Origin of the sequence: Glaciibacter sp. 2TAF33, from assembly GCF_052114945.1 — a bacterium.
GTDB lineage: Bacteria > Actinomycetota > Actinomycetes > Actinomycetales > Microbacteriaceae > Cryobacterium.
The window spans coordinates 111,991-165,924 of the sequence record NZ_JBFRFS010000011.1; the positions used below are offsets into that span (position 1 = coordinate 111,991).

Sequence of the window (53,934 nt, forward strand, 5' to 3'; positions counted from 1 at the left end):
CACCGCGAGTTCGGTGCCGATCTGGGTGATGGCGGTGAACCGCGCCCCGGGGTCGCCGCCGGTGCCGAGGAACTCGCCCACGATCCGGATGTGCGCGCTCGACGAGACGGGCAGAAACTCGGTCAGCCCCTGGACCAGTCCCAGGATGATCGCATTGATGAAATCCACGTTGTGTTGTTCCCCGCGTTAGTAGTCCAGCAGCAGGTCGGTCAGAACCTGCCTGCCAAACACTAATGCGTCAAGCGGCACCCGCTCGTCCACGCCGTGGAACATCGCCGGAAAATCCAAGTCTGCTGGGAGTTTCAGTGGGGCGAAGCCGTAGCCTTTGATTCCGAGCGTGCTCAGCGCCTTGTTGTCGGTGCCGCCCGAGAGCAGGTACGGCAGAACGGGAGCTCCCGGGTCGTGGCGGCCGAGGGTGGCGATGACGGAGTCGATCAGCGGGCCGCTGAACTCGGTCTCGAGCCCGATGTCCCGGTGCATGACGACGATCTCGATGTCGGGGCCGACCAGCTCGGCGACCTCGGCCAGCACCGCGTCCTCTTCGCCGGGCAGCGAGCGGATGTCGATGCGCGCCTCCGCGGTGTCGGGGATCACGTTGTGCTTGTACCCGGCCTGCAGCATGGTGGGGTTCGTTGTGGTGCGGAGGCTCGCCTGGATGAATCCCGACGCCGTGCCGGTGGCGAGGGCCAGCTCGTCCGGCCCGACGGCCTGGGGGTCGACGTCCAGGATGCGGGCCAGCTCGCCCAGCAGCTGGGTGGTGGTGTCGGTGAGCCGGATCGGCCACTGGCGCCGGCCGACCTTGGCGATCGCCTCGGCGAGCTTGGTGACGGCGTTGTTGTGGATCAGGCGGGACCCGTGCGCGGCGTCGCCGCGGGCGATGAGCTTGACCCAGATGAGAGCTTTCTCACCCGTCTGCAGAAGGTACGCGCGTTTCCCGGCGAGGGTGATCGAGTACCCGCCGACCTCGCTGATGGCCTCGGTGGCCCCCGCGAAGAGCTCCGGATGCGTCTGGACCAGGTAGTGCGAGCCCAGCACTCCCCCGTTCTCCTCGTCGGCGAAGAAGGCGACCACCAGGTCGCGCGCCGGCGCCTGCCCGGCACCGATGATGGCGGTCAGCGCGGCGAGCATCATGGCGTCCATGTTCTTCATGTCCACGGCGCCGCGGCCCCAGAGCAGGCCCTCCTTGATCACCCCGGCGAATGGGTCGACGCTCCAGTTGGCCGGGTCCGCCGGCACCACGTCGAGGTGACCGTGCACGACCAGGGCGGGTTTGCTGGAGTCCCGTCCCTTCACCCGGGCGACGACGCTGGTGCGGCCGGGTTCCGAGTCGAACAATTCGGGAGCCAGACCCAGGCCGCGGAGTTTCTCGGCGACATACTCTGCGGCATCCGTCTCGCCGTTTGAGCGGCCCTCACCGTAGTTGGTGGTGTCGAAGCGGATGAGGTCGCGCGCGATTTCGACGGTCAGGTCGAGCGGTTCTGGTGCTGGGTTTTCGTCAGGTCTGGTGCGCGCCTCTGATGCCATATGGTCAACGCTATCGGCATTGGTCGGCGCGCCCCGGTATCGGCGCTCCCCCGGCGAGTGGCGTTCAATCCGCCCCGCCAAACCGTGCTAAGTTATTACCTCGGTAGCCGATACGTCGGCTGCCGATCACTCAGTCCGGGTGGCGGAAATGGCAGACGCGCTAGCTTGAGGTGCTAGTGCCCGTATAGGGCGTGGGGGTTCAAGTCCCCCCTCGGACACACTCGGTCTTTTCTTCGGGAAAGGCTGACGAGAACTGGTTGAGACAGTTCACGAAGGGCCGGATCACTGATCCGGCCCTTCTTCGCTGGCGCCACGTGCTCGGCCCGACGGGCGGCCGCCGATACACTGCTCCGTGGGACTGCGACTGGCCAGCCGAAGCGCGTGACACCGTTGACCCCTCGTGTCGTCCGGACGTCTGCGAAGGATTGGTGGCAGTTGAGATGGAGCCCATCGACGCCCTCGCCGAACGCGCACGCGACCTGCGTACCAGATCCGCAGCTGCCCGGGTCCTGCTCGGCATCACGGGGAGCCCCGGCAGCGGGAAGACTACGCTCGCGCGCTCCCTTGTTGATCGCCTCAACACCGAGGTGCCCGGCGTCGCCGTGCACCTCCCCATGGACGGATTCCACCTCGCCAACTCGACCCTCGACCGACTGGGCCTCCACGACCGGAAGGGCGCGCTCGAGACCTTCGATGGCTGGGGCTTCGTCGCATTGCTCGACCGGTTGCGCACGGAAACCGGCCACACCGTCTACGCACCGAGCTTCGAGCGCACGGTCGACGAAGGCATCGCCGGGGAGATTGCGGTCGACGACGCCGCACAGGTTGTCGTGGTCGAGGGTAACTACCTCCTGATCGACTCCGAGCCCTGGGCCGGAGTGCGAGACCGGCTGGACGCGGCATGGTTCTGTGCCACCCCGCCCGAGGAGCGCGAGCGGCGGCTCATCGACCGGCACACGTTCCACGGCCGGTCGTTCGAAGCCGCCGCGGCGTGGGCGCGCGACGTCGACGGCGCCAACGCGGTGTTGATCGAACGCTCACAGGACCGCGCCGACCTTGTCCTCTCGGGGGTCACCGGCGCGGTTCAACGAGCCAAGCCCTCGTGCTGACCAGCCAGGCTTCGATCTTCCGAGGTCGTGACAACTCGGCGAAAACGAGCGTAGTTTAGCCGGTAGATCGTGTCGCGAATTGGCACTGGCACGACGAAGCCGTGATGAAGGTGGACTAATGGACGTGCTCGCCTGGGTATTGATCACATTGGCGCTCATCTGCGTGGCGTCGGTTGTCATTGTCGCCGTGGTGCTGCGGATGGTCTACACGCGGCTCCGCCGCAGTCGCCCCCTCAACAGTGCGGTGCTGCGTGCGCGGACCCGCCTCAGTTGGGGCCCACGGCACGAAGTGTTGAAACTGCGCATGCGGCTCAATGACACGCTCGTGAGCGGCCAGCTCGCGGTCGAGCTCGCCGGGCGCACCGAGCCACCGCGTGGTGAGCTTCCGCGTCTCTTTCACCGGATTCAGTCCGAAGGCGTCACGTTGGAGTCGCAGTTGCGACTGATGGCGACCGAGACCGATCCGGTCATGCTTGCCGAAGGGATACCCGCGGCCAAGCGCCGGGTCGAACAGGTAGCAGGGCTGGTGCGCCGACTGCGCTCTGTCGTCGCTGACGGGCTGGGAGAAGTGTCCGACGATGCGCTGGCGCGGCTTCGGTTCGACGTCGACCGCGAGGTCACCGCCCTGAACGCCGGACTCCAGGAACTGCACGCGCTCAACCAAAACGACGCACTGTTCGACCCGCGTCGGCAGCCGGCGATGGATCGCCTGACCAGGGGGAACAAGTCATGAGCCTCACGTCGCGTCTGCGCACCATCTTCCGGATCAAAGCGACTCGCGCCGTCGACCGCCTGGAAGACCCCCGTGAAGCCCTCGACGACAGCTACGACCAGCAGGTGAAGATGCTGCAACAGGTTCGGCACGGGTTGGCCGCGGTTGCGACGGGGAAGAAGCGGATCGAGTTGCAGGGTCAGGAAATGGGCGCCAGGTACCAACGGCTGACCATTCAGGCGCAGGAGGCGCTCGGCCAGGGGCGGGAGGATCTCGCCCGAACCGCATTGGAGCGCCGCTCCCTCCTCGAGCGCCAAGTCGCAACCGTCCGCGACCAGCACGCCGCCCTGCTGCAGCAGCAGGCGCAACTGCAGGAGAACGAACGCCGTCTCGCGGAGCGGATCGCCACGTTCCGCACCGAGAAGGAGACGATCAAGGCCACCTACACCGCCTCCGAAGCGCAGGTGAGGGCGAACGAGGCAGCGGCGGGCCTGGGCTCATACATGAGCGACGTCGGCGCCAACCTGAATCGGGCCAAGGACCGCGTCGCTCAAATGCAGGCCCGTGCTGCCGCCACCGACGAACTGCTCGCCAGCGGCGCCCTCAACGACATCACCGCCCCGCCCGATGCTGACCTCGAACGGCAATTGGCTGCCGGTGCGGCGAGTGCGGAGGTCGAGCGACAACTGCAGTCGATGAAGACTGCTGGAGCGCAGGGCGGGAGCCGCGCCGCCGACGATCACGGCAACGGCCCGGACGCCTGGCTGAGCATCGGGCAGGGTCCGACGACCCGGTAGCAAGAAGGTCTACGACGGACCAACTCAGCCCTTCGTGACGGTGACCGAAACCGGTGTGGGGTTCGAGAAGAGGTCGAGCACCGGGCATCGCGCGTCGACGACTTCGCGGAGTTCCTGGTAGCGTTCCTCGGTCTCCGGCCCGGTGATGGTGATGGCGAGCCGCACATCAGAGAAGCCGGCACGCACGTCGTGGTCCAGGCCGAACAGCCGACGGGCATCGAGGTCACCTTCCACGGCGATGTCGATCTCGTCGAACTGGATGCCGAGGGCCTGGGCATACAGGCGGTAGACCACGATCTGGCAGGAAACCAGGGCGCCGAGCGCGTACTCGACCGGGCTGGCTGCGAGGTCGTCACCCGCGAGAGCCGCGGGCTCGTCGACTAAGAACTCATGCTTGCCCGCGGTGATGCGGCTGGCGACCGAGCCTTCACCCGAGGCCTTGACCCGGTAGGTGAGCTGGGCGGTCGTGGCGTCGCCGGCGATCCGCTCCCCCCACGCGGAGCCTGCGGAGTCGAGGCGCTCCGCACGGTCGGTGGCGGAGATGGACGGTGCGGAAACGGTGTCGAGGAGAGTCATGCTGAAACGGTAGCGGGGAGCCTGTGCCACATCCGGTTCGTGACGCAATATGTCGGGTCAGTACGCCGGGGCACTCTCCTGCCGCTCGAGCACTGACCTGTCCCCTAACCTGAGAGCATGCCGATCGTCGCACCGCCAGAGTCCCGCGCCGTCTACTCCGCCGATGGTGTACAGATCGCCACCTACGAGTTCGGTGACCCGGCGCACCCCACCGTGGTGGCGGTGCACGGATTCGCCTCGAGCGGCCTGTACAACTGGCATTCCACGGGATGGACCCGGGACCTCACCCGGGCCGGCTTCCACGTGATTGCGATCGACCAGCGCGGGCATGGCGCCAGCGACAAGCCCCGGTCCACTGACGCGTACACGATGGAAATCCTGGTGGCCGATGTGCTGCAGGTGCTCGACACCTACCTCCTCGACGAGGTGGCCTATGTCGGCTACTCGCTCGGTGCGCGCGTCGGGTGGCAGGCGGCCCGCGAGTTCCCCGACCGGATCAGCCGCGCCGTCCTCGGTGGGATCCCCGACGGCGACCCGCTCAAACGTTTCAAGGTAGCGGATGCCCGTGAGCACATCGAGCACGGAGCGGCTGTTGAGGACCGGCTCACCGGCGCCTACCTGCAAATGGCCAGCAGCGTGCCCGGCAACGACCTCACGGCGCTGGTTGCGCTGGTCGAGGGAATGAGGGACGGCCCCCAGCCAGGGCCCGACAACGCGCCCAGCCAGCCACTGCTGTTCGCCACCGGCAGCGAGGACCGCATCGTCGCTGCCTCACGGGCGCTCGCCGAGGCCACCCCCAACGGTACGTTCTTCGAGATTCCGGGGCGGAACCACTTCAACGCTCCGACGTCCCGGCACTTCCGGGAAGCGGCGACCACGTTTCTGAAGAGTCAGCTGCCCTGAAAGCTAACCGCGCCGCAACGCGCGGATCGCCAGTCCGCGCACGTAGGCGGCCTGGCCGGCATGCTGCAGGTCATCGGAGATGACGCTGACCAGCCGCACCCCGAGGGTGACCGGTGGGCTCCAGGACGTGTCGACGACGCGGTCGAAGTCAGCGTCGGACAGGCCGCCGAGGAACTCGATCGTCTGGGCGTGCACGGCGCGGTGGTAGCCGGCGAGCAACTCTGCGCTGACCTGAACCGCACCGGCCTCGGCCGAACTCTGGCCATAACCGGTGGCCGACACGTCGAACGGCAGGTTGAAGCGGTCGGCCCAGCCGCCCGCCGTCCAGACCTGCTCGATTCCGGCCACCTCGGAGACATGGTCGTCCTGCACCCGGGTCAGGTGCCACACCAGCCAGGCGACGCTGTTCGACTCCGGGTCCGGACGGTAGCCGAGGATCGCGGCATCCGTCGACGACAGCACTGAACGCACGGTTCCCTGGATCCGGTTGAAGGCGTCCGTCAGCAGCTCGATCGACAACATCAGGCGGGCGCCTCGTCGACGATTCCGATGAATCGGCTTCCGATGCCGTCGACCTCGCGGCGAGCGAGGCCGTCAGCCGGCTCCGGCACCTCGTCGTAGGCGTGGTGCGAGCACGTCAGGTAGGTGAATGCCGGCCACCATTTCTTGGGGCGGGCTGCCTCCGAGAACCCGCAGACGTCGCAGGTCAGTTCAACCCAGACCGGCTTGCCGGTGCGGTTCGCCCGCGACTGCTGCAGCCAGGCGGGCGGATTCTGTTCCAGCTCGGCGAACTCGGCCGGGCTCAAGCGCGACGGAATGCCGTGGCGGCGGGCCATCTCCAGCGGGATGTCCAGGCGCAGTGCTGCTTCTCTTCGGGTAATCATGTCTCTCAACGATAGGCGTTGCCGATGGATTCTTGGATAAGCTCGCACGGCGCCGTCCCAGTCCGGTCGGCGCGGTGCCCGCATTCCACAGGGAGCTTCTGTGACCCACCGCTACCGGCTGCACGAGGACATCCTGGCCGAGTGCCTGTGCTGCCACTCCCAGCAGCCGTTCCACTTCGACTCGGCATCCGACCAGGTGGTCTGCACCTTCTGTACCCGCCACATCGGGGCTGAGAAGGCCGAGCGTCGCGACGCGGACCACGTGCGATTGTGGGCCGAGCTGTACGCCGAGGCCGACGAGGCGCACCGGGTGTTCGCGGCCGAGAGCGCACGGCGGAGCGCCGAGAACGACGCGGCGCTCGTGGAACTGCAGGCGAAGGTCGACCAACTCACGGGGATCGTCAACGGGCAGTTCGACCAGACCGCCACCGGCGGGGTCCGGGCGCTGCTGGAAACCGAGTTGCTGAAACGGGCCGAGCGCCGAACCGACCTGGAGTCCCGCCGCACGGCACGGGCGATGCAGGTCCTGGCCCGGATCGCCGCGCGGCACGGGGCCGACCAGCAGAACCCGTTGCGGTGTCGCTGCGGCAACCCGGTGGTCGACTGCAGAGACCTGGCAGCGCTCGAGCCGCTGCGGCAGGAGATCGCCGACTGGGAAGCACGCGCCCGCCGTCCCTGACCGGGTCGCCCGACGACGACGACGGGCGGAACGTGACGACAACACGCGTGAAACAATGGCGTATGACCGAAACCCCTTCGCCGCTTGGACTTCTTCTCGACGTTGACGGGCCGATCGCCAGCCCGGTCACCCGCACGATCGCGACCCCGAGCATCGTCGCGGACCTGGTCACCCTCGCCGCCGCCGACGTGCCGATCGCGTTCATCACCGGCCGGAGCGCCACGTTCATCCGTGAGCAGGTGGTCGGTCCGCTGCTGGCCGCCGGGCTGCCCGACGGCGTGCGCATGTACGGCGTCTGCGAAAAGGGCGCGGTGTGGTTTCCCATCACGAGCCAAGGAATGGGCGACATCGTCGTGGACGAGACAGTCGCCCTGCCCGACCGCGTCGTGGCCGAGGTACGTGCCCTGGTTGCGGATCGGTTCGCCGGCACCATGTTCTTCGACGAGACGAAGCTGGCGATGATCTCCGTCGAACAGCGAATGGATGTCGACCACGCGGCGTTCGTCGCCGACCAGCCCGCTTTCAACGAGGCGGTGTTCTCGATGCTGGTGGCCCACGGACTCGGGGTGCGCTTCGGTGAGCGAGAGGTCCCGGATGCCGCGGGGCTGGTCCCGTTCCGGATCGACCCGACCATCATCTCCACCGACGTGGAGTCGGTGACGCTGGACAAGGACCACGGCGCCGAGCGCGCGCTCGAATTCTTCGCCGAATCCGGTCCGCTGCCGACCGTGTGGCGATCCGTCGGCGACTCACGGAGTGACTACTTGATGGCGGACCACCTGCACAGCGCGGGCTACGACGTCGCCCACGTTGACGTGCGACCCGCCGACGGTGTGCTGGAGCGTCCGTACCCGGTGATCATCATCGGCGAGGAGATCCACGACGAGGCCGGCGCCACGTTCCTCGACTACTGGGTGGAGAAGCTCGGGCTCGACCGGTCTGTTTAGGCATCGACGAAGCGGATGCCGTTCTGCAAGCGACTTCGCAGTTCGAACACCTTCTCGAAGCTGCCGCGCTCCACCCCCGGCAACCCGTCGCGCAGCAACCCGACCAGCCGGGACCGTGGAATCACCACGATCGTCGGGCGGCGCCCCCGGCCGGACACGGTGAGCGCCTCCGACAGCGCTGTGTCCGGCAGCACCACTACCAGCGCGGTGAAGCGCACCCGCACCGCACGGGACAGGGCGCGGGCGCTGGCTTCCAGATCCTGCAGCGGCTGAGCCCCGAGCGGCAGTCCGTCACCGGTGAGCTCACCCCGCACCAGCTGCACCGGGCCACCCCAGTCCTCCGAGAGAACGCCGAACAACCCGGCCGGTCCGAGGACCACGTGGTCGAGCTTCTCGGTGTGACGCCCGGTGGCCACGTCGTGCCACGCGGTGTAGCCGATTCCGAGGGAGGCCACCAGATGGGCTGTCGCTTCCTCGGCGAGAGCCTTGGCGAGGATATGCCGGATCTCCCGCGGCGCCGATCGGATCAGTTCCGGTGCATACGGGTCATCGACCGTGGTCCCGCGGCCGGTCCATTCCCGCATCAAGTCGAGATAGCGCTGCCGCGCCGCGCCGCCCGGATGCCCGTGCATGCGGGCGCGGGGCCCGGATCGGGCTCCGCCTGAACTGCTCCGGGCCGAGGTCGCTTCGCGGGAGGGGCCGGCATCCGCTGTCATCGGATCGGCACGCGCGAAACGTTGCCGGTCGTAGTCAGCTCGAGCCGCGGGGTTCCCGATCCGCTCCCACGCGACCTGCACCGCATGGAATTGGGTGGCATTGCCGCCGACATCGGGGTGGGTGCGGCGCAGCAGCCGCCGGTAGGCGACGCGGATCTCCCGGTCAGTGGCTGAAGCGCTGACTCCGAGCACCTCGTACGGTGTGGCCGCTGCGGGGCTATCAGGCATCCTGGGCGGTCTCTTTCGGGGTTCGGCCAACAACGGTACCTGCCGATTCTGGCATGCCTCGCTTGGAATCCGCCTAAGCTCTGCCACGTACGCCACGACAGGTGAGCGACGACCCGACCAGACATGTGAAGGGCACCGTGTGAAGGACTACAGCAAGCACCGCTTCCAGCGGGACGGCCTGACCCTGGTGATCCGTCGATTCCAGGCGGCGCCGAAGACGGCTGACGCCCCAGCGTTCGTCCTCGTGCATGGAATCGGCGTGTCCTCGCGCTACTACATGCGCCTCGCCCGGGAACTGGCGTCGCACTCGACGGTGTTCACGGTGGACATGCCCGGTTTCGGACGGTCGCCGAAGCCGCATCCGCGTCGCCAGCTCAGCGTCGAAGACCTGGCCGGCCTGATCAGGGCGTTCCTCGCCGAAGCCGGTGTGACCAGCCCGGTGCTGGTCGGTCACTCGATGGGCACCCAGATCGTCACCGAGATGTCGGTGCAGGACCCGGCACTCACCGACCGGATCGTGCTGATGGGGCCGGTTGTCGACCCGGCGGCACCGACGGCGGTGGGACAGGCGGTGCGCCTGGCGCGCGACGTTCTGGCCGAACCGCTGATCGCCAACTGGATGGTCCTGACGGACTACCTCCGGTGCGGGCCGCGCTGGTACCTGACCGAGCTGCCGGTGATGCTCGGCTACCCCATGGTCGAGCGGCTGGGCCGGGTGAGCGCCTCCGTGCTCCTGATCCGGGGCGGCGTGGACCCGGTCGCCCCTGGCGACTGGGTCCAGCACATCGAAAGCGTCGTGTCCCGGTGCGCCAGGCTCGATGTGGCCGGGTCGGCTCATGTGGTTCAGCACTCGGGGGCGCCCGCCGTCGCCCTCGCTCTTCTCGTCCACGCGGGCATTCCCGATACCGCCCGGGGCAGCCAGGCGGAGTCCTGAGGACGCGCATGACCGTCAAGCGTGGGGGTCAGGGCCCCCTGAACGTCCTCGGCAAGGCCTGGTTCTGGGCGATCGACTACATTTATGTCGGCTACTGGCAGGTGCGCGGGTCACTGCGGGGGTTGCTGCGCGGTCCTCGTGGTGGCGGGCCCGGCGGCGGGGAGGCGGCGGACTGGTCCCTCGGTGGCCGGCAGCCGGTCGTTCTGCTCCCCGGCATCTATGAAACCTGGCAGTTCATGCGACCCATTGCCGACGCACTGCACGCCAACGGACATCCACTGCACGTGGTCACCGACCTCGGCCGTAACCGGGCAACCGTGGTCGCCGCCGCGGACGTGGTCGCTCGCCTCCTCGCCGAACGGGACCTGCACGACGTCATCATTGTGGCCCACAGCAAGGGCGGCCTGATCGGGAAGTACCTGATGGCTGAGGAGGCCACGTCTCCCGGCACGGCGCGCATCGACCGGATGATTGCCGTCGCCACACCCTTCTCCGGATCGTCGCTGGCACGGTACACGGTGTTGCCGAGCCTCCGCGCCTTCGCCCCGACGGATGCCACGATCCGGCAATTGATGAACGAACTGACCGTCAATGTGCGGATCACATCCATCTTTGGGAGTTTCGACCCGCACATTCCGGGTGGCAGCGAACTCGCGGGTGCAGTGAACATCGAGTTGCCCGTGGCCGGGCACTTCCGGATCGTCGGCGACCCGCAGCTCCTGCGCGCGGTCGTGGCGGCCGCGGGCGACTGACGCCCCCGGGCGACTCACGCCCCGGGCGACTCACGCCCCGGGCGGCTGATGCGCCGGGCGACCGAGGCGCCGGGCGACCGAGGCGCCGGGCGATAGCTCTCGCCGGCCGGGTGCCCACCACGGCCCGTGCCGCACGGGCGGCAACCGCTCGCGCTGAGGATTCTGCCACGCGCGGGTGGCAGGCCATGCGCGCGTGGACGAATCCTCAGCGCGAAGCGAATGACGCGAGCCCCGCGTGCCCGCAGCGGTTGGAGGAATCCGCAGCGCGAAGGGCTCAGCCGCCGAGGAGCGCCACGAGTTCCGACTCCACCGACGCGATCCGCGCGGCGTTGATGGTCACGCCGGCGACATAATGGTCCACCACCCGAGGGTCGACATAGCTCTTGCGGGCGATCGCGGGGGTGTTACCGAGAACGGATGCCGCCTCACGCATCGCCTCGAGGACCGCGCCTGCCCGCGCCCGCTGGGTGCGCTCGGGGCCGTGCACCGCGAGGCTCGCCGCCGCGGCGGCTGTGCCGCGGAGGGTGCGGAAATCCTTCGCGGTGAATGCGCCGCCGGTGCGCTCCCGGACGAAATCGTTGATCTCGGGCGCAGACAACTCCCGCCATTCTGAGCCGTCCTGCCAGGCCAGCAACCGGGCCTCGGGTCCGCGGTCCAGGCGGGCCTGCACGAACAACGCGAGATCGGGGTCGTCGATCACACTCTCCCATTGCTGCCCGCTCTTGGCAGGAAACGCGAGCTCGATCACGCTCCCGTGCACCGACACGTGCGTGCAGAGCAGGGTGGACAGGCCGTGGCTGCCGTATTCGGATGCGTACTGCTCGCTGCCGATCCGCAGCGAGCCGACATCGAGCAGGCGGAAAGCGGCGGCGAGGGCGCTGTCCCGGCCGGCTCCGCCGGCCCGGAGCGCGCGCGTGACCTGCCCGCGTGCCGTCGGCAGGCTGGCGGCGAGCTGGAGGGCGCGGTCGAACTTGACCCGGTCCCGTTGCGCGCGCCACTGCGGATGGTAGATGTACTGGCGCCGGCCGGCATCGTCGACGCCGGTGGCCTGGATGTGACCGTTCGGATAGGGGGAGATCCAGACGTTCGTCCATGCCGGCGGGATGGCCAGGCTGGCGAAACGCTTCCGCACCACCGGGTCGGTGACTGTGGCGCCGGTGGCGTCCCGGTAGCTGAAGCCGCGCCCTGAGCGAACCCTGGCATAGCCGGGTCGTGCGGTATTGCTGCGCCGGAGTCGTGGCATCCGTTGTTCCTGTCTTCTCGTCTGGATTTCGAGACTACGTCCGGTGCGTCGCGACGACAGCGTCGGGCGCGAAAGTAGGCTCACCGTATGCAGCTCCACCGTTCCTCGACCCGCCTGGTCCTCATGCTCATCGTCGGGCTGCTTGTTGCCGCCGCCACCGGCGTGCTCGTGGGGTGGGAGGTCGCACCGATCACCGGCTGGGCGGCGGCGTGCGTGCTCTACATCGCCCGGGTCTGGTTCACCGTCGGGCGCATGGACGCTGCCAGTACGGCCAGCCACGCCACCCGGGAGGACCCCAATCGGGGCATCTCCGACCTGCTCGTCTTGCTGGCAAGTGTTGCCAGTCTCGGTGCGATCGTGTTCTTGTTGATCCAGGCCCACGCCTCCTCCAACTCGCAGAAGGTCGAACTGGCCGTGCTCGCCGTGCTCAGCGTCGCGCTCTCCTGGTCACTGATCCACACACTGTTCACCCTGCGCTACGCGTCGCTGTACTACGGGGGCCCGGACGGTGGCGTGAACTTCAACCAGACTGAACCGCCCCAGTACACCGACTTCGCGTACCTGGCATTCACGCTCGGTATGACCTTTCAGGTCTCCGACACGAACCTTCAGACCCACGTTGTCCGGGCGACCGCTCTCCGGCACGCACTGTTGTCGTACGTGTTCGGCACGGTCATCCTGGCGACCTTGATCAACCTGCTCGCCGGGCTCGGCGGTTAGCTCAGCCGCCCACCGCGGCAACCCGCCGCGGTGATCCGCCACCGACCGTTTTCGAGTGTCAGGAATTCGACGTCCTCCGCCAGGTTCGCCTGGGCGGCTCGGCCGTACGGCGCACCCCGCACCGGACTCTGATTCGAGCGTGGTCCGGGTCGTCGCCGCGAGCAGGCCGCAGGCGCCGGCACCGTCGGCGTCGGTAAGCGTACGGGCAAAGGATGCCGCGGCTGCGCCAGCCGTGCCGTCGTCACCCGGAGGCGCCGAACCGCCGGCGGCGCATCCGCTCAGCGCGACCAGGACGAACGACGTCAGACCGCCGTCGCCAGCGCGACGGCCGCGGCCGGTCGGTGCCGTCCGGGGGCATGCGAATCGGCGTCATGCGAGCCAACCTGCCCCGGTCCCGGATTGCCCAGCATGGCCGGGCGCGGAGGCTAGTCGCGGAGGATCTGCACCGGGATGGCCACGGCAAGGGCCACGCAGAGAATGCCGCCGAAGAAGATCTCCAGCTGGAAGGCGGTGACGGCGAACGCCAGGCCGAACAGCCAGAACCCGAGGACGAAGATGGCCAACGCGACGATGAAGGCGACGACGTTCATGAGGAGGTCCTTTCGGTGGGGCGGCCGGCGATCTGTGACAGGCCGGTACCTCGAGCGTACCGGGTCAGCGCGGTTGGGGCTTCACCGTGCGCGGCAGAATCAACCCCAGCAGGACGGTGATCACCAGCACCACTCCCCCGGCGATGAAACCCGCGGCGCGGCCCAGCACCACGTCGAAGATCAGGAGCACCGTTCCGGTGAGGACCAGGGCCACACCGGCGAGGGTCGCGCGCACCAGGATGTTCCCGATCCTCACGATCTGCTCCATCGCCCGCCGGCGGAACAACAGCCGGTGCAGGCTCACCGGACCCAGCCCGAGGGCGGTGGTCAGGGCGGCGACACACACCAGGACCAGGTACACGGTGACCTGGTAGTCGTCCAGGTCGGTGAACCGGTTCTGGAAAGCCACCGTGAGCAGGAATCCTGCGATGATCTGGGTACCGGTCTGGGTCACCCGCAGCTCCTGCAGGAGCGAATCCCAGTTGCGGTCGAGCCGCTCGTTCGCCGTCTCGTTGCGGCCGTCGCCGGGCAGCGCGTCCCCGTTCGCACCCGTGTGATCCGACCGTTGTACCCCTGATTGGCTCATTCACCACATGCTACTGTCCGGTCCATAGAAGTCGGGCTACTGTGATGTCCACCGAGCGAAACATCCGTGTGAGAGGAAAAAATGCAAGCGTCAGCGACCCTCAGCAAGAACCTGCAATCCGTACTCGTCGACCTGATCGACCTTCACGTGCAGGGCAAGCAGGCTCATTGGAGCATCGTCGGCAAGAATTTCCGCGACCTGCACCTGCAGCTGGATGAGATCGTCCTGGCGGTACGCGTCTTCTCGGACGAACTGGCCGAACGGATGCGAGCCCTGGAGGCGCTGCCCGACGGACGGAGCGCCACCGTGGCCAAGAATTCGCACCTCCCCGCCTTCCCGGAAGGCGAGGTGGACACCGCGGATGCCGTCGACTTGATCACCGAACGGTTGGACGCGACGGTCGACAACATTCGCGCCGTGCACGACCAGGTGGATGAGGAAGACCCCACCACCGCCGACCTGTTCCACGCGTTCATCGAGAAGCTGGAACAGTTCTCCTGGATGGTCAGCGCCGAGAACCGCACGCCCCGGAAGTCCGCGTCATCGAAGGCCGCGAAGAAGTCCTGACCCAGCCTTTTGTGTTCACGCGCCCCATTGGTGATGTTCTCGTGCTCCGGCGCATTCCGCGTCAAGCGGATGCGGATGTGTCACCGCGGAGGGGCTAACGGGTTTACGGTGTGGGGATGCCCGCCACTGAATCCTTCACCGCCCTCGCCGACGAGCGGTTCGTCTCACTCACCACATTCCGCAAGTCGGGCGAGCCGGTGTCAACACCGGTCTGGATCGCCCGGGACGGCGAGGACTTGATAGTCACCACCCCCCGGGAGAGCGGGAAGGTGAAGCGCCTGCGCAACGATCAACGGATCGAGATGAGGCCGTGCACCCGGATGGGGCGCGTCGCCGATGATGCCGACACTGTGGCCGGAATCGCATCGATCGCTGACGACGAACGCAGTCGCCGCCTCCTCACCTCGGTGTTCGGCCGAAAGTACGGGCTCGAATACCGCATTTTCATGCTTATCGAGCGACTGGGCAGGTCGGGTCGCCAGGAGCGCGTGCTGCTCCGGGTCACGCCCTCCTGAGCGTCGGGGCGGCTCAGCGCACCGGTTCGATGAGTTCCGGCCCGTTGCCCTCGACTTTTCCCACCTCGTGGAAGTCGAGGGTCTCGGTGAGGGCGCGGGAGGCCAGCACCGCCGCGTCGACGAGCGCCTGGTCGCCCACGATGCGCGGGTCGAGCCACTGGTCCCACCATTCTTCGGGCAGTGCCACCGGCATCCGCTCGTGGATCTCGGTGAGCTGTCCGTGCGCGTCTGTGGTGAGGATGGTGGCGGTGAGCACCCAGCGTGCCGGGTCAGTGTCGGACAGCGCCGGATTGCGCCACCAGGAGTACAGCCCGGCGAACGCCAGGGGCAGGCCGTCGTCGGAGGCGACGAAGTACGGCGTCTTGGTGGCGCCTTCTGTGTGCCATTCGAAGTAGCCGGTGGCGGGGATCAACGCCCGTGTGGCCGCCAGAGACGGCGCGAAGGCCGGCTTCTGGCCGACCGACTCGGCGCGCGCGTTGAATGTCGGGTAGCCGAGTGCCAGGTCGGGTGAACCCGACGGCACCAGCGACCAGCGAGCCGCCTCCAGGCGCCGCACCGGCGGGTCCTGCTTCGCCGACTCGAGCACGATCGGAATCCGCTCGGTCGGCTTGACGTTCCACGACGGGTCGGGGAGGTTCTCCCCCTCGATTTCGACGTCGAACATGGCAACCAGGTCTGGCGCCGTATCGGTGATGATGAATCGACCACACATAGCGACAGGCTATCGCGCCGCAGCGGTGCCCTGCCGACGCTGCGCGCTGGCTGGGAGTCGTGGCGGATGGTCGGCTGGAGGAGGAGAATAAGGGCAGACGGTGCCGATCCCTGTCGCGCCGGTGGAGATGAAGCCCTCATGGTCGCTGCAATTATCATCCTGGTCATCGTCCTGATCGTGGTCATCATCCTTCTGGCCATGTCCATCAAGGTCGTCAAGCAGTACGAACAGGGTGTGGTGCTCCGGTTCGGCCGGCTGACCGGCACCCGAGCGCCGGGCCTCCGGTTCATCATCCCGGCGGTCGATGTGCTGCACCGGGTGTCGTTGCGGATCGTGACGCTGCCGATCCAGTCCCAGGGCATCATCACCCGAGACAACGTGAGCGTCGGCGTTTCTGCGGTCGCCTACTTCCGCATCGTCGACCCGGTGAAATCGGTGATCGCCATCGAGAACGTGCACGCGGCGATCGACCAGATCGCCCAGACCACCCTCCGCAAGGTGGTCGGACAGCACACGCTGGACGAGACCCTGGCCGAGACGGATATCCTCAACGTGAACATCCGCGAGATCCTCGACGTGCAGACACTCGACTGGGGTGTCGAGGTGACCCTGGTTGAGCTGAAGGACATCCTGCTTCCGGACTCGATGAAGCGTGCCATGGCCAGGCAGGCCGAGGCGGAGCGGGAGAAGCGGGCCAAGATCATCGCCGCCGAGGGCGAGTCGCTGGCCGCCGCTGCGCTGGGTGAGGCGTCGGACACGATGATGGCGCATCCGCTGGCCCTGCAGCTGCGGAACCTCCAGAGCCTGGTCGAAATCGGCGTGGACAAGAACACCGTCGTGGTGTTCCCGGCCCCGTTGATGAGCACTATCGGCGAGCTCGGATCGTTCCTGGCGCGGGAATCCGCGGCCAGTTCGGTCAAGACCCCGGACGACATCAGCTCACTGGTTCAGCCCTCGCCGGAGAAGCTGCGCGGGGCTCCGGGATCGCCCTGAGCCACGCGGGAAAAAAGCACATCGGCAATTGACTTCTTCGAAGATATGTTCGAACATAAAGTATGTCCATGCCGCTCGCCGTTTCAGTTCCGGAGCCTGCGCCCGGGCCTGGTCCGCTGAGCCAGGTGGCGGCACTGCAGCAGCGTATCTCCAGTATGCAGGCCACCAAACTGGAGACCAGGACCCTCCCCACCCTGCCAGCCCTGGCTGACATTCTTCCCGGCGGGGCACTGCGGCAGGGCGCCGCATATTCGGTGGAGAGCTCGACCACGCTGGTGATGGCGCTCCTGGCCGGTCCGTCGCAGGGCGGCGCCTGGTGCGGGGTGGTCGGCATACCGGACTTCGGCGCCGAAGCCGCCACCCGCTTCGGCATCGACCTGGAACGGCTGGTGCTGGTGCCGGCGCCCGGCGACCAGTGGCTCACCGTCACCGCTGCCCTGGTCGATGTGCTCAGCGTGGTCGTGATCAGGCCGTCGCTCCGCACCCGGGATGCTGATGTCGCGCGCCTGGGCGCCCGCCTCCGCCAGCGTGGCTGCACCCTGATCGTGATGGGTGGATGGCCGCAGAGCGATGCCGTGCTGCGCCTGGAGTCCAGCCGCTGGAGCGGCCTCGGCCGAGGCCACGGCTACCTCACCGGTCGCGAGGTCACCGTCGCCTCGGTCGGGAACCGCGGGTTCGACCGGCCCCAGAGCACCCGGCTCTGGCTGCCGGACTCAAAGCAGCAGTTCCGCGCCGCCCCGGCCGGGCAGTCCGGTGCCGGGCCGATGCGTCCAACGGCCGTGCCCGCGCTGCGCGAAGCGGGGTGACCGTGTCCACGGCACACCACCCCACGGCACCGACCCGTACGGCACTGACCCGCACGATCGTGCTCTGGTGCCCCGACTGGCCGGTCACCGCCGCGATCCAGGCGGCGGGTATCGCAGCGGATACCCCCCTCGCCCTTATCGACAAGGGCCTCGTTTTCGCCTGCTCGCTTCCCGCCCGCCGCGACGGGGTGAAGCGGGGGCTCAAGCTGCGCGAAGCCCAGTACCGCTGCACCGATCTGGTGACGCTGCCCTATGACCCGGTCCAGGACGCCCGCGCCTTCGAGCCGGTGATCACCCGGATCGAGGAGACCACGCCCGGGGTGCAGTTGATCCGCCCCGGCACCTGTGCCATCAGGGCCAGGGGGCCGAACCGGTATTACGGTGGCGAGGAGCAGGCCGCGACCGCGCTCATCCGCTGCCTGGACGAACTCGGCATCGACGGAGCCCGGATCGGCATCGCCGACGGGCCGTTCGCGGCGGAGCAAGCCGCCCGGAACACTGCGCCAGGGGACGCCGTGCGCATCGTGCCGACCGGCGCGTCGCCCCGGTTCCTCTCCCCGCTGCCGGTCGGCATCCTCGTCGACGACAAGCTGGCAACTCTGCTGCACCGGCTCGGCGTGCACACGCTCGGCGACTTCGCGGCCCTTGACGCGCTGGACGTGCACCGCCGGTTCGGCGCGGCGGGCGCCCATGCGTTTGAGTTGGCCAGCGGCCTGGACAGCCGGAGCGTGGTGGCCCGTATCCCGCCCCAGCTGTTCGATGTCGCGATCGACTTCGAGCCAGCCCTCGACCGCACCGACCAGGTGACGTTCGCGATCAGGGCGTCGGCCGACCGGTTCATCGACGCGCTCACCGAGGCCAGGCTGGTGTGCACCGCCATCGTGGTGGAGGTGCGCACCGAATCGGGCCAGGTCTCCGAACGCACCTGGCTGCATCCGCGCTGGTTCAGTGCGACGGATGTCGTTGACCGGGTGCGCTGGCAGTTGCAGGGCGGCCAGGCGATCGACTCCGGGCTGTCCGCGGGCGTCACCCGGCTGCGCATCTCGCCGGACCGCGTCGACTCCACCGCCAACCACGAGCAGGGACTCTGGGGCTCAGGTCCCGACGAGCGGATCCACCACGGCCTCACCCGGGTGCAGAGCATGCTCGGCCATGAGGGGGTGCTCACGGCTGTGATCGGCGGCGGCCGGATGCTGGCCGACCGCCAGCTGCTGGTGCCCTGGGGTGACCGGCCGCCCGGCGACGGCGCGGTCCTCACCCGCGCCAGGTCCCAGCCGTGGCCGGGGAGCCTGCCGGGCGTGGCGCCGGCGACGGTGTTCGCCACGCCGCATCCGGTCACCGTGCTGGGCGCCGGCGGCGACCCGGTCGACGTCGACGATCGCGGCCTGCTGACCGATGAGCCCGAGCGTTTCTCCCCCACCGGCGTGCCGGGCGACCTGTGCGGCGTTGAGGCGTGGGTAGGCCCGTGGCCGGTCACCGAACGCTGGTGGGATCCGGAGCGTGCCCGTGCGCTGTTCCGCTTCCAGCTGGTCGACGAGGCCGGCAACGCCTGGCTGCTCGCGCTCGAAGACCACCGCTGGTGGGCTGAAGGCAGCTATGACTGAGCGAGGGAACTCCGATGGGCTGGAATAACCCGCCGATCCCGTGGTCTGAGCTGGAGCGGAAGCTCTCCGACCAGCGTCGCCCCGGCGCGCCCGCTGAAGCCGACGGCGGCGACAGCCCGGCCTGGTCGCACAAGCGGCAGCCGTACGTTCCGGCCGTGCCGGCAGCCGGCCCGGCCGGCCCGGTCGTGCCGTACGCCGAGCTGCACGCGCACTCCAACTTCAGCTTCCTCGACGGCGCCAGCTCCCCCGAGCAGTTGCTCGAGGAGGCCGCCCGGCTGGGCGTGAACGCCCTGGCCCTCACCGACCACGACGGCCTCTACGGGATCGTGCGGCTGGCCGAGACCGCGGAGAGCTACCCACAGGTCAGGACCGTGTTCGGCGCCGAGCTCTCCCTGGGCCTCAGCACACCGCAGAACGGCATCGCCGACCCGGAGGGCACCCACCTGTTGGTGCTCGCCCGCCGGGAGGAGGGTTACCACCGGCTGGCGTCCGCCCTCACCCACGCCCAGCTGGCCGGCGAGGAGAAGGGCAAACCGGTCTACGACCTCGACGAACTGGCCGCCCAGGCCGATGGCCACTGGGTGGTTTTGAGCGGATGCCGGAAGGGCGCGGTCCGGCAGGCGCTGGCCGCCGACGGCCCGGACGCCGCGGCGCGCGAGCTCGACCGGCTGGTCGACCGGTTCGGGGCCGGGAACGTGTACGTGGAACTGTTCGACCATGGGCATCCGCTGGACAGCAGCACCAACGACGTGCTCGCCCGGCTGGCCGCCGACGCCGGGCTTCCGGTGCTCGCGACCGGCAACGTGCACTACGCCACCCCCTCCGAGCACCGGTTGGCCGGGGCGCTGGCCGCGGTGCGGGCCAGGCGGAGCCTCGACGAGATGGACGGCTGGCTGCCGGCCGGCACCGGGGCGCACCTGCGGAGCGGTGCCGAGATGGCAGAGCGATTCAATCGGTTCCCCGGGGCGGTTTCGAACACGGCGCCGCTGGCGGAGGAGCTCGCCTTCTCGCTCCGCAGGGCCCGCCCGAAGCTGCCGAAGCAGGAGGTGCCGGAGGGGCACACCCCGATGAGCTGGCTGCGGAAGCTGACGTGGGAGGGTGCGGAGCGGAAGTACCCGGGCTACAACGCCGCTGGTTCCAACAACAGCGTGAAGGAGCGGATCGAGAAGGAACTCGCCGTGATCGAGGCGAAGGACTTCCCCGGCTACTTCCTGATCGTCTACGACATCGTGCAGTTCGCCCGGAGCCGCGGCATCCTCTGCCAGGGCCGGGGATCGGCGGCGAACTCGGCGGTGTGCTTCCTGCTCGACATCACCGCCGTCGACTCGATCTTCTACCGGCTGCCGTTCGAACGGTTCCTCTCCAGCCTCCGCGAGGAGGAACCGGACATCGACGTCGACTTCGACTCCGACCGGCGGGAGGAGGTGATCCAGTACGTGTACGCCAAGTACGGGCGGCTGAACGCCGCCCAGGTGGCGAACGTGATCACCTACCGGCCCAAGTTCGCGGTGCGCGACATGGCCAAGGCGCTCGGCTACTCCACCGGGCAGCAGGACGCCTGGTCGAAGCAGATCGAACGCTGGGGGCCGGTGGTGGCCACCGACGACCACGACATCCCGCAGCCGGTGGTCGAACTGGCCGAGCAGGTGCTGAAGTTCCCACGGCACCTGGGCATCCACTCCGGCGGCATGGTGCTCACCGACCGCCCGGTGGGCGAGGTGTGTCCGATCGAACCGGCCCGGATGGAAAACCGCACCGTGCTGCAGTGGGACAAGGACGACTGCGCCTGGATGGGACTGGTGAAGTTCGACCTGCTCGGCCTCGGCATGCTCGCCGCGCTGCAGTACACCTTCGACCTGGTGCGGGAGCACCTCGGTGAACAGTGGGCCCTGGACACCATCCCCAAGGAGGAGCAGGGTGTCTACGACATGCTCTGCCGGGCCGACTCGATCGGCGTGTTCCAGGTGGAGAGTCGTGCCCAGATGGGCACCCTTCCCCGGCTGCAGCCGCGCCGGTTCTACGACCTGGTGGTCGAAATCGCCCTGATCCGGCCCGGTCCGATCCAGGGCGGGGCGGTGCATCCGTATATCAGGCGGAAGCTCGGCACCGAGGAGGTGACCTACCTGCATCCGAAACTCGAACCGGTGCTGGAGCGCACCCTCGGCGTTCCGCTGTTCCAGGAGCAGCTGATGCAGATGGCGATGGCCGTCGGCGGCTGCACCGGGGAGGACGCCGACCTGCTGCGCCGGGCGATGGGCTCCAAGCGCGGCATCGAGAAGATCTCCACGCTCAAGGCCACGCTCTACGAAGGCATGGCGGGCAACGGCATCACCGGTGAGGTCGCCGACAACATCTACGCGAAGATCGAGGCGTTCGCCAACTTCGGCTTCGCCGAGAGCCACTCGATCAGTTTCGCCCTGCTGGTCTACGCGAGTTCCTGGCTGAAGCTGCACTACCCCGGCGCGTTCCTGGCCGCCCTGCTGCGCGCCCAGCCGATGGGGTTCTACTCGCCGCAGTCGCTGGTAGCGGATGCGCGGCGGCACGGCGTCGAGGTGCTCCGGCCGGACATCCTGCGCTCGGGAGCGGATGCCGGGTTGGAGCCGGTGGTGGTGTTTCGACAGGCTCAACAACCGGTGGTCGAGCCGGTCGAGACCCGCCCGGTGGTCGAGGTGGTCGAGCCGGTCGAGACCCGGCCGGTCGGCCGGGACCGCTGCCTTGACCCGGTGCAGCCCCCGGTGCCCCTGTTCGACCGGTCGCTTCCCCCGGACACGGCCGACCATCGACGGGACGGCGCCTTCGCTGTGCGGCTGGGCCTGGCCGAGGTCACCTCGATCGGGCAGGCGCTGGCCGAGCGCATCGTCGCCGAACGCACCGAGTACGGGCCATACCGGTCGATGGCCGACGTCGCCCGCCGGGTGGGACTGAACACCGAGCAGCTCGAGGCGCTCGCCGCCGCCGGGGCGTTCGCCGGGCTCGGGCTGGAGCGCAGGGAGGCGCTGTGGAGCGCCGGCGACGCCGCGCAGGACAAGGCCAGCTACCTGAGCGGCTCGGTGGTTTCGGTGCAACCGCCCCTGCTGCCGATACTCAGCGCCGCGGAGCAGGTGGTCTACGACCTCTGGTCCACCGGGATCTCCACCGATGACCACCCGATTCGGCACGCCAGGGAGCAGCTGGAGGCCCGCGGGGCGCTCCGGATCGACCAGCTGGCCACCCAGGAGACCGGTCGCCGGATCAAGGTCGGCGGCGTGGTCACCCATCGGCAGCGGCCGGCAACAGCGGGCGGGGTCACCTTCATCAACCTGGAGGACGAGACCGGTACCCTCAACGTGATCGCCGGCACCGGGGTATGGAACCACTACCGCCGGATCGCCCGGGAATCCCCCGCCCTGGTGGTGCGCGGCATCCTCGAGCGCTCCCCGGAGGGCGTGATCAACCTCGTCGTCGACAAGTTCGAGACCCTCACGATCAGCGCGCAGGTCGCCTCCCGCGACTTCCGCTGAGCATCTCAATCGATGGCGCATTCCAGTCGACGATCGAGCAGCCACCACCGGTCAGCCCAAGGCTGGCCGGAAGCCCGAGGTGGCCCAGACGGCACTGACGCTGACCTGGCGGTCTGAGACCGAGGTTTAGCGCGGGTCGAACGCCGCTTCGCTGGCCGAAACGCAGGGCATCCGTCGTCGAACCCGTTGACGCGCGGGTCGAACGCCGCTTCGCTGGTTGAACTCAACCCGCGCAATGGCGTTCAACCCGCGCCCGCACATCGGCTGGTTCGGCTAACGTCGATCGGGTGATGGATGACCGCTACGGACAGGACGTACTCTCCCCCGGCTGGCGTGACGCCGGCCGCACCCGGATTCCGACCCAGGAAGCCACCCGGGACCTCGTCATCGAAGAGGTCGCCACCGGGTTCTGCGGGGCGGTGGTGCGGGTGGAGAAGAACATCGTCACCCTCGAAGACCGCCACGGCAAGCTGCGGCTGTTCCCGCTCGGCAGCGGTTTCCTGCTCGACGGCGCCCCGGTCGTGCTGGTGAACCCCACCATGACCACAACGAAAGCGCGCGCGCGCACCGCATCCGGCTCGCTGGCCGTAGCGGATGCCCCGGCTCGGGTCGCCCGCGCCAGCCGCATCTTCGTCGAGGGCCGCCACGACGCGGAACTGGTCGAAAAGGTCTGGGGCGCCGACCTCCGCATCGAAGGCGTCGTCGTCGAATACCTCGAGGGCGTGGACAACCTGGCGGAGTTGATCGCCGAGTTCCAACCCGGGCCCACCCGGAAGGTCGGGGTGCTGGTCGACCACCTCGTGCCCGGCTCGAAGGAGAGCCGCATCGCGGACGCCGTGACGCGCGGACCGCACGGACGGCACGTGCTCGTCGTGGGGCATCAGTATGTCGACGTCTGGCAGGCGGTGAAACCTGCGCGGGTCGGCCTCGTCGCGTGGCCCACGATTCCGCGCACGATCGAATGGAAGCACGGCATCTGCGCGTCCCTCGGCTGGCCCCACGAGGAGCAGGCCGACATCGCCCGCGCCTGGCAGCGCATCCTCGGCCAGGTGCGCACGTTCGCCGATCTCGAGCCGGCCCTCCTCGGCCGGGTCGAGCAGCTGATCGACTTCGTGACCGTCGACGCCGGTAGCTGACACGCCGACGAAAAGACTTTTTCTCAAAGGGGGTGTTATTCCCAGCCGGGTGGGATAGAGTCTGTCAAGAAGTTGTAGTGCTTGCACGTCTTAAAACGCATTGACCCCGGTCTGTGCGCCACATTCCTTTCGGAAGCGGACGACGAATACCGCGACGAGCGGTCCCGACAGTCGGGACCGATCTAACACTCCTGGAGGAGTTTCATAATGGCAACAGGTACCGTGAAATGGTTCAACGCTGAAAAGGGCTTCGGCTTTATCGCACCCGACGACGGAAGCGCCGACGTGTTCGCGCACTACTCCGCAATCGCTTCGAGCGGCTACAAGTCGCTTGATGAGAACCAGAAGGTTGAGTTCGAGGTGACGCAGGGCCCGAAGGGTCCGCAGGCCGAGAACATCCGCGGCCTCTAAATCCTTAGAGTCCCGGTTCTCTAGAACCGCAGGCAACGCCCCCGCTTCGGCGGGGGCGTTGCCTCGTTAACCAGTGACCTCGCGGCGCGGCGTCGCCAACGGAATGCGGTAGCTGCGCCGTTATGCGCCAGGTGTGCCCCCCGCGCAGCGGCGCAACTACCGCATGCCGGCCTGGTCGCCGTGAAAGGGCGGCAGGCTGGCAGATACCGTCGCCCATTTGCACAGATCTGCTGCGTGCGACGCGATTCCACAGCGGATCTGGGCACCTCGGCGTTGCCCGGCGGCACGGCCCGCCTCAGGCGGCGTCTCCGTTGCCCGTCCGCTTCGGCTCCGGCTCCGGCTCGGCGAGCTTCCCCCTCAGCCCGAGGGCGTCGAACGGCGAATGCACCTTCGCATCGTTGTCGAAGTAGGCGTAGACGTCCAGTCCCCGGGCCGTCCAGCCCCGCACCCGCTCCGCCCAGTGCTCAAGCTGCTCGTCGGTGTAGCCGGACACGTACAACTCCTCGGCGCCGTGCAGGCGCAGGTATACGAAGTCACTGGTGACGTCGTCGAACATCGGCCAGCGCTTGGCGGTGTCCGCGATCACCAGGCCGACGTCATGCTCGCGGAGGAGCGGTGCCAGCCGCGGATCCACGAAGGTGGGCGAACGGGCCTCCAGCGCGTGGCGGAGCGGGCGGTCCGCGAGATCGTATGCAGCGTCATCCGCTGGAAAGGTGCGACCATCGACCTTGTCGTCATGGTCGCGGGCCAGCTCGGCTGCCGCCCTGGTGCTGCGGGGCAGCTGCCGGAAGAATCCGGCGAGCTGCTCCTCGTCGAACGGGAGGTTCTCCGGCAGCTGCCAGAGCACCGGGCCCAGCCGGTCGTCGAGGGCGAGCACACCGGATGCGAAGAAGTTCGCCAGTGCGGTGCGAGCGTTCCGCAGGCGCAACATGTGGGAGATGTAGCGGGGGCCCTTGACGGCGAAGACAAAACCGTCGGGTGTCTCGGCGCGCCAGCGCAGGTAGCTCTCTGGCCGCTGGAGCGAGTAGAACGACCCGTTGATCTCGATCGAGTTGAGCTGGCCGGCGGCGAACTCAAGCTCCCGTCGTTGCGGGAGCCCGCGCGGGTAGAACACACCGCGCCACGGCGGGTATCGCCACCCGGAGATGCCGATCCGCAACTCGGGTTTCCGCCCGCCGCCGCTCTCACTCATCCCCCCACGCTACCCACCCCCCGCGAAAACGCACTCGTTGGGGTTATCCGGGTCGCATAACCCCAACGAGTGCGTTCTCGCGGAAGGGGAAGGGGAAAGAAGGGGGAAGGGGGAAGCAAGGGGCAGGGCAGGGTCAGGGGGCTACTTGACCAGGTCCTGCCAGCCGTCGCCGTCGACGTACTCGAAGATCAGGTTGGTCTCGGTGTGGGCGACGGCGGGATGCTCCGCGAGGTGCTCGAGCACGAAATCGCGGAGATCCGACGCGTCCACCGCCGCCACGTGCAGCAGGTAATCATCGGCGCCGGCGACATGGAACATCCCGATCACACCCGGCCAGTGCGGCGCCGAATTACGGAAGTCGTCGATCTGGGTGCGCGCGTGCTTGGCCAGCCGCACCGCGATCAGGGCCTGCAGTGACGCCCCGAGCGCGGCGAGGTCGATGTTCGCGCGGTAGCCGCGGATGTGTCCGAGCTGCTGCAGCCGCCGCAACCGCAACGACACCGTCGACTCGGCCACCCCGATTTCGGACGCCAGGGCTGCACCGGACGCCCGGGCGTTCACCGACAGTGCGCGCAGCAGCGCGCGATCCACGCGGTCGAGATCGGGCTTCTTCGAATCCATGGGGGCGTGCTCCTATCCGCTGCAAGCTTATGCGAATGCAGAGAGGCGGTTTGCAGGGTCTTCGGATGCCCTTGCGCACGGGCACAGAACCTGCTTCTGTCAGACCATGCTGCCATCGTCGCCACATATCGAGACCATCGCCGTCCACGCCGGGATGGAGGGGGTCGCCGCGGGCGGCTCGCACGTTCCGGTGATCGACCTCTCGACCACCAACCCGCTTGCGGGCGTGGGGATCGGCGGGGATTCCTACGAGAACCTGGCCACCGGCGGCGAGCTGATGCCCGGCCAGTCGGCGGTGTACCAGCGGCTCTGGCAGCCCGGTGTTGCCCGGTTCGAAGATTCCCTGTCCGCCCTCGAGGGCGCCGAAGGCACCGTCGCGTTCTCCACCGGCATGGCCGCGCTGTCCGCCGTCCTGATGGCCGCCGTCGCCGCGGGCACGCCGCATATCGTCGCCCTGCGTCCACTGTACGGCGGAACCGACCACGTGCTCGCGACGGGCCTGCTCGGCACCCGGGTGACCTGGGTGGAACCCGGCGGGGTCGCCGCCGCCATCCAGCCGGACACCGGGCTGGTGATCCTCGAGTCGCCGGCGAACCCCACCCTCGAGATCACCGACATCCGTGCGATAGCGGATGCCGCCGGCGACGTTCCCGTACTGGTGGACAACACCTTCGCGACGCCGGTGCTGCAGCGCCCGATCGAGTCGGGGGCGACACTCGTGCTGCACAGCGCGACCAAGTACCTCGGCGGCCACGGCGATGTGATGGGCGGCACCATCTCAGGGCCCGCCGAGTGGATGGTGCGGTTGCGGCAGGTGCGGGCGCTCACCGGCGGGCTGCTGCACCCGTTCGCGGCCTACCTCCTGCATCGCGGGCTCCGCACCCTGCCGGTGCGGGTGCGCGCCCAGCAGGAGACGGCCGGTACGGTGGCTGGCCGGCTCGTCGGTCACCGGGCGCTGGCACGTGTACTGTACCCGGGGCTGCCCGGCCAGGACCCACAGGGACTGATCGGCCGGCAGAGCGCCGGCGCCGGGTCGCTGGTCGCCCTGGACTTCGCGGGCGGGTACGACGCCGCCGCGCGGTTCGTCGAGGGATGCGCGCTGATCACCCATGCGGTGTCGCTCGGCGGGGTGGATTCCCTGGTCCAGCACCCGGCGTCGCTCACCCACCGCCCGGTCGAGGCAAGCGCAAAGCCGGGCGCCGGGATCGTGCGCATCTCGATCGGCCTCGAGCACGCCGATGACCTCATCGCCGACATCCTCCAGGCGCTCGACCGGGTGGTGCCGGATGCCGCGGACGCGTCTGGTGCGCCCGCTCTGGCGCTGCGAGGCGCCTGACCCAGCGAGGGCTACGTTTCTTCGGGTCGAGCGCGACCGGCGCGACCGGCGCCCTAGCTGCGGCCGAGCCGCCGGCGCAGCAGGTCGATCCGCTTCTGCAGCTGGGTGACGCTGGCCTGCGCCACCGCCGGTCCGCCCAGGATCCGCCGCAGTTCGGCGTGCACCATACCGTGCGGTTCGTTGGACAGCTTCGCCCACATCCCGACCAGGCTGTTGAGCAGCGCGCGCTGTTCCTTGAGGGTGCGGTACAGCGCAGCGGGCTCTTCCGGTGCGTCGACGCCGGGCGGCTGGTTCTTGCGCCGGTCGTCGGCGCGGCGGGACTGTCGGGCCTGCCGTTGCCTGAGCAGCTCCGAGACCTGTTCGGGCTCCAGCAGCCCGGGGATGCCGATGAAATCGAGCTCCTCATCGGTGCCCGGTTCGGCCAGTTGCCCGAACTCGTCGCCGTCGAACAAGACCCGGTCGAAGGTCGCCTGGGAGTCGAGCGCCTCCCAGGTGAAATCGGCCTGCCCGAGGTCCTCCGACGCCTTCTCCTGGCGGTTGGCGTCGGCGACCATGGCGTCTTCGGGGTTCTCCAGGCCGTCTTCATCACGGTTCCGTCGGTCGAGCGCGTGGTCACGCTCCAGCTCCATCGCATTCGCCAGCGCCAGTAGCCCCGGCACGTCGGGGAGGAAAATCGATGCGGTCTCACCGCGGCGCCGGGCGCGCACGAACCGCCCGATGGCCTGCGCGAAGAACAGCGGGGTGGAAGCGCTGGTGGCGTAGACCCCGACCGCGAGGCGCGGCACGTCGACGCCCTCTGACACCATCCGCACGGCGACCATCCACCGGCTGGTGCTGTGCGAGAACTGCTCGATCCGGTCGCTGGCCTCCTTCTCGTCGGACAGCACGATCGTGACCGGTTCCCCGGAGATCTCCTGCAGGATCTCGGCGTAGGCGCGCGCGGTGGTCTGGTCGGTCGCGATGACCAGTCCCCCCGCGTCTGGGATCCCGTTCCGCACCTCGGTGAGCCGGCGGTCCGCCGAGCGCAGCACCGCCGGGATCCACTCCCCCGTCGGCTCCAGCGCGGTGCGCCAGGCCTGCGAGGTGATGTCTCGGGTGTTGCCCTCGCCGAGCCTGGCCTCCATCTCGTCGCCGGTCTTCGTGCGCCAGCGCATGTGCCCGGCGTAGACCATGAACATCACCGGCCGCACCACGCCGTCTTCGAGGGCGCGCCCGTAGCCGTAGTTGTAGTCCGTCTGGGACAAGCGGATGCCGTGCTGATCCTGCAGGTAGGTCACGAACGGGATCGGTGAGGTGTCTGAGCGGAAGGGGGTCCCGGTCAGCGACAGCCGCCGGGTGGCTGGTTCGAATGCCTCCCGGATCGCGTCGCCCCAGCTCAGCGCGTCGCCGCCGTGGTGCACCTCGTCGAGGATGACCAGGGTGCGCGAGGACTGCGTCAGTTCCCGGTGCAGCGCCGCACGCGCCGCCACCTGCGCGTAGGTGACGGCGATGCCGTGGAAGTGGCTGCCGTACCGCCCGTGGGCGTTCCGGAACGACGGGTCGAGGCGGATGCCGGCGCGAGCAGCGGCATCCGCCCACTGCCGTTTCAGGTGCTCGGTCGGCGCCACCACGGTGATCCGGTCGATGACCCGGCGGGCGCGGAGTTCGGCGGCCAGCCGCAACGCGAACGTGGTCTTGCCGGCGCCCGGGGTGGCGGCGGCGAGGAAGTCACGCGGCTCGTGCACGAAGTACGCGTCGAGCGCCTCGGCCTGCCAGGCGCGCAGCTTGCTGGCGGTTCCCCACGCCGCACGCTCGGGGAAGGACGGGGGAAGGTGCTCGGCTGCACTGGTCCCCGGGGCGGGACCGAAGACAGGCGGAGTATTCACTTCATAAGAACCTATCAAGTCCCGCTGACAATCGATGACCGGCGGCCGCCGACCGGCAGGCCGCGGCGGGAGAACTAGCCGCTCAGCTTGCCCGGGTTGCCGAGCCGCCACCCGAAACCGGGGTCGCTCAGCGTGCGGTCAAGCACCAGCGGCACGCTGACCGTGCTGGCGCCGACCGCGAAGTCCACGGAGCCCACGGTGTCGCCCTTGTCGGCCAGCGGCACCGGCTTGGCCGACGCGGCACCGGTGACCGGGGTGTCAGACCAGACCACAGCGGATGCCGCCTTCGCGCTGACCGCGCGCGCGGTCTGGCCCCATGCGGTGGTGTACGACCCGTACACGGTACCGGGTTCGGTGAGCGTGACCTCCCGGAAGCCCGGCTCCACGCTGTCGATCAGGTCGGCGATCGCCGAGTTCAGTTCCGGGTGGGTGTCTCCGCCCAGGACCACCCCGACCAGGGTGATCGTGTGCGTTCCCACCGTGAAGTCGGCCGAGAACAGCAGGCAGGCGCCGGCCTCGTCTGTGGTGCCGGTCTTGATCCCGTCGACACCGTGCTTGCCGAGCAGCTTGTTGGTGTTGGTGACCGTGCCGATCGTCGGCAGGTCCGCGGTCGGCTGGGCCACGATCGCCGAGAGGACCGGGTCGGCAACCACCAGTTTGCCGAGCGCCACCAGGTCCGTCGGGGTGCTCACGCTGTCCGGGGAGATGCCGCTGGTGTCGGCCACCGTGGTGCCGATGAGTCCCTCGTCCTTCAGCCAGCCCGCCGCCGCGCCGAGGTAGGCGTCCTCAGAGCCGTAGGCCCACACGGCCAGCGAGTGACTGTAGTTGTTGGCCGACGGCAGCAGCATCGCGGTCAGCGCCTGCCGTTCGTTCAGCACCATGCCGGCAACGACCGGGGCGACCGAGCCGTCCTCCGCCAGCGCGTCGTAGTAGTAGTCGACGTCCTTGTCGGTGAAGGTGATGTCGGGGCCGTCCTCTGAGCCACCGAGCGGCTTGGCCTGGAGGATCACCAGCGCGGTCACCATCTTGGTGATGCTGGCGATCGGTACCGGGCCCTGGTCACCGTTCGAGGCGAGCACCCCTGCATAGCCGACAGCTCCTATGGCGCCGTCGCCGAAGCTCGGCCAGGCCGGTGCGGCCGCCGGCTGGGTGAGCGCGGGAGGCTGGGTGAGCGATGCGGCAACGGCCGGTACCGGTGCGAGGCCGGTGCCCAGGCCGTAGAAGAGCCCGGTCAGAACCACGGCCAGTGAGCTGAAGACGGTGATCCGGCGGCGTCGGTAGATCTGGCGGCGGGTCAGCGTCGGGCGGGGCAGTGGCATCCGTCGATTCTACCCAGCGGACTCTGAACGGATGCCGCGCCGCCGCGGGGTGGGACCGGGCGGTCAGGCCCGCAGCGCGTAGAGGGCGACCGCGCTCGCGGAGGCCACGTTGAGTGAGTCGACGCCGTGCAGCATCGGGATGGTGACCACCGTGTCCGCCGTGGCCAGCGCCTGCCGGCTCAGCCCGTCGCCTTCGGCGCCGAGCACGATCGCCAGCCGTTCGTGGCGGGCGCGGGCGAAGTCGTCGAGCGACACGGCGTTGTCGGCGAGGGCCAGCGCCGCCACGTGGAATCCGGCCCGGTGCAGGACCGGCGCGGCTTCCTCCCACTCCGGCAGGCGGGTCCACGGCACCTGCAGCACGGTGCCCATGCTCACCCGCACGCTGCGGCGGTAGAGCGGGTCGGCGCAGCGCGGCGTGATCAGCACGGCATCGGCGCCGAGGCCGGCCACCGATCTGAAGATGGCCCCGACATTGGTGTGGTCCACGATGTCTTCCAGGATCATGATCCGGCGAGCGCCGTCGATGATCTCGTCGACGGATGCCAGCGGCGGCCGGTGCATGGCCGCCAGCGCGCCGCGGTGCAGGTTGTACCCGGTGAGCTGCTCGAGGAGTTTCGGTTCGCCGACGAACACCGGCACCTCGGGAAAGTCCTGCAGGAGCGGCGCCACATCCGGAACCCACTGCTCCTGCAGCAGCAGTGATCGCGGCCGATGGCCGGCGGCGAGGGCCCGGCCGATCACCTTGGTCGACTCGGCGATGTAGAGCCCGCCTTCCGGCTCCAGCACCCGGCGCAGGGCGACGTCGGTGAGCCTGGAGTAGTCGGCCAACCCGGGCTGGTCGAGGGAGGTGACGGGGATGAGCTGCACGGGATGGGCGCCTTCCATGGGTGGTGCGCGTGGCGGTGTGGGTGCTGGTGCCCGGGTTGCGCTGCGCCGGGGCGGTCCCAGACTGCCAGTTGCTGAAACAAAGTGGGAAACCGGGTTGTTTAGACTCAGGATGGGACGCGAGACCCGTGCACCGCAGGATGGAGCTGGATGACAGTCGAGATGCCGAGCGCGCCGGCCGCAGGACGTGCCCCGGCTGGCGCAAGCCGGGGCACGAGCCGGGGCACGAGCGCTGCCGCCGGCGACGCGTTGGACGCCGTCGTCCGGCTGCTCGAGGGCGGATCCGCGGCCGTGCTCACCGGGGCGGGACTCAGTACCGACTCCGGGATCCCCGACTACCGCGGCGAGGGCGCGCCGGTGCGCACGCCGATGACCTTCCAGACCTTCCTCTCCGACGAACGGGCGCGCAAGCGCTACTGGGCCGGCAGCCACCTCGGGTGGAAACGGTTCCGGGCCGCTCGGCCGAACCTGGGGCACCGGTCGCTCGCCGCCCTGGAAGCGCACGGCCTGATCAACGGCGTCATCACGCAGAACGTCGACGGCCTGCACAGTGCCGCCGGCTCCGCCCGGGTGGTCGAGCTGCACGGGTCGATGGACCGGGTGGTGTGCCTGGCCTGCGGGCAGGCATTCGGCCGGGACAGTGTCGCCGAGCGGCTGGTCGCCGCCAACCCCGGGCTGGACGAGCCCGATGCGGTGGTCATCGCCCCCGACGGCGACGCGGTTGTCACCGACATCGACGGGTTCACCGTCCCGGAGTGCACCGTGTGCGGCGGGATGCTGAAGCCGAACGTGGTGTTCTTCGGCGAACTGGTTCCGGCCGGGCGATTCGCCGAAGCGACGGCGCTGGTTCGCTCCGCGGACAGCCTGGTTGTGGCCGGGTCGTCGCTGGCGGTGAATTCGGGCATCCGCCTGCTTGAATTGGCGCGCCGACGGAAACTGCCGATTGTGGTAATCAACCGCGGGGCGACCAAGGGCGACGGCCGGGCGCTGGTTAAACTGGACGCCGGCACCTCAGAGACGCTCGCCGCCCTGGCGGAGCGGTTGACCGGGACGGCAGGCAGATGACCAGGTTCTCACTCGTGCGGCACGGCCAGACCGACTGGAACCTGCGCCAACGCATCCAGGGCAGCACCGACATCCCCCTGAACTCCACCGGACGTGCCGAAGCCGCCGAGACCGGCGTGCGGCTCCGGGACCGCGACTGGGACGCGATCGTGTCGAGCCCGCTGCTGCGGGCCGATGAGACCGCGCGCATCATCGCGGGGGAACTCGGGCTGCCCCGCCCGGAGGTGATGCCCGCGCTCACCGAACGGCACCACGGCGCCATCGAGGGCCTCACCTTCGCCGAACGCCGGGCGACCTTTCCCGACGGCGTTGCGGTGCCGGGGCTGGAGTCCCGGCAGGACGTGCTCGACCGGGTGCTGCCCGCCCTCGGGTCTGTCGCGGCGACGCACCCCGGACAGTCGGTGCTGGTGGTCAGCCACGGCGGCGTCATCGGCACCCTGATCCGCCACGCCTCAGGCGGCGCCAGGCCACGGCACGACGAACTGATCGCCAACGGGTCTGTGCACGACTTCGATTGGGTCGACGGCCAGCTGGTGCTCACTCACTTCGACGCCGTCCGGCGGCCCCACGACGAGGTCTTCACGCCCATCGCCTGAGCGACGCGGGTCAGCGGGCGCGACGTCCCTTTCGCGGCCTTGCCGCTGTTTCCTCGATCACGGCCAGGAGTTTCCGGGCGGACTCCCGCCAGGTGAAGCGCGCCGACTGCTGCAGCGCCAGCGCCGACCTGGCCGCCCACTCACCCGGCTGCTCCAGGTGCCGCACCATGGCGGCCAGGGTCTCCGGTCGGTCGGGGTTGAAGAACAGGGCGGCGTTTCCGCCGATCTCCCGGAAGATCGGGATGTCGCTGACCACGACAGGGATGCCGCGGCTCATCGATTCGACCAGGGGGATGCCGAAGCCCTCGTCCTTCGACGCGGTCACCAGCGCCGTCGCCGAATCGAGCACCGCGGCGTACTCCTCGTCCGAGGCGCCGTTGTGGAAGACCAGGCCGGCCTGCGGGGCGAGGGCGGTCAGCCGGGCGCGTTCGGCGTCGCCGACCCGACTCATCAGGTGGAGTTCGTAGCCGCGCAGTTCCGCCACGGCGCGCACCAGGGTGTCCACGTTCTTGTACGGCATGAATGATCCCATGTACACGAGCCGCTTCGACGCCGGCACGGCAGCAGGCGGGAACTCCTCCGCGACGGCACCGGGGGCATCGGCGGCGTTGTAGACCACCGTCACCGGGGCATCCGTCAACCGGTGCTCGGCGAGGAGGGCCTTCGTGGTCTCCGAGACCGTGACCACCCCGTCCGCCCGGCGAAGCAGCATCCGCCCAGGCCACCACGACAGGTGGTACAGCCGCCAGAGCAGCCGGATCGGCGCGGGCAGGTCGCGCGGCGGCGTGCGGTGCCGGTAGTAGATCAGGTCGTGCACGGTGAGCAGCAGCCGGTACCTGCGCCCCCACGACCCCATCGTCTGCATCGGGCTGAAGACGACATCGGGCCTCAGCCGGTTCACGGTGAGCGCCACCAGCGGTTCACGGATGCTGGTGGGCGCGCTGGCCAGCTGCCAGGGTATGGCGGGCAGCAGGTCGAGCTGGCGGTGATCGCTGATCAGCATGATCACCGGGTGCAGCCGGGCGAGTTCCGTCACCAGGCCGGCGGTGTACCGGCTGATGCCGTCGTGACGGTCGAAACGGGTGTACCGGCAGTCGAAGACGATCCTCATGCCGGTTTCACCGCGGTGAGGAATCGGGTGAGCGCGGCGGCGGCCTCGCCGGGCTTCTCGTAGTGGACCAGGTGGCCAACGCCGGGGATCACCTGCAGGGTCGCATCCGGGAACAGTGACTGCAACCGGTGCTGGGCTGCCACCGGCGTGATGTCGTCGCGGTCGGCGGCGATCAGGAGCGTGCGCTGCGGGATCGCCGCGGCGTACTCGCTCACGTCCGAGCCCACCGATGCCCGGAACGCCTCGAGAACCACGTCGCGGTCGGCGAAGGCGGAGAAGAAGCGGTCGTGCTGGTCGTGGATCCACCGGCGGAGCGCCCGGTCCCGGGTCTTGGCCATGGCCACGCTCATCACCCGCACGATCGCCCGGTTGCCGAGCAGCGCGAAACCCGCCCGCTCCGGGAGCGTCGCGGCAGCCCAGTAGTAGAACACCGCGAGCCGGGTGAGGACGCCGCGGGGTCCGGACAGGGCCGGCGCGGCGATCGGGTTGACCAGCACCACATCGTCGGCCGGAAGTCCTCCGGCGACGGCGGCCGCCACCACGATCGAGCCGAAGGAGTGGCCGAGCAGCACGATCCGTGCGGTCGGGGCGAGCTGCGCCACGAAGGCGCGCAGCCAGGCCCCGTAACCGTCGATGTCATGACGGATGCCGACCAGCGGTGCCGAGGACCCGAAACCGGGCAGGTCCGGCGAGATGATCCGCACCCCGGAGAGCTGCGCAACGACCGGCTCCAGGCCGTGGTGATCGCCGCGGAACCCGTGCACCATTATGATCGTCGTTGGCGACCCGGGGTCGCCGTATTCCCAGTAGGCAGTGGCGGAACCGAGCACCGGCAGGGTGGCAGTCCGCACGGGGATGCGAGCGAGTTGCTCGCCGTAGGGCGAAGGAACGGTCATCGCATCCAGTTTAGGCGGAAGCCGCGAAAGTCCGGACCCACGCCCCGCCCGCCGACCTAGACTCGATCTAGCGGTCATCGCCTCCACATCACCGCCACAACAGTTACCGCGACAGCAATGCCCGCCAGAACAGTGCCCGCCAGAACAGCGCCTCCGGGCAAGAAGGACCGCCGTGAGTTTCACCGCACCCATCCAGCTTCCAGGCCTCACCCTCAACCCGCGCTGGTACCGCCGCGCGGTCTTCTATGAGGTCATGGTCCGCTCGTTCGTGGACAGCAACGCCGACGGCTCCGGCGACCTGTCCGGGCTGATCTCGAAACTGGACTACCTGCAGTGGCTGGGCATCGACGCGCTGTGGATCCCGCCCTTCTTCACGTCGCCGCTTCGCGACGGCGGGTACGACGTGGCCGACTACCGGTCCATCCTGCCGGAATTCGGAACCCTGGATGAGTTCAAGGAACTCGTCACCAAGGCCCACGAACGCAACATGCGGATCGTGATCGACCTGCCGCTGAACCACACCTCCGACCAGCACGAATGGTTCCAGCAATCCCGGGACAACCCCGACGGTCCATACGGCGACTTCTACGTCTGGAGCGACTCCGACGAGAAGTACCCGAACATCCGCATCATCTTCACCGACTACGAGGAGTCGAACTGGGCGTTCGACCCGGTGCGGCGCCAGTTCTTCTTCCACCGCTTCTTCTCCCACCAGCCCGACCTCAACTTCGACAACCCCGCCGTCCACGACGCCGTCTTCGACATCGTGCGGTTCTGGCTCGACCTGGGCGTTGACGGCTTCCGGCTCGACGCGATCCCGTACCTGTACGAGTCCGAGGAGGGCAACGGGGAAGGCGAGCCGCCGACGCACGAGTTCATCAAGAAGCTCCGCGCGATGGTCGATCGTGACTACCCGGGCCGGGTCATCATCGCCGAGGCGAACCAGTGGCCACGCGAGGTCTCGGCATTCTTCGGGACGGAAGAGGAACCCGAGTGCCACATGGCGTTCGATTTCCCGGTGATGCCGCGGATCTTCTACTCCCTCAGGTCCCAGCAGGCCAGCGAGCTGGTCCGGGTGCTGTCCGAGACCACCGACATCCCGGAGGGCGCCGGCTGGGCGGTGTTCCTGCGCAACCACGACGAACTCACCCTCGAGATGGTGAGCGAGGAATACCGGCAGGCGATGTACGGCTGGTACGCCTACGACCCGCGGATGCGAGCCAACATCGGCATCCGTCGTCGCCTGGCGCCGCTGCTGGACAACTCGAGGGCCGAGCTGGAGCTGGCGCACGCGCTGCTGTTCGCGCTCCCGGGCAGCCCGTTCCTGTACTACGGGGACGAGATCGGCATGGGGGACAACATCTGGCTGCCCGACCGGGACAGCTCACGCACGCCGATGCAGTGGACCCCCGACCGCAACGCCGGCTTCTCCTCCGCCGACCCGGGCAAGTTGTACCTGCCGGTGGTGCAGTCGCTGGTCTACAACTACACCCAGACCAACGTCGAGTCGCAGCTGGCGCAATCGGGTTCGCTGCTGCACTGGGTGCGGAACGTGATCCACGTGCGCAAGGCCCACCCCACCTTCGGGTTGGGGTCGATCAGGGTGCTGGCCACCAACCACGAGTCTGTGCTGGTGTTCGTGCGGGAGTACGCCGGAAGCGGTTCATCCTTCGGCGACCAGCCGGAGACGGTGCTGTGCGTGTTCAGCTTCTCCCACAATCCGGTGGCCGTCACCATCGACGACGCCGAGATGGCGGGGACCCGGCTGTACGACCTGTTCGGCGGTGCCGTGTTCCCGAGCTTCAACGACGAGGGTTCGCTCACCCTGACCATCGGCGCCCAGAGCTTTTACTGGCTGCACTGCGGGTGATCGCGAGTGGTCAGCCGTCGATGGCAGCCGGGTTCGAGCACGCCGGGCGTGGTTGCCGGGGACTGTCGGTGGCCGCCCGTAACCTGAGGCCATGAGCAACTGGAGCGATACCCTCGCCGTCTTCGACCTGGAAACCACCGGCATCGACGTGGAGACCAGCCGCATCGTCTCGGCGACTGTTGCGGTGCTGGGCGCCGACGGCGTGGTGCAGGAGCGCGTGGACTGGCTGGTGAATCCGGGCATTGAGATCCCGGCGCCCGCGACGGCCGTCCACGGCATCAGCACCGACCGGGCGATCCGGGACGGCCGCGCGCCGGTGGACTGCGTGGCGGAGATCGTCGCGACCATCCGCCGTCACCTGGACCGCGGCATCCCCCTGGTGGCATACAACGCCCCCTACGACCTCACCCTGCTCAACCGGGAGTCGATGCGGCACGGCATCCCGCCGCTCCTGACGCCGGCCCCGGTGATCGACCCGTTGGTGATCGACAAGGCGCTGGATCGCTATCGCAAGGGCAAGCGCACCCTCGAGGTCACCTCGCAGTTCTACGGCGTCGTCCTTGACGGCGCCCACGACTCCGGGGCCGACGCCATCGCCGCCGGGCGGGTGGCGCAGGCGATCGCGAAGAAGCACGGCCACGCCCTGCCGACCACCCTCGCCGAGCTTCATGCCCTCCAGGTGGGCTGGTGCAGGGACCAGGCGGAAAGCTTCCAGGAATACATGCGCCGCGCCCGGGACCCCCAGTTCGTCGCCGCCGGCGGCTGGCCGGAGCGCTGACACGACCGGCGTCGCGTCGTGCGGTCCCGGAAGCTGCGGGAGAATGGAGCTCCGCACAACGACGACAGGAAACACGTGATCACTCTCCAGCAGGATGCCGACGGCTTCATCCGGATGACCAGGCACCTCCCCGACAGCGCGACAATCGCGGTCGGCTTCACCGACGGGTCGAGCGAAGAGTTCACCGGCCGGCGCCTCAACGAGATCTACGACCAGGCCGTCGCCGAATACCGGGCGCTGAACAACCTCGACGCCAAGGGCTTCTCGCGCCGTCCGGCCACGACCGTGCAGCCGGCCGCCACCGTCGAATACGTCGCGGTTCGCCCGGGCATGTCGGCCTGACCGGCCGGTACCTTCGCCGGCGCGCGGGACGCCCGTGCCGGGCATCCGTTACCCACTCGACAGCGAACGAAAAAGGGCGACCAGCCGAAGCCGGTCGCCCTTTGGTGAAAAGGGGTGTGGGTTACTTGCCGAAACCCTTGTAACGCGAGTTGAACTTCTCGACGCGACCCGCGGAGTCCATGATGCGCTGCTTGCCCGTGTAGAACGGGTGCGACTCGCTCGAGATTTCAACGTCGATGACGGGGTAGGTTGCGCCGTCTTCCCATTCGATGGTCTTCGAGCTGGAGACCGTCGAACGGGTCAGGAAGGTCGCGCCCGACGCGAGGTCGCGGAAGACCACGGGAGCGTATTCGGGGTGAATGCCAGACTTCATGAAGACTTCCTTGTTACGTGTCGAATGTTGTTCTGTTCCGCCTGGTTCGGCGAAAAAGCTGTGTGGCTCACGGGCCAGCTATCGAGTTTAGCAGAAACACCTCGCCGCGATCGACAGCGAGCGGATACCGCAGGCTCAGACTGCTCTGGCGGTGTAGCGGCCGTCGGTTTCGGTGAGCTCGATGTCCAGGTCGAAGGTTTCGCTGAGAGTCTCGGAGGTGAGCGACTCGGCGAGGGGGCCTGCGGTGACGATGCGGGCGTCCTTCAGCAGCAGCACGTGGGTGAAGCCGCGCGGGATCTCCTCCACGTGGTGGGTGACCATGACGATGGCCGGCGAGTCTGGTTCGCTGGCGTATCCGCCCAGCAGCTGCAGCAGTTCTTCACGCGCGCCCAGGTCGAGGCTGGCCGCGGGCTCGTCGAGCAGCAGCATCTCGGGGTCGGTCATCACGGCACGGGCGATCTGCACCCGCTTCTGCTCGCCGTCGCTGAGGGTGCCGAACTTCCGCTCGGCGAGGTGATCGAGCTTCCATTCGGCCAGCACCCGCTGGGCACGGCGCTCGTCGATCTCTTCGTATTCTTCGTTCCAGCGTCCGGTCACGGAGTATGCGGCGGTCATGACCACGTCGATCACCCGCTCTGCGCCGGGGACCTTGCGGGCCATCGCCGTCGACGCGAAGCCGATCCTCGGTCGCAGTTCGAACAGGTCGGTGCCCCCGAGCGGTTCCTCGAGGACCTCGGCGCGGCCGCTGGTGGGGTGGATGACGGCGGCCGCGATCTGCAGGGTGGTGGTCTTTCCTGCGCCGTTCGGGCCGAGTATCACCCAGCGCTGGTCGTCGTCGACACTCCAGTTCACCGAATCGAGGATGGCAGTGCCGCCGCGGACGACGGACACGTCAGTGAGCTGAAGAACGTTGACCATACAGCCATGTTATCGGGCTGGGCCGGCCAGACAGCCGCGGCCGGCGACGGCGGGGCGGTGTCAGCCGGCGGAGGCCCGCCCCAGCAGGCTCTCGTAGATCTCCTGGGTACGGGCCGCGATCTGCTCCCAGCTGAACTCGGTCTCCGCCCGCGAGCGGCCGGCCTCCCCCATCGCCTTGGCCCGGTCCGGGTCGCTCACCACGTCGGTCAGGATCCTGGCCAGGTCGGCCACGAACACGTTCGGGTCGGTGGGGGTGCCGGTGCCGTCGGTGAGCTGGTCGATCGGCACCAGGCGGCCGGTTTCGCCCTCGACGACGACCTCGGGGATGCCGCCGGTGGCCGTTCCCACCACCGGGAGCCCGCACGCCATCGCCTCGAGGTTCACAATGCCGAGCGGTTCATAGACCGAGGGGCAGACGAACACGGTGCCCGCGGTGAGGACGGCGGAGAGTTCATGGTGCGGCAGCAGCCGGTCGATCCAGACCACCCCGTCACGGTCCCGCTGGAGCGCCTCGACGCCGGTGGTCACCTCGGCGAGGATGCCAGGGGTGTCGGGGGCGCCGGCGCACAGCACCAGCTGAACTTCCGGTGGGAGCAGGGCTGCCGCCCGGAGCAGATAGGGCAGGCCCTTCTGCCGGGTGATGCGCCCGACGAAGACCACGGACGGGCGGTCGGGGTCGATGCCGAGGGAACGCACGAGTTCCTCGTCGTGCACCGGCTTCCAGCGTTCGAGGTCGATGCCGTTGTACACCACGTGCACCCGGTCGGGGTCGAGCGTCGGGTAGCTGCGGAGGATGTCACGCCGCATGCCGCCGCTGACGGCGATCACGGCATCCGCTGCCTCGAACGCGGTCTTCTCGATCCAGCTGGACACCCGGTAGCCGCCGCCGAGTTGCTCGGCCTTCCACGGGCGCAGCGGTTCGAGGCTGTGCGCGGTCACCACGTGCGGGATGCCGTGCAGCAACTTGGCGAGGTGGCCGGCCCCGTTCGCGTACCAGGTGTGGGAGTGCACGAGGTCGGCCCCGTCGACGTCCTGCGCCATCTGCAGGTCGACGCCGAGGGTCGCGATGCTCCCGTTCGCCTTCGCCAGTTCCCTGGGCACCTGGTAGGCGTGGGCCCGCTCGTCGTCACGTGGAGCGCCGAAACAGCGCACCTGCACGTCGAGGTCCTGCTGGCGCAACGCCCGCACCAGCTCGGTGACGTGCACACCCGCTCCCCCGTAGATCTCCGGCGGATACTCCTTGGTCAGCAGATCGACTCGCATGCTGCCAAGCTAGCGCAGCCCGACGTGTCGCACACGGATAGATGGCTGCCGAATTTCGAACTTGGCTCTACTGTGTAGAACATGGAGTCCAAGAAGATCTTCGGAATCGTTCTGGCCGGCGGCGAGGGGAAGCGGTTGATGCCGCTCACCGAAGACCGGGCCAAGCCCGCAGTGCCGTTCGGGGGCCATTATCGGCTCATTGACTTCGCACTGTCGAACCTGACGAATTCGGGCCTCAGCCAGATCGTCGTACTGACCCAGTACAAGTCGCACAGCCTGGACCGCCACGTCTCGCAGACCTGGCATGTGTCAGGGCTGCTGAACGCGTACATCGCCTCGGTGCCCGCCCAGCAGCGCCTCGGCAAGCGTTGGTTCTCCGGGTCGGCCGACGCCATCCTGCAGAGCCTCAACCTGATCCATGATGAGAAACCCGACATCGTGGTCGTGGTCGGCGCGGACCACGTCTACCGGATGGACTTCAGCCAGATGATCGACGCGCATATTGCGTCCGGCGCCGGCGCGACGGTCGCGGCGATCCGCCAGCCGATCAGCCTCGCCGACCAGTTCGGTGTGATCGAGCTCGATCCGAACGCCCCTGACCGGATCAAGGAGTTCCTGGAGAAGCCGAAGAACGCGGTGGGCCTCGCCGACTCCCCGCACGAGATCCTGGCATCGATGGGCAACTACGTTTTCAACACCGATGCGCTGATCGAAGCGGTGCGACGCGACGGTGAGCGCACAGACTCCAGCCACGACATGGGCGGGGACATCATCCCCGACTTCGTCGAACGCGGCGATGCAGCGGTGTACGACCTGAAACTCAACGAGGTGCCGGGGTCGACCGACCGTGACCGCTACTACTGGCGTGACGTGGGAACCATCGACTCCTTCTTCGAGGCCCACCAGGACCTCATCGCCGCCCTGCCGGTGTTCAACCTGTACAACCAGAAATGGCCCATCTTCAGCAGGCAACTCAACTCGCCGCCGGCGAAGTTCGTCCGTGATTCGCGCGGCGCGCTCGGAACCATGGTCGATTCGATCGTGTCGCTGGGTTGCGTGATCTCCGGCGCGCACATCGAGCGCAGCGTGCTGGGCCCGTGGGTGTCGATCGAATCCGGCTCGGAGGTGGTCGACTCGATCATCTTCGACCGGGTGCAGATCAAGCCGGGCGCGACAGTGCGGCGGGCGATCCTCGACAAGGACGTCGTGATCGAAGCGGATACCGCGGTGGGGGTCGACCTGGACCGCGACCTGGCCCGCGGGTTCAGCGTCACCGACTCCGGCATCACCGTGGTCGGCAAGGGCGTGCACGTCAGACCGTGAGCTTCGTGACCCGCACTTCTGTCCCCGCCCGTTTGCTGGTGGTCCTCGACGCCGACTCGACCCTGATCGAGGACGAGGTGATCGAGTTGCTGGCCGATGTCGCCGGGTCCCGGGACCTGGTCGCCGACGTCACCGAACGAGCCATGCGCGGTGAGCTCGACTTCGCCGACAGCCTGCGCGCCCGGGTGGCGACCCTGGCCGGGCTCCCCACCAGCGTCTTCGAGGAGGTGGGGCGTCTCATCCGCCCGACTCCCGGCGTGCACGACATGATCGCCGGGCTGCACGCGCACGGCAGCCGGGTGGGGGTCGTCTCCGGAGGCTTCCATGAGTTGCTCGACCCGCTGGCCGCGACGCTCGGCCTGGACTACTGGCGCGCGAACCGGCTGGAGACGCGGGACGGGTTGCTTACCGGCCGCCTGGTCGGGCCGGTGATCGACGCGGTGGCGAAAGCGGAAGCGCTGGTCGAGTGGGCCGGGGCGGAGCGCGTCGCCCTGCCGCGGACCGTGGCGGTGGGCGACGGGGCGAACGACCTGCTGATGATGGAGGTCGCCGGCCTCTCTGTGGCGTTCAACGCCAAGCCGAGGGTGAAGGAGGCGGCCGACCTGGTCATCGACGTCGCCGACCTCAGCCAGCTGCTGCCCGTCCTCGGCCTGCGCGGCTGACTCCCGCCCCTGTTTCGCCCCTGGTTCGCCGAACCCGCACTTGTTGGGCCTCAAACGCACTCGTAACCCCACACCTGCAGGTTCGCCGAGAACGCACTTGTTGGGCCCAAAACGCGCTCATAAACCCAACAAATGCAGATTCGCCGAAGCGGGCGGGAGGTGGGACGGGCTAGTGGCCCATGCCCAGACCGCCGTCGACGGGGATGACCGCTCCGGAGATGTAGCCGGAGTCATCGCCGGCGAGCCAGGCGACGACCTTCGCGACCTCGCCCGGGGTGGCGAACCGGCCAGCCGGGATGCTCTTCTTGTACGCGACCTGCTGGTCCTCCGGCAGCACCGCGGTCATCTCGGTTTCGATGAACCCGGGCGCCACCACGTTGGCGGTGATGCCGCGCGCGCCAAGCTCCCGGGTGATGGACCGGGCGAAGCCCACCAGCCCCGCCTTGGACGCCGAATAGTTGGCCTGGCCGGCCCCGCCGAACAACCCGACGACGCTGGAGATCAGCACCACCCGGCCGAACCGGGACTTGAGCATCCCCTTCGAGGCGCGTTTGACCACGCGGAACGCCCCGGTCAGGTTGGTGTCGATGACCGACGTGAAGTCGTCCTCCGACATGCGCATCAGCAACGTGTCCTTGGTGATGCCGGCGTTGGCGACGACGACCTCGACCGGGCCGAGTGCGGTCTCGATCTCGGTGAAGGCGGCGTCGACGGATGCCGAATCGGTCACGTCGGCCCGCACGGTGAGGGATCCTGCGGGCCCGTCACCGGAGCGCGCGGTGACGGCGACCCGGTGGCCCTGGGCCACGAACTCCTCTGCGATCGCGAAACCGATGCCTCGGTTACCTCCGGTGACAAGGACAGTTCTGGCAGTCGTCATGGATTCAAGCTTAGGGCGTGCCTCCTGGCGCCCCGGTGGGACGTAGGCTTGGAGCAGCGGACCCGGCAAGAGGTTCCCCAAGCGATAGCCAGAAATGAAGCAACAGTCGATCACGTCGCTCCCCCTCTCCCCCGAGGCTGAGCGACGTAACCGCATGATCAAGTACTCGATCACCATGGGCATCCGTGTGGTCTGCATCATCATGATGCTGTTCGTGCAGGGCTGGTGGTTGCTGGTCTTCGCCCTCGGGGCGATACTGCTGCCGTACATCGCCGTCGTGATCGCCAACGTGCACGCTGATCCGCGCGGCGCGAACGTGTACCGTCCCGGGGCGATCGAGCTCTTCCGGGGCGACGGCGACCCGGAAGCCCAAGCGCATAACGGCGATGTGCCGCGCGCTGCCGCCGGGGACGACGCCGCCACCGGCGGCGCCGGGACGGATCGCGCCGGGACGGATCGCGCCGGGACTGATCGTGCCGAGACGGACAATGCGGACCGGCGAGACGCGGACGGGTCGGCGGCATGATCGGCATCGGCGGACTGGGCGGCGAGCTCGACCAGGTGGCGTGCTCCCGGGCGCTGTGCCACGAAACCGCGACCTGGCGGCTGGACTGGAGGAACCCGCGCATCCACGCCGAAGACCGGGTGAAGACCTGGCTCGCCTGTGACGAGCACGTGGACTACCTGCGCGAATTCCTGGCGGCACGGGACTTCCCGCTCACCGTGGCGCCCCTCTCCACCACCGGGCGTCCCGTGGCGGGCACAGCATGATCGGCTGGAAATTCGCGTTCACCCGGCGGTGGGCGGGCTACCTGGTGCTGACCATCCTGTTCGCGGCGGTCTGCTCCGGGCTGGGCTTCTGGCAGCTCGCCAGACGGGATGAGGCCCTGGCCGAGGTCGCCAAGGTCGACGCGAACTTCGACGCCACCCCGGTCCCCGTCGCCGACGCCCTGCCCACGCTGGAATCGTTCGACGAATCCCAGAAGTGGATGCCGGTGGAGCTCACCGGGACCTACCTCACCGACGAGGAACTCCTGGTTCGGAACCGCCCGCTGAACATCAACCCGGGATTCGAGGTGCTCACTCCGCTGCTCCTCACCGACGGTTCGGTGTTCATCGTGGATCGCGGCTGGCTGCCGACCGGCGAAGACCAGGATGCCCCCGACGTGGTTCCGCCGGCCCCGTCAGGGCAGGTGACCGTCGTCGCGCGGCTGAAAGCCGGCGAGCCGTCACTGGCGGGACGCACGGCCAGCGGCAACCAAATCGCCACGATCAACCTGGCGGATGTCGCGAAGCGGGTCGGTGAGCCCACGTACACCGGCGCCTACGGGCTGATGGCGTCGGAGAACCCGGCCCCGGCGGAGCGACCCGCCGCCGTGACCCGGCCGGTGCGCGACGAAGGCCCGCACCTGTCCTACGCGTTCCAGTGGTTCGTGTTCGGGCTGCTGGCGTTCGTGGGCCTCGGCTGGGCGATCCGGCAGGAGTACCGCACCGTGAACGCCGACGACCCGGAGGAACGCGTGCGCGCTGCCGAGCGGTTACGCCGTAAGGCTGCGAAGCCGCGCAGCGATGCCGAGGTCGAAGACGAACTGCTCGACCGGCACCGTTAGCCCGAGCGGATGCCTGCCCGCGCCGCGTGGTCAGGCCAGCGTGATCAGGTCGAGGTAGTCCTTGTTCCAGTGGTCCTCTGTGCCGTCTGGCATGATCAGGACACGCTCAGGGTTGAGCGCCTCGACGGCTCCCTCGTCGTGGCTCACCAGCACGACGGCTCCGCTGTAGTGGGCCAGGGCGTCGAGGATCTCCTCGCGGCTGGCCGGGTCCAGGTTGTTTGTCGGTTCATCGAGGAGCAGCACGTTGGCGCCGGAGACGACGATCATGGCCAGGGCAAGCCGGGTCTTCTCGCCGCCGGAGAGCACCCCCGCCAGCTTGTTCGAGTCGTCGCCGGTGAACAGGAACGACCCGAGCACCCGCCGCGCTTCCATCTCGGTGATGTTCGGCGATGAGGACACCATGTTCTGCAGCACCGAGCGCTGGACGTCGATGGTCTCGTGCTCCTGCGCGTAGTAGCCGATCCGCAGGCCGTGGCCCGGTTCGATCTGCCCGGTGTCGGGCTGGTCGACGCCCGCCAGCATCCGCAGCAACGTGGTCTTGCCGGCGCCGTTGAGTCCCAGGATGACGACCTTGGAGCCCCGGTCGATGGCGAGGTCGACGGCCGCGAAGATCTCCAGTGAGCCGTAGCTCTTGGAGAGGTTGGTGGCCATCAGCGGTGTGCGGCCGCAGGGTGCCGGTTCGGGGAAGCGCAGTTTCGCGACCCGTTCGACGGCGCGCACGGCGTCCAACCCGGACAGGAGCTTCTCAGCGCGGGCCACCATCTGGTGGGCCGCCGCGGCCTTGCTGGCCTTGGCCCCGAACTTCGCGGCCTGCAGTTGCAGGGTGGACGCCTTCTTCTCGGCGTTCGCGCGTTCCTTCTTGCGACGTTCAGCATCCGCTTCACGCTGGCGCAGGTAGTGCTTCCAGTTCATGTTGTAGATGTCGATCACCATGCGGTTGGCGTCGAGGTAGAAGACCCGGTTGACCGTGTCGCCGACGAGCTCGATGTCGTGGCTGATGATGATGCATCCGCCGCGGTAGTTCTTGACGAACTCGCGCAGCCAGACCACGGAGTCGGCGTCGAGGTGGTTGGTGGGCTCGTCGAGGATCATGGTGTCCGCGGCGGAGAACAGGATCCTGGCGAGTTCGATGCGCCGGCGCTGGCCGCCGGAGAGCGTCTTCAGCTGCTGGTCCAGGATGCGGTCGGGGAGGCTGAGGTTGCTGGCGATCGACGCAGCCTCGGCTTCGGCGGCGTACCCGCCGAGGGCGTTGAACTGGTCGGTCAGGCTGCCGTACTTCTTCATCGCCGCGGCGCTGACCTTCGGGTCTGCGCTGCCCATGTCGAGGCCGGACTTCTGCATGCCCAGTGCGATCGTGCCGAGGCCGCGCGCGTCCAGGATGCGCGTGCGGGCCAGCATCTCCGGGTCGCCCGATCGTGGGTCCTGCGGGAGGTAGCCGATCTCGCCGGAGCGTTCGATGTGCCCCTTCGTGGGCAGGGTCTCCCCCGCCAGGGTCTTGGTCAGCGTGGTCTTGCCGGCGCCGTTGCGGCCGACGAGGCCGATCTTGTCGCCGTTCGAGACACGGAAATTGACGTCCTCCATGAGCACGCGAGCTCCGACTCGGATCTCGAGATCTTGCACATTGAGCACAGCAATGGTCCGTTCAGAAAGGTAGTGGGGGTGAGCGGCCCGACCGGGCCAACTCTCTAGTATATTTGCTCGTCGCCGGGCCTGGTGCCGCGTCGGCGGGCTTGGGGGTTTTCTAGCTCAGGGCGGCCGTGAGTGCGGTGCGAAGCCAGCTGCGGTAGGCGTCCAACGACCAGCCGACGTCACCGACCAGGGTGCGGTACACCTGCGGGTGCCCGATCGACCAGATCAGCGCTGCCGCCTCGTGGTCGCTGAGTCCCCGGCGAAGGCCCCGCCGCTCGCGGAGTGCCGCCGCCGCCTCGCCGTAGTTCACCAGCCGCTGGGTGGCCCGGCGCTGCTCCAGCTTCGCGATCTCGGGGTCGACGGCCGCCGCCTGGGCGATCACCTGGAACACCGCCGCGGTGCGCACGTGCACTTCAGCGAACCAGTCGGCGAGTACCGCGATCACGTCGGGCGGGGTCCGGGTGGCGGCGATCCGCTCGCGCATCACCGCGGGCACCAGGCTCGGTGCTGCGGGTCCGGCCGCGGCCAGGTCGAGGACCGCCGACAACACGTCGGACTTGTTGCCGATCGAGTTGTAGATCGTCTGCACCGCGACACCGGCCTCGTCGGCGATCGCGCCGATCGAGGTCGCCACGTAACCGCGCTCAAGCATGAGCGCCCGGGCTGCCTCGGCGATGTCGGTCTTCATCGCAAGGGTCTGCATGGCTCGTCGGCTGCGCCGAGTGGGAACCGGTGACTCGGTGGGGGTCGCTGCGGGTTGCGGGGCGCTGGCGGGGCTATGACTGGGATCGTCCATCTAATTAGAATAGCGTTCTAATCCATAGAATGGTATTCTAAGACTGCATCGGGGGGCACTGCGTGAGGCAACGGAGGCTCATCATGTCGGAGATCACACACATTCCCACCGTCGTCGTGGGCGGCGGGCAGGCCGGGTTGGCCGTGGGCCGCGAACTGTCCCGGCGCGGCCAGGGCTACCTGATCCTGGAGAGGAACCCGCGCATCGGGGAGTCCTGGCGCCGGCGCTGGGACTCGCTTCGGTTGTTCACGCCGGCCCAGTACGACGCGCTCCCTGACCTGCCGTTTCCCGCTGCCCGTGGGAGCGTTCCGACGAAGGACGAGGTGGCCGGCTACCTGGAGGACTACGCGTCGGTATTCGGGCTGCGGGTGGAACTCGGCCGAAGCGTCACGCGCGCGGCCCGCAGCGCACCCGCCGGCGCATCCGCTCGCCCTGCGAATGACGGCAGTGCGTCGATCCGGCCGGCCTGGCGGCTCGACACTGACGCCGGACCCATCACCGCCGACAATGTCGTGGTCGCTACCGGCACCAACGACCTCCCTCGCACTCCCGAATTGGCCGCCGGCCTCCGAGAGGGAATCCGGCAATTGCACGCGTCCGAGTATCGGAATCCGGCGCAGTTGCCGGCCGGCGACGTGCTCGTGGTCGGAGCGGGGACATCCGGTGCGGAAATCGCCATCGAGCTCGCGGCGACGCACCGGGTGGTACTCGCTGGTCGCCCCACCGTGCACATCCCGGAGGTCCTGTTCAAGCGTGCGGGGGGCCTGTACTGGCGATTCGTGAGCTCGGTCCTGACCCGGTCGACGCCGATGGGACGCCGGGCGGCCGCGGGCTTCCTGAACCGTGGTGCGCCGCTGATCCGGGTGTCGATGGACCAGGTGGACCGGGCCGGAGTGGAGCGCCGCGGCCGGGTAGAGGGCACGGCCGATGGCTGGCCGGTCGTCGAGGGGCGCGCGGTGCAACCGGCAACGATCATTTGGGCCACCGGCTACCGGCCGGACTTCAGCTGGCTTGACGGCCTCGAGGTGGATCAGCGCGGCTGGCCCGTGCACGAGCGCGGCGTGGTCGGCGCCCTGCCGGGGCTCTACTTCGTCGGGATCCCGTTCCAGTACGCGCTGACCTCGGGACTCCTCGGCGGCGTTGGTCGGGATGCCGCATACATCGCCGACCAGCTGGTGCGCACCCCCGCACGCGAGAACGCACTTGTTGGGGTTATAAGGCGTTCATAAGCCCAACAAGTGCGTTCTCGGCGAAGGGGCGGAGGAGGGGCCTAGATGGCGAAGCCGAGTGCGCGCATCATGTCGCGGCCGTCGTCGGTGATCTTCTCGGGACCCCACGGCGGCATCCAGACCCAGTTGATCCGGAACTGTTCGACGACTCCGTCAAGGGCCTGGGCGGTCTGCTCCTCGAGCACGTCGGTCAGCGGGCAGCCGGCCGAGGTGAGGGTCATGTGGATGATGAGAGCGTCGTTCTCGTCATCCCAGCCGAGGTCGTAAATGAGCCCGAGGTCGACGACGTTGATGCCGAGCTCGGGGTCCATGACGTCTTTGAGCGCCTCTTCGATTTCATCGAAGCGCGCCGGGCTGAGTGTGGAAACCATGCTTCTAGCCTACGTTCGTGTCGACCAAATAGCGATCGTAGCCCTCGTCCTCGAGCCGGTCGGCGAGTTCGGCGCCGCCCTGCTCGGCGATCCGGCCGGCCACGAACACGTGCACGAAGTCGGGCTTGATGTAGCGCAGGATCCGCGTGTAGTGGGTGATCAACACCACGCCGAGGCCGGTGTTGGCCTTGGCCCGGTTGACGCCCTCCGAGACGATTTTGAGCGCGTCGACGTCGAGGCCGGAGTCGGTCTCGTCGAGGATGCCGAACTTGGGCTTCAGCAGTTCGAGCTGCAGGATCTCGTTGCGCTTCTTCTCGCCGCCGGAGAAGCCCTCGTTGACGTTGCGCTCGGCGAAGCTCTTGTCCATCCGCAGGTTCGACATCGACTCGCGCACGTCCTTGATCCAGCCCCGGATGGCCGGCGCTTCGCCGTCGATCGCGGTCTTGGCGGTGCGGAGGAAGTTGGTGACGGTGACGCCGGGGATCTCCACCGGGTACTGCATCGCCAGGAAGAGGCCGGCCCGGGCGCGCTCGTCGACGGTCATCGCCAGCACGTCAGCGCCGTCCAGGGTGATCGATCCGCTTTCCACGTGGTACTTCGGGTGGCCGGCGATCGTGTACGCGAGGGTGGACTTGCCGGAACCGTTCGGCCCCATGATGGCGTGGATCTCGCCCTCTTGGATGCTCAGGTCGACGCCGCGCAGGATGTGCTTGGTGCCCTGGTCGGTTTCGACGCTGACGTGCAGGTCTTTGATCTCAAGAACAGACATTGATTCGTGAACTCTTTCTCTTCTGGCGCTGGCGTGCTGGTGCTAGACGGCCAGGATGACAGTGGGGTCGATGTAGACGTCGCCGTCGACCAGGCTGACCTGGTAGACCGGGACGGGTTCGTAGGCAGGCAGCGTGAGCGGCTTGCCGGTGCGGAGGGAGAACTTGGAGCCGTGGGCCCAGCATTCGAGGGAGGGCCCATCGTCCCTTCCGGACGAGGGAGCGTCCTCGACGAAGCCCTCGGAGAGCGAGATGTCGCCGTGGGTGCAGGTGTCGCCGATGGCGAACACGTCCCCGGCGGCGTCCCGGACCAGGGCGATCGGGATGCCGTCGATCTCGATCTTCACGGGCTGGTCGGCTTCGAGGTCGTCGAATGCGCAGATCTTGATTCCGGGCATGGCTACTTCCCCTCCGTACCGAGCAGCTCGGCTTCAATGGCGGCGTTCAGCCGCTCTTGCAGGTGGGGGACGCCGAGCTGTTGCACGATCTCGGTGAGGAAGCCGCGCACGACGAGGCGACGAGCCTCGTCCTCCGGGATGCCACGGGCCTGCAGGTAGAACAGCTGCTCGTCGTCGAACCGACCGGTGGCGCTCGCGTGCCCGGCGCCGAGGATGTCGCCGGTCTCGATCTCCAGGTTGGGGACCGAGTCGGCGCGGGTGCCCTCGGTCAGCACCAGGTTTCGGTTCTGCTCGTAACTGTCGGTTCCGGTGGCCGTGTTGCTGATCAGGACGTCGCCGATCCAGACGGTGCGCGCGCCCTCGCCCTGCAGGGCGCCCTTGTAGGTGACCCGGCTGCGGCTGTGCGGGGCGTCGTGGTTGATGTACACCTGCTGTTCGAGGTGCTGGCCGGCGTCGGCGAAGTACAGGCCGAGGGCCTCGATGTCCGAACCCGACCCGACCAGGTGCACCGACGGGTTGACCCGCACGATGCTGCCACTGAGCGAGACCACGACGTGCTTGAGCCTGGCGTCACGGCCGACGGATGCGAAGTGGTTGGTCAGGTGCACCGCGCTGTCGTCCCACTCCTGCAGGCTGACCACGGTGAGGTTCGAGGATTCGCCGAGGATGATCTCGACGTTCTCGCTGAGCCGGGCCTGGCCGAGGTTTTCCAGGATGATGACGGCCTGGCTGAACGGCTTGGCCTCGATGATGGTGTGGGCGCCGCGCGGGGCGGTTCCGAGCTCTGAACGGGTGAGGGTGAATTCCTGCGGTTCCTCCCCGCTGACGGTGATCGCGAGGGCAGAGTCGAACGAGCTCCAGGCGTTGGCGGAGGCGCGCTCTTCCGGTTGCCCGGCCTGCCCGATGCGGGCGTCGTCGCGGCCCACCCACTCAACGGTGACTCCCCCAGGCGCGACTCCCCCAGGCGCGACTCCCCCGGGCGCGGCTCCGGACACGCCGCTGCCGGCGGCATCCGTCGTATCGACCGGGTACGTCGAGCCGTCGAGTTCGCCGGCGGTGAGGTCGGTGAACTTCGCCACCGGCGAGAAGCGCCAGACGGCCTCGCGGCCGGTGACCGGCCCGAAGTCGGCCACGTCCACGCTCTTGAACCGCTCGGAGCGGGTCTGCACGGGGACGAACCCGAAACGACCGTCGGAGTGCTCCTTGATGCCGTGCTGTTCTGCTGTGGGAAGGGCTGAAGATGTTGATACAGCAGACATTTAGCCGACGGATCCTTCCATGCCCATTTCAATGAGCTTGTTGAGCTCCAGGGCGTACTCCATCGGGAGCTCCCTGGCGATGGGTTCGATGAAGCCGCGCACGATCATGGCCATGGCCTCGGTCTCGGGCATGCCGCGGCTCATCAGGTAGAAGAGTTGCTCTTCGCTGACCTTCGAGACCGTGGCCTCGTGGCCGAGCTTGACGTCGTCGACGCGGATGTCGATGGACGGGTAGGTGTCGGAGCGCGACTGGGTGTCCACGAGCAGCGCATCACAGATGACGGAGTTCGAGGAGTGGTGCGCCGTCGCGTCGATGCGCACCTCGCCGCGGTACCCGGAGCGACCGCCGCCGCGCGCGATCGACTTGGAGACGATCGACGACTGGGTGTACGGCGCCATGTGCACCATCTTGGCGCCCGCGTCCTGGTGCTGGCCGGGGCCGGCGAACGCCACGGACAGCGTCTCGCCCTTGGCGTGCTCGCCCATCAGGTAGATCGACGGGTACTTCATGGTCACCTTGGAGCCGATATTGCCGTCGACCCATTCCATGGTGGCGCCTTCGGCAGCCGTCGCCCGCTTGGTGACAAGGTTGTAGACGTTGTTCGACCAGTTCTGGATGGTGGTGTAGCGCACCCGGGCGTTCTTCTTCACCACGATCTCCACGACCGCGGAGTGCAGCGAGTCTGAGGTGTAGATGGGCGCGGTGCACCCCTCGATGTAGTGCACGTAGCTGCCCTCGTCGGCGATGATCAGCGTGCGCTCGAACTGGCCCATGTTCTCGGTGTTGATGCGGAAGTAAGCCTGGAGCGGGATCTCGACGTGCACGCCGGGCGGCACGTAGACGAAGGAGCCGCCGGACCATGCCGCAGTGTTGAGCGCTGCGAACTTGTTGTCTCCGCTGGGGATGACGGTGCCGAAGTACTCCTCGAAGACCTCGGGGTATTCGCGGAGCGCCGTGTCGGTGTCGGTGAAGATGACACCTTGGGCGGTCAGGTCTTCCCGGATCTGGTGGTAGACCACCTCGGACTCGTACTGGGCCGTGACGCCGGCGACGAGGCGCGAGCGCTCGGCCTCGGGGATGCCGAGCTTCTCATAGGTGTTCTTGATGTCGTCTGGCAGGTCTTCCCAGGTCTGGGCCTGCTTCTCGGTCGACCGCACGAAGTACTTGATGTTGTCGAAGTCGATGTCGGAGAGGTCGGCTCCCCAGGTGGGCATGGGCTTGCGCTCGAACAGCTGCAGTGCCTTGAGACGGCGCTTGAGCATCCACTCTGGTTCGTTCTTCAGGCGAGAGATGTCGGCGACGACCTCTGGCGAGATACCGCGTTTGGCGGATGCGCCGGCAGCGTCGGAGTCGGACCAGCCGAACTCGTACACCCCGAGACTGTTCAGTTCGGGGCGGTCTAGCAAAACGTCCGACATGTCTACCTCTTCTCCCACCCACAACAACCCGGATATCAGTCCGGTCATTCCCGGGCATGCCTCCAGCGGGGCACAACCAAGCAATGGATTGTGTGGACGGCTACGTTGCGTACCTAAGATGTTCACGGACACGGATGGCGAACGCATGTCGCGCCTGCCTGTCGCATCGAGTAGCGGGTGCACCCGTGAAACACCTAATTCTACAGGGTGCGACCCGGATATATAGCGATTGCACGGCGTTTTCACATGCAGCGCATACGAACGCATGTTTTCGAGGAATGGATCTGAACTGGTGAAGCGCTTGGTGTCATGGCTGCCCGATCGCGTCGACGGACGCCTGCGGGTGATTGCCTGGGTTTATCTCGTGGCGCAGATCCTGCTGGTCGGAACCGGTGGGCTGGTGCGCCTGACCAGCTCAGGGCTCGGGTGCCCCACCTGGCCGAAGTGTTCGGAAGACTCGTTCGTGAATACCCCGGAAATGGGCATCCACGGCATCATCGAGTTCGGCAACCGGGTGCTCGGCGTCGCACTCGGCCTGCTCGCGATCCTCGCGTTCGTCGCGATCCTGCGGCTGCGGAAGCAACGCCCCGACTTGTTCTGGCTGACCCTGTTGGCCGGTCTCGGCATCCCGGCCCAGGCGATCATCGGCGGGATCACCGTCCTCACCCAGCTCAACCCGTACGTGGTGGGGCTGCACTTCGTGGTTTCAGCGGGCCTCACCGTGCTCTGCACGACGTTCCTGTACCGGGTGGCCACCGTGCCCGGTGAGCGGATGCTCCGGGCGCCGGCCTGGTTCGCCACTGTTTCGCAGTTGACCGCGATTGCCGTGGCGGTCACCGTCGTGGTGGGGATCCTGACCACGGGTTCGGGCCCGCACGCCGGGGATGCCGGTGCGCGGCGCAATGACCTGGATTCGGAGTTCCTGCAGCACGTGCACAGCTGGCCGGCCTACACCGCGTTCGTGCTCACGGTGCTGCTGGTGGTCGCCGCATACCGCCTCCGGCTTGCCGTGCGGGG

Annotated in this window: 58 protein-coding genes and 1 tRNA gene (2 of these 59 cut by a window edge); 31 read left to right on the top strand and 28 right to left on the bottom strand. The window is 68.3% G+C overall.

Translation table 11 applies throughout. The annotated features are described in order from the left end of the window. Together AB4Y94_RS13150 and AB4Y94_RS13155 are read right to left on the bottom strand one after the other, a co-directional pair. Nucleotides 1-168, bottom strand: the 5' end (the start) of a protein-coding gene (locus AB4Y94_RS13150; RefSeq protein ID WP_441728281.1) for an undecaprenyl-diphosphate phosphatase. 687 nt of this gene lie to the left of the window's left edge; only the first 168 of its 855 coding nucleotides appear in the window; it begins with the start codon at nt 166-168; its stop codon lies beyond the left edge, outside the window. Between the two features lie 18 nt (nt 169-186). Beyond that, nucleotides 187-1,524, bottom strand: coding sequence for a M20/M25/M40 family metallo-hydrolase (locus AB4Y94_RS13155; RefSeq protein ID WP_441728282.1), 1,338 nt, complete (start codon nt 1,522-1,524; stop codon nt 187-189). 133 nt (nt 1,525-1,657) lie between these two features. On the opposite strand from AB4Y94_RS13155, the gene AB4Y94_RS13160 reads away from it, so the two are divergent. The 4 genes from AB4Y94_RS13160 (at nt 1,658) to AB4Y94_RS13175 (ending at nt 4,142) form a co-directional block, all read left to right on the top strand. Next, nucleotides 1,658-1,742 (top strand) — tRNA-Leu (locus AB4Y94_RS13160). 210 nt (nt 1,743-1,952) lie between these two features. Then, nucleotides 1,953-2,633 carry a nucleoside/nucleotide kinase family protein gene (locus tag AB4Y94_RS13165; RefSeq protein ID WP_441728283.1) on the top strand — a complete coding sequence of 227 codons (681 nt, stop codon included), beginning with the start codon at nt 1,953-1,955 and terminating at the stop codon, nt 2,631-2,633. 118 nt (nt 2,634-2,751) lie between these two features. After that, nucleotides 2,752-3,366, top strand: a complete 615-nt coding sequence (locus AB4Y94_RS13170; protein WP_441728284.1) for a hypothetical protein — start codon at nt 2,752-2,754, stop codon at nt 3,364-3,366. Then, entirely contained in the window at nt 3,363-4,142 is a 780-nt protein-coding gene (locus tag AB4Y94_RS13175) for a PspA/IM30 family protein (RefSeq protein WP_441728285.1), read from the top strand. Before AB4Y94_RS13170 ends, AB4Y94_RS13175 begins: the two co-directional genes overlap by 4 nt. Nucleotides 4,143-4,166: 24 nt before the next feature. Here AB4Y94_RS13175 and AB4Y94_RS13180 read toward each other — a convergent pair whose 3' ends face one another. Beyond that, nucleotides 4,167-4,718: an OsmC family protein gene (locus tag AB4Y94_RS13180; RefSeq protein ID WP_441728286.1), complete on the bottom strand. Its 552-nt coding sequence runs from the start codon at nt 4,716-4,718 to the stop codon at nt 4,167-4,169. Between the two features lie 117 nt (nt 4,719-4,835). Here AB4Y94_RS13180 and AB4Y94_RS13185 point away from each other — a divergent pair, with 117 nt between their 5' ends. After that, a complete protein-coding gene (locus AB4Y94_RS13185; RefSeq protein ID WP_441728287.1) occupies nt 4,836-5,621 on the top strand; it encodes an alpha/beta fold hydrolase in 786 nt (261 codons plus the stop codon). A gap of 3 nt (nt 5,622-5,624) precedes the next feature. Here AB4Y94_RS13185 and AB4Y94_RS13190 read toward each other — a convergent pair whose 3' ends face one another. Further along, nucleotides 5,625-6,143 carry a mycothiol transferase gene (locus AB4Y94_RS13190; protein WP_441728288.1) on the bottom strand — a complete coding sequence of 173 codons (519 nt, stop codon included), beginning with the start codon at nt 6,141-6,143 and terminating at the stop codon, nt 5,625-5,627. Further along, a complete protein-coding gene (locus AB4Y94_RS13195; protein WP_441728289.1) occupies nt 6,143-6,505 on the bottom strand; it encodes a hypothetical protein in 363 nt (120 codons plus the stop codon). Before AB4Y94_RS13195 ends, AB4Y94_RS13190 begins: the two co-directional genes overlap by 1 nt. Before the next feature lie 100 nt (nt 6,506-6,605). Between AB4Y94_RS13195 and AB4Y94_RS13200 the strand changes: the two genes are divergently transcribed. Both AB4Y94_RS13200 and AB4Y94_RS13205 read left to right on the top strand, forming a co-directional pair. Further along, complete coding sequence (locus AB4Y94_RS13200; RefSeq protein ID WP_441728290.1) at nt 6,606-7,184, top strand: hypothetical protein; 579 nt, start codon at nt 6,606-6,608, stop codon at nt 7,182-7,184. A 62-nt stretch (nt 7,185-7,246) separates the two neighbouring features. Beyond that, complete coding sequence (locus AB4Y94_RS13205; RefSeq protein WP_441728291.1) at nt 7,247-8,131, top strand: hypothetical protein; 885 nt, start codon at nt 7,247-7,249, stop codon at nt 8,129-8,131. Here the strand turns inward: AB4Y94_RS13205 and AB4Y94_RS13210 are convergent. Beyond that, nucleotides 8,128-9,075 carry a J domain-containing protein gene (locus AB4Y94_RS13210; RefSeq protein ID WP_441728292.1) on the bottom strand — a complete coding sequence of 316 codons (948 nt, stop codon included), beginning with the start codon at nt 9,073-9,075 and terminating at the stop codon, nt 8,128-8,130. The two genes, AB4Y94_RS13205 and AB4Y94_RS13210, sit on opposite strands and share 4 nt — an antisense overlap. A gap of 139 nt (nt 9,076-9,214) precedes the next feature. Between AB4Y94_RS13210 and AB4Y94_RS13215 the strand changes: the two genes are divergently transcribed. Beyond that, entirely contained in the window at nt 9,215-10,009 is a 795-nt protein-coding gene (locus tag AB4Y94_RS13215) for an alpha/beta fold hydrolase (protein ID WP_441728293.1), read from the top strand. Between the two features lie 8 nt (nt 10,010-10,017). Further along, nucleotides 10,018-10,761, top strand: coding sequence for an esterase/lipase family protein (locus AB4Y94_RS13220; RefSeq protein ID WP_441728294.1), 744 nt, complete (start codon nt 10,018-10,020; stop codon nt 10,759-10,761). A 274-nt stretch (nt 10,762-11,035) separates the two neighbouring features. Here the strand turns inward: AB4Y94_RS13220 and AB4Y94_RS13225 are convergent, their stop codons facing one another. After that, nucleotides 11,036-12,004, bottom strand: coding sequence for a DNA topoisomerase IB (locus tag AB4Y94_RS13225; RefSeq protein WP_441728295.1), 969 nt, complete (start codon nt 12,002-12,004; stop codon nt 11,036-11,038). An 87-nt stretch (nt 12,005-12,091) separates the two neighbouring features. Between AB4Y94_RS13225 and AB4Y94_RS13230 the strand changes: the two genes are divergently transcribed. Next, nucleotides 12,092-12,724 (top strand): DUF1345 domain-containing protein, encoded by a 633-nt coding sequence (locus tag AB4Y94_RS13230; protein WP_441728296.1) that lies wholly within the window; start codon nt 12,092-12,094, stop codon nt 12,722-12,724. Nucleotides 12,725-13,149: 425 nt separating this feature from the next. Here AB4Y94_RS13230 and AB4Y94_RS13235 read toward each other — a convergent pair whose 3' ends face one another. Continuing rightward, on the bottom strand, nt 13,150-13,314 hold the full coding sequence (locus AB4Y94_RS13235) for a hypothetical protein (protein ID WP_441728297.1): 165 nt from the start codon (nt 13,312-13,314) through the stop codon (nt 13,150-13,152). A 64-nt stretch (nt 13,315-13,378) separates the two neighbouring features. Next, nucleotides 13,379-13,900: a DUF6328 family protein gene (locus AB4Y94_RS13240; protein ID WP_441728298.1), complete on the bottom strand. Its 522-nt coding sequence runs from the start codon at nt 13,898-13,900 to the stop codon at nt 13,379-13,381. An 81-nt stretch (nt 13,901-13,981) separates the two neighbouring features. Between AB4Y94_RS13240 and AB4Y94_RS13245 the strand changes: the two genes are divergently transcribed. Beyond that, on the top strand, nt 13,982-14,467 hold the full coding sequence (locus tag AB4Y94_RS13245; protein WP_441728299.1) for a Dps family protein: 486 nt from the start codon (nt 13,982-13,984) through the stop codon (nt 14,465-14,467). A 116-nt stretch (nt 14,468-14,583) separates the two neighbouring features. Next, complete coding sequence (locus AB4Y94_RS13250; protein ID WP_441728300.1) at nt 14,584-14,982, top strand: PPOX class F420-dependent oxidoreductase; 399 nt, start codon at nt 14,584-14,586, stop codon at nt 14,980-14,982. 13 nt (nt 14,983-14,995) lie between these two features. Here AB4Y94_RS13250 and AB4Y94_RS13255 read toward each other — a convergent pair whose 3' ends face one another. Further along, nucleotides 14,996-15,694, bottom strand: a complete 699-nt coding sequence (locus tag AB4Y94_RS13255; RefSeq protein ID WP_441728301.1) for an SOS response-associated peptidase — start codon at nt 15,692-15,694, stop codon at nt 14,996-14,998. A gap of 138 nt (nt 15,695-15,832) precedes the next feature. Between AB4Y94_RS13255 and AB4Y94_RS13260 the strand changes: the two genes are divergently transcribed. The 6 genes from AB4Y94_RS13260 to AB4Y94_RS13285 all read left to right on the top strand — a co-directional run bounded on the left by AB4Y94_RS13260 (nt 15,833) and on the right by AB4Y94_RS13285 (nt 24,144). Then, the gene (locus AB4Y94_RS13260; RefSeq protein ID WP_441728302.1) at nt 15,833-16,687 is read left to right on the top strand and encodes a slipin family protein; all 855 of its coding nucleotides are present in this window, start codon (nt 15,833-15,835) and stop codon (nt 16,685-16,687) included. 68 nt (nt 16,688-16,755) lie between these two features. Continuing rightward, nucleotides 16,756-17,493, top strand: a complete 738-nt coding sequence (locus AB4Y94_RS13265) for a hypothetical protein (protein WP_441728303.1) — start codon at nt 16,756-16,758, stop codon at nt 17,491-17,493. Then, nucleotides 17,490-19,097, top strand: coding sequence for a DNA polymerase Y family protein (locus AB4Y94_RS13270; protein ID WP_441728304.1), 1,608 nt, complete (start codon nt 17,490-17,492; stop codon nt 19,095-19,097). Before AB4Y94_RS13265 ends, AB4Y94_RS13270 begins: the two co-directional genes overlap by 4 nt. 14 nt (nt 19,098-19,111) lie before the next feature. After that, complete coding sequence (locus tag AB4Y94_RS13275) at nt 19,112-22,597, top strand: error-prone DNA polymerase (protein ID WP_441728305.1); 3,486 nt, start codon at nt 19,112-19,114, stop codon at nt 22,595-22,597. Nucleotides 22,598-22,887: 290 nt separating this feature from the next. Further along, the gene (locus AB4Y94_RS13280) at nt 22,888-23,733 is read left to right on the top strand and encodes a DUF3097 domain-containing protein (protein ID WP_441728349.1); all 846 of its coding nucleotides are present in this window, start codon (nt 22,888-22,890) and stop codon (nt 23,731-23,733) included. A 207-nt stretch (nt 23,734-23,940) separates the two neighbouring features. Continuing rightward, entirely contained in the window at nt 23,941-24,144 is a 204-nt protein-coding gene (locus AB4Y94_RS13285) for a cold-shock protein (RefSeq protein ID WP_026851477.1), read from the top strand. A gap of 295 nt (nt 24,145-24,439) precedes the next feature. Here AB4Y94_RS13285 and AB4Y94_RS13290 read toward each other — a convergent pair whose 3' ends face one another. Together AB4Y94_RS13290 and AB4Y94_RS13295 are read right to left on the bottom strand one after the other, a co-directional pair. Further along, on the bottom strand, nt 24,440-25,336 hold the full coding sequence (locus AB4Y94_RS13290; RefSeq protein WP_441728306.1) for a DUF72 domain-containing protein: 897 nt from the start codon (nt 25,334-25,336) through the stop codon (nt 24,440-24,442). Nucleotides 25,337-25,477: 141 nt separating this feature from the next. Further along, nucleotides 25,478-25,957, bottom strand: coding sequence for an Lrp/AsnC family transcriptional regulator (locus AB4Y94_RS13295; RefSeq protein ID WP_441728307.1), 480 nt, complete (start codon nt 25,955-25,957; stop codon nt 25,478-25,480). A 106-nt stretch (nt 25,958-26,063) separates the two neighbouring features. Here AB4Y94_RS13295 and AB4Y94_RS13300 point away from each other — a divergent pair, with 106 nt between their 5' ends. Further along, nucleotides 26,064-27,293, top strand: a complete 1,230-nt coding sequence (locus AB4Y94_RS13300) for a trans-sulfuration enzyme family protein (protein WP_441728308.1) — start codon at nt 26,064-26,066, stop codon at nt 27,291-27,293. Nucleotides 27,294-27,346: 53 nt separating this feature from the next. On the opposite strand, the gene AB4Y94_RS13305 is transcribed toward AB4Y94_RS13300, so the two are convergent. From AB4Y94_RS13305 to AB4Y94_RS13315, 3 genes are all read right to left on the bottom strand, one after another. Next, nucleotides 27,347-29,158, bottom strand: a complete 1,812-nt coding sequence (locus tag AB4Y94_RS13305; protein ID WP_441728309.1) for a DEAD/DEAH box helicase — start codon at nt 29,156-29,158, stop codon at nt 27,347-27,349. 74 nt (nt 29,159-29,232) lie between these two features. Then, complete coding sequence (locus AB4Y94_RS13310; protein WP_441728310.1) at nt 29,233-30,477, bottom strand: D-alanyl-D-alanine carboxypeptidase family protein; 1,245 nt, start codon at nt 30,475-30,477, stop codon at nt 29,233-29,235. Between the two features lie 63 nt (nt 30,478-30,540). Then, on the bottom strand, nt 30,541-31,362 hold the full coding sequence (locus AB4Y94_RS13315; RefSeq protein ID WP_441728311.1) for a TrmH family RNA methyltransferase: 822 nt from the start codon (nt 31,360-31,362) through the stop codon (nt 30,541-30,543). A 150-nt stretch (nt 31,363-31,512) separates the two neighbouring features. Here AB4Y94_RS13315 and AB4Y94_RS13320 point away from each other — a divergent pair, with 150 nt between their 5' ends. Together AB4Y94_RS13320 and AB4Y94_RS13325 are read left to right on the top strand one after the other, a co-directional pair. Then, the gene (locus AB4Y94_RS13320) at nt 31,513-32,427 is read left to right on the top strand and encodes a Sir2 family NAD-dependent protein deacetylase (RefSeq protein WP_441728312.1); all 915 of its coding nucleotides are present in this window, start codon (nt 31,513-31,515) and stop codon (nt 32,425-32,427) included. After that, nucleotides 32,424-33,023 carry a histidine phosphatase family protein gene (locus AB4Y94_RS13325; RefSeq protein WP_441728313.1) on the top strand — a complete coding sequence of 200 codons (600 nt, stop codon included), beginning with the start codon at nt 32,424-32,426 and terminating at the stop codon, nt 33,021-33,023. The genes AB4Y94_RS13320 and AB4Y94_RS13325 overlap by 4 nt, the downstream gene beginning before the upstream one ends. 10 nt (nt 33,024-33,033) lie before the next feature. On the opposite strand, the gene AB4Y94_RS13330 is transcribed toward AB4Y94_RS13325, so the two are convergent. Both AB4Y94_RS13330 and AB4Y94_RS13335 read right to left on the bottom strand, forming a co-directional pair. Further along, nucleotides 33,034-34,134, bottom strand: a complete 1,101-nt coding sequence (locus tag AB4Y94_RS13330; RefSeq protein WP_441728314.1) for a glycosyltransferase family 4 protein — start codon at nt 34,132-34,134, stop codon at nt 33,034-33,036. After that, entirely contained in the window at nt 34,131-35,030 is a 900-nt protein-coding gene (locus AB4Y94_RS13335; RefSeq protein WP_441728315.1) for an alpha/beta fold hydrolase, read from the bottom strand. The genes AB4Y94_RS13330 and AB4Y94_RS13335 overlap by 4 nt, the downstream gene beginning before the upstream one ends. Before the next feature lie 172 nt (nt 35,031-35,202). Here AB4Y94_RS13335 and treS point away from each other — a divergent pair, with 172 nt between their 5' ends. From treS to AB4Y94_RS13350, 3 genes are all read left to right on the top strand, one after another. Then, nucleotides 35,203-36,900, top strand: coding sequence for a maltose alpha-D-glucosyltransferase (gene treS / locus AB4Y94_RS13340; protein WP_441728316.1), 1,698 nt, complete (start codon nt 35,203-35,205; stop codon nt 36,898-36,900). A gap of 91 nt (nt 36,901-36,991) precedes the next feature. Further along, nucleotides 36,992-37,678, top strand: a complete 687-nt coding sequence (locus tag AB4Y94_RS13345; RefSeq protein ID WP_441728317.1) for a 3'-5' exonuclease — start codon at nt 36,992-36,994, stop codon at nt 37,676-37,678. 75 nt (nt 37,679-37,753) lie between these two features. Next, nucleotides 37,754-38,020, top strand: a complete 267-nt coding sequence (locus AB4Y94_RS13350) for a hypothetical protein (protein WP_441728318.1) — start codon at nt 37,754-37,756, stop codon at nt 38,018-38,020. Nucleotides 38,021-38,141: 121 nt separating this feature from the next. Here AB4Y94_RS13350 and AB4Y94_RS13355 read toward each other — a convergent pair whose 3' ends face one another. From AB4Y94_RS13355 to glgA, 3 genes are all read right to left on the bottom strand, one after another. Beyond that, on the bottom strand, nt 38,142-38,393 hold the full coding sequence (locus tag AB4Y94_RS13355; protein ID WP_123044920.1) for a type B 50S ribosomal protein L31: 252 nt from the start codon (nt 38,391-38,393) through the stop codon (nt 38,142-38,144). A 135-nt stretch (nt 38,394-38,528) separates the two neighbouring features. Beyond that, nucleotides 38,529-39,311, bottom strand: coding sequence for an ABC transporter ATP-binding protein (locus AB4Y94_RS13360; protein ID WP_441728319.1), 783 nt, complete (start codon nt 39,309-39,311; stop codon nt 38,529-38,531). Nucleotides 39,312-39,371: 60 nt separating this feature from the next. After that, entirely contained in the window at nt 39,372-40,574 is a 1,203-nt protein-coding gene (gene glgA / locus AB4Y94_RS13365) for a glycogen synthase (protein ID WP_441728320.1), read from the bottom strand. 81 nt (nt 40,575-40,655) lie between these two features. On the opposite strand from glgA, the gene glgC reads away from it, so the two are divergent. Together glgC and serB are read left to right on the top strand one after the other, a co-directional pair. After that, entirely contained in the window at nt 40,656-41,897 is a 1,242-nt protein-coding gene (gene glgC / locus AB4Y94_RS13370) for a glucose-1-phosphate adenylyltransferase (RefSeq protein WP_441728321.1), read from the top strand. A 5-nt stretch (nt 41,898-41,902) separates the two neighbouring features. Next, on the top strand, nt 41,903-42,559 hold the full coding sequence (serB, locus tag AB4Y94_RS13375) for a phosphoserine phosphatase SerB (protein ID WP_441728322.1): 657 nt from the start codon (nt 41,903-41,905) through the stop codon (nt 42,557-42,559). Between the two features lie 169 nt (nt 42,560-42,728). Here serB and fabG read toward each other — a convergent pair whose 3' ends face one another. Next, nucleotides 42,729-43,439, bottom strand: a complete 711-nt coding sequence (gene fabG / locus AB4Y94_RS13380; RefSeq protein WP_441728323.1) for a 3-oxoacyl-ACP reductase FabG — start codon at nt 43,437-43,439, stop codon at nt 42,729-42,731. 94 nt (nt 43,440-43,533) lie between these two features. On the opposite strand from fabG, the gene AB4Y94_RS13385 reads away from it, so the two are divergent. From AB4Y94_RS13385 to AB4Y94_RS13395, 3 genes are read left to right on the top strand one after another with little or no spacing between them, the layout of a single operon-like run. After that, the gene (locus tag AB4Y94_RS13385) at nt 43,534-43,965 is read left to right on the top strand and encodes a DUF3099 domain-containing protein (RefSeq protein ID WP_441728324.1); all 432 of its coding nucleotides are present in this window, start codon (nt 43,534-43,536) and stop codon (nt 43,963-43,965) included. Continuing rightward, entirely contained in the window at nt 43,962-44,210 is a 249-nt protein-coding gene (locus AB4Y94_RS13390) for a hypothetical protein (RefSeq protein ID WP_441728325.1), read from the top strand. Before AB4Y94_RS13385 ends, AB4Y94_RS13390 begins: the two co-directional genes overlap by 4 nt. Further along, the gene (locus tag AB4Y94_RS13395; RefSeq protein WP_441728326.1) at nt 44,207-45,049 is read left to right on the top strand and encodes an SURF1 family cytochrome oxidase biogenesis protein; all 843 of its coding nucleotides are present in this window, start codon (nt 44,207-44,209) and stop codon (nt 45,047-45,049) included. The genes AB4Y94_RS13390 and AB4Y94_RS13395 overlap by 4 nt, the downstream gene beginning before the upstream one ends. 30 nt (nt 45,050-45,079) lie before the next feature. Here AB4Y94_RS13395 and AB4Y94_RS13400 read toward each other — a convergent pair whose 3' ends face one another. Further along, the gene (locus AB4Y94_RS13400) at nt 45,080-46,678 is read right to left on the bottom strand and encodes an ABC-F family ATP-binding cassette domain-containing protein (protein ID WP_441728327.1); all 1,599 of its coding nucleotides are present in this window, start codon (nt 46,676-46,678) and stop codon (nt 45,080-45,082) included. Between the two features lie 112 nt (nt 46,679-46,790). Beyond that, a complete protein-coding gene (locus AB4Y94_RS13405) occupies nt 46,791-47,474 on the bottom strand; it encodes a TetR/AcrR family transcriptional regulator (RefSeq protein ID WP_441728328.1) in 684 nt (227 codons plus the stop codon). An 83-nt stretch (nt 47,475-47,557) separates the two neighbouring features. Here AB4Y94_RS13405 and AB4Y94_RS13410 point away from each other — a divergent pair, with 83 nt between their 5' ends. After that, nucleotides 47,558-48,703: a flavin-containing monooxygenase gene (locus AB4Y94_RS13410; RefSeq protein WP_441728329.1), complete on the top strand. Its 1,146-nt coding sequence runs from the start codon at nt 47,558-47,560 to the stop codon at nt 48,701-48,703. 41 nt (nt 48,704-48,744) lie between these two features. Here AB4Y94_RS13410 and AB4Y94_RS13415 read toward each other — a convergent pair whose 3' ends face one another. The 5 genes from AB4Y94_RS13415 to sufB are packed head-to-tail and all read right to left on the bottom strand — an operon-like array spanning nt 48,745 to nt 52,917. Further along, nucleotides 48,745-49,074 (bottom strand): metal-sulfur cluster assembly factor, encoded by a 330-nt coding sequence (locus AB4Y94_RS13415; RefSeq protein ID WP_441728330.1) that lies wholly within the window; start codon nt 49,072-49,074, stop codon nt 48,745-48,747. A 4-nt stretch (nt 49,075-49,078) separates the two neighbouring features. Further along, a complete protein-coding gene (sufC, locus tag AB4Y94_RS13420) occupies nt 49,079-49,843 on the bottom strand; it encodes a Fe-S cluster assembly ATPase SufC (protein ID WP_441728331.1) in 765 nt (254 codons plus the stop codon). 42 nt (nt 49,844-49,885) lie between these two features. After that, nucleotides 49,886-50,239, bottom strand: coding sequence for a non-heme iron oxygenase ferredoxin subunit (locus tag AB4Y94_RS13425; protein ID WP_441728332.1), 354 nt, complete (start codon nt 50,237-50,239; stop codon nt 49,886-49,888). A gap of 2 nt (nt 50,240-50,241) precedes the next feature. Continuing rightward, complete coding sequence (gene sufD, locus AB4Y94_RS13430; protein ID WP_441728333.1) at nt 50,242-51,498, bottom strand: Fe-S cluster assembly protein SufD; 1,257 nt, start codon at nt 51,496-51,498, stop codon at nt 50,242-50,244. After that, complete coding sequence (gene sufB / locus AB4Y94_RS13435; RefSeq protein WP_441728334.1) at nt 51,499-52,917, bottom strand: Fe-S cluster assembly protein SufB; 1,419 nt, start codon at nt 52,915-52,917, stop codon at nt 51,499-51,501. Nucleotides 52,918-53,209: 292 nt separating this feature from the next. On the opposite strand from sufB, the gene AB4Y94_RS13440 reads away from it, so the two are divergent. After that, nucleotides 53,210-53,934: the 5' portion of a COX15/CtaA family protein gene (locus AB4Y94_RS13440; protein WP_441728335.1), read on the top strand. The gene runs 235 nt beyond the window's last position; only the first 725 of its 960 coding nucleotides appear in the window; its start codon is at nt 53,210-53,212; its stop codon lies beyond the right edge, outside the window.

Bases quoted from the DNA above. Each gene is read 5' to 3' on its own strand.
- AB4Y94_RS13155 (WP_441728282.1), bottom strand. From the start codon at position 1,524: ATGGCATCAGAGGCGCGCACCAGACCTGACGAAAACCCAGCACCAGAA.
- AB4Y94_RS13170 (WP_441728284.1), top strand. From the start codon at position 2,752: ATGGACGTGCTCGCCTGGGTATTGATCACATTGGCGCTCATCTGCGTG.
- AB4Y94_RS13175 (WP_441728285.1), top strand. From the start codon at position 3,363: ATGAGCCTCACGTCGCGTCTGCGCACCATCTTCCGGATCAAAGCGACT.
- AB4Y94_RS13180 (WP_441728286.1), bottom strand. From the start codon at position 4,718: ATGACTCTCCTCGACACCGTTTCCGCACCGTCCATCTCCGCCACCGAC.
- AB4Y94_RS13185 (WP_441728287.1), top strand. From the start codon at position 4,836: ATGCCGATCGTCGCACCGCCAGAGTCCCGCGCCGTCTACTCCGCCGAT.
- AB4Y94_RS13190 (WP_441728288.1), bottom strand. From the start codon at position 6,143: ATGTTGTCGATCGAGCTGCTGACGGACGCCTTCAACCGGATCCAGGGA.
- AB4Y94_RS13195 (WP_441728289.1), bottom strand. From the start codon at position 6,505: ATGATTACCCGAAGAGAAGCAGCACTGCGCCTGGACATCCCGCTGGAG.
- AB4Y94_RS13205 (WP_441728291.1), top strand. From the start codon at position 7,247: ATGACCGAAACCCCTTCGCCGCTTGGACTTCTTCTCGACGTTGACGGG.
- AB4Y94_RS13210 (WP_441728292.1), bottom strand. From the start codon at position 9,075: ATGCCTGATAGCCCCGCAGCGGCCACACCGTACGAGGTGCTCGGAGTC.
- AB4Y94_RS13220 (WP_441728294.1), top strand. From the start codon at position 10,018: ATGACCGTCAAGCGTGGGGGTCAGGGCCCCCTGAACGTCCTCGGCAAG.
- AB4Y94_RS13225 (WP_441728295.1), bottom strand. From the start codon at position 12,004: ATGCCACGACTCCGGCGCAGCAATACCGCACGACCCGGCTATGCCAGG.
- AB4Y94_RS13230 (WP_441728296.1), top strand. From the start codon at position 12,092: ATGCAGCTCCACCGTTCCTCGACCCGCCTGGTCCTCATGCTCATCGTC.
- AB4Y94_RS13235 (WP_441728297.1), bottom strand. From the start codon at position 13,314: ATGAACGTCGTCGCCTTCATCGTCGCGTTGGCCATCTTCGTCCTCGGG.
- AB4Y94_RS13240 (WP_441728298.1), bottom strand. From the start codon at position 13,900: ATGAGCCAATCAGGGGTACAACGGTCGGATCACACGGGTGCGAACGGG.
- AB4Y94_RS13245 (WP_441728299.1), top strand. From the start codon at position 13,982: ATGCAAGCGTCAGCGACCCTCAGCAAGAACCTGCAATCCGTACTCGTC.
- AB4Y94_RS13250 (WP_441728300.1), top strand. From the start codon at position 14,584: ATGCCCGCCACTGAATCCTTCACCGCCCTCGCCGACGAGCGGTTCGTC.
- AB4Y94_RS13255 (WP_441728301.1), bottom strand. From the start codon at position 15,694: ATGTGTGGTCGATTCATCATCACCGATACGGCGCCAGACCTGGTTGCC.
- AB4Y94_RS13260 (WP_441728302.1), top strand. From the start codon at position 15,833: ATGGTCGCTGCAATTATCATCCTGGTCATCGTCCTGATCGTGGTCATC.
- AB4Y94_RS13265 (WP_441728303.1), top strand. From the start codon at position 16,756: ATGCCGCTCGCCGTTTCAGTTCCGGAGCCTGCGCCCGGGCCTGGTCCG.
- AB4Y94_RS13275 (WP_441728305.1), top strand. From the start codon at position 19,112: ATGGGCTGGAATAACCCGCCGATCCCGTGGTCTGAGCTGGAGCGGAAG.
- AB4Y94_RS13280 (WP_441728349.1), top strand. From the start codon at position 22,888: ATGGATGACCGCTACGGACAGGACGTACTCTCCCCCGGCTGGCGTGAC.
- AB4Y94_RS13285 (WP_026851477.1), top strand. From the start codon at position 23,941: ATGGCAACAGGTACCGTGAAATGGTTCAACGCTGAAAAGGGCTTCGGC.
- AB4Y94_RS13290 (WP_441728306.1), bottom strand. From the start codon at position 25,336: ATGAGTGAGAGCGGCGGCGGGCGGAAACCCGAGTTGCGGATCGGCATC.
- AB4Y94_RS13295 (WP_441728307.1), bottom strand. From the start codon at position 25,957: ATGGATTCGAAGAAGCCCGATCTCGACCGCGTGGATCGCGCGCTGCTG.
- AB4Y94_RS13300 (WP_441728308.1), top strand. From the start codon at position 26,064: ATGCTGCCATCGTCGCCACATATCGAGACCATCGCCGTCCACGCCGGG.
- AB4Y94_RS13310 (WP_441728310.1), bottom strand. From the start codon at position 30,477: ATGCCACTGCCCCGCCCGACGCTGACCCGCCGCCAGATCTACCGACGC.
- AB4Y94_RS13315 (WP_441728311.1), bottom strand. From the start codon at position 31,362: ATGGAAGGCGCCCATCCCGTGCAGCTCATCCCCGTCACCTCCCTCGAC.
- AB4Y94_RS13320 (WP_441728312.1), top strand. From the start codon at position 31,513: ATGACAGTCGAGATGCCGAGCGCGCCGGCCGCAGGACGTGCCCCGGCT.
- AB4Y94_RS13325 (WP_441728313.1), top strand. From the start codon at position 32,424: ATGACCAGGTTCTCACTCGTGCGGCACGGCCAGACCGACTGGAACCTG.
- AB4Y94_RS13330 (WP_441728314.1), bottom strand. From the start codon at position 34,134: ATGAGGATCGTCTTCGACTGCCGGTACACCCGTTTCGACCGTCACGAC.
- AB4Y94_RS13335 (WP_441728315.1), bottom strand. From the start codon at position 35,030: ATGACCGTTCCTTCGCCCTACGGCGAGCAACTCGCTCGCATCCCCGTG.
- AB4Y94_RS13345 (WP_441728317.1), top strand. From the start codon at position 36,992: ATGAGCAACTGGAGCGATACCCTCGCCGTCTTCGACCTGGAAACCACC.
- AB4Y94_RS13355 (WP_123044920.1), bottom strand. From the start codon at position 38,393: ATGAAGTCTGGCATTCACCCCGAATACGCTCCCGTGGTCTTCCGCGAC.
- AB4Y94_RS13360 (WP_441728319.1), bottom strand. From the start codon at position 39,311: ATGGTCAACGTTCTTCAGCTCACTGACGTGTCCGTCGTCCGCGGCGGC.
- glgA (WP_441728320.1), bottom strand. From the start codon at position 40,574: ATGCGAGTCGATCTGCTGACCAAGGAGTATCCGCCGGAGATCTACGGG.
- glgC (WP_441728321.1), top strand. From the start codon at position 40,656: ATGGAGTCCAAGAAGATCTTCGGAATCGTTCTGGCCGGCGGCGAGGGG.
- fabG (WP_441728323.1), bottom strand. From the start codon at position 43,439: ATGACGACTGCCAGAACTGTCCTTGTCACCGGAGGTAACCGAGGCATC.
- AB4Y94_RS13385 (WP_441728324.1), top strand. From the start codon at position 43,534: ATGAAGCAACAGTCGATCACGTCGCTCCCCCTCTCCCCCGAGGCTGAG.
- AB4Y94_RS13390 (WP_441728325.1), top strand. From the start codon at position 43,962: ATGATCGGCATCGGCGGACTGGGCGGCGAGCTCGACCAGGTGGCGTGC.
- AB4Y94_RS13395 (WP_441728326.1), top strand. From the start codon at position 44,207: ATGATCGGCTGGAAATTCGCGTTCACCCGGCGGTGGGCGGGCTACCTG.
- AB4Y94_RS13405 (WP_441728328.1), bottom strand. From the start codon at position 47,474: ATGGACGATCCCAGTCATAGCCCCGCCAGCGCCCCGCAACCCGCAGCG.
- AB4Y94_RS13410 (WP_441728329.1), top strand. From the start codon at position 47,558: ATGTCGGAGATCACACACATTCCCACCGTCGTCGTGGGCGGCGGGCAG.
- AB4Y94_RS13415 (WP_441728330.1), bottom strand. From the start codon at position 49,074: ATGGTTTCCACACTCAGCCCGGCGCGCTTCGATGAAATCGAAGAGGCG.
- sufC (WP_441728331.1), bottom strand. From the start codon at position 49,843: ATGTCTGTTCTTGAGATCAAAGACCTGCACGTCAGCGTCGAAACCGAC.
- AB4Y94_RS13425 (WP_441728332.1), bottom strand. From the start codon at position 50,239: ATGCCCGGAATCAAGATCTGCGCATTCGACGACCTCGAAGCCGACCAG.
- sufD (WP_441728333.1), bottom strand. From the start codon at position 51,498: ATGTCTGCTGTATCAACATCTTCAGCCCTTCCCACAGCAGAACAGCAC.
- sufB (WP_441728334.1), bottom strand. From the start codon at position 52,917: ATGTCGGACGTTTTGCTAGACCGCCCCGAACTGAACAGTCTCGGGGTG.